Here is a 56,004-nt window from a genome sequence, read left to right as displayed (position 1 = left end):
GAACCGCGCGACATAGGCATAGACCAGCGCCGCGCCCGAGCCCAGCAGCAAAAGCCCCGGCCCCGCGCCCAGCAGCGCCTGCGAGACGGCGGCGATCTGCCGGTCGGCCAGCGCGATCACCGGCAAAAGCCCGATGGCCAGGATGGTGCCCGGCACCGCATAGCCCAGCGTCGAAAGCCGCGCCATGCTGCGGGTCAGGCGTCCGGGCCGCATCCGCGCCGCCCCCGTCACGACCAGGCCCAGCAGCAGCGCGACCAGCGTCGCCGCCGCGGCGAACAAGGCGGTATTGCCGGCCTCTTCGATGATGCGCGGCGAAAGCCCGGCAAAGCGATAGCGCGCCCAGGCCGCGCTGGCCAGATACCAGGCCGGCGCCGCGAAGCCCAGGGCGACCGGCAGCGCGCAGACCAGCATCGCACCCCCGGCCCGCCAGCCGCGCAGCCGCATGCGCCGCAGGGGCTGCGCACCCGCCGCATAGCGCTGGCGCCGGCGGCCGCGGCGCTCCAGCATGACCAGCGCCATGGTGATGGCCAGCATCGCCAGCGCGATCTGTGCCGCGCCCGGCAGGTCCGAGCGGTTGATCCAGGTCGAATAGACCGAGACGGTCAGCGTGCGCACGCCCAGGAACTCGGCCGCGCCGATGTCGTTCATCGCCTCCATCAGCGCAAGCGCGGTGCCGATGGCGACGGCGGGCCGCGCCAGCGGCAGGGCCACGCGCAGGAAGGTGGCGACCGGTCCCGCCCCCAGCGTGCGCCCCGCATCCAGCAGATTGCCCGCCTGCATGGCGAACAGCGCCCGCACCGGCAGGTAGACATAGGGGTAAAGCACCAGCCCCAAGAGCAGGATGCAGCCGGGCATCGAGCGGATGTCGGGCAGGCGGAACTCGCGCGGGCTGGCATAGCCCAGCCAGCCGCGGATCACGCCCTGCACCGGGCCGACCGGGTGCAGAAGGTCCAGATAGGCATAGGCGACGATATAGGTCGGCACCGCCAAGGGCAGCAGCAGCGCCCAGCCGAAGATGCGCCGCCCCGGAAAATCGCAAGCCGCGACCAGCCAGGCCGTGACCGTGCCGAGCGTGGCGACGATGGCGCCGACGCCCAGAAGCAGGATCACCGTCTGCCGCGCCGCGACCGGCAGCACATTGCTGACCAGATGCGCCCACAGCCCCGGGCTGCCCCGCAGCGCGAACAGCCCCAGCGCCAGCACCGGCAGCAGAACCAGCGCGGCGACGGCCAAAGCCGCCGCCTGCCAGCCCATCCCCGCGCGGACGCGGGGGATTCGTGTCAGTTCCGGGGTCATGCGGCCTGCGTCCGCGGCGGGTTCAGTTGTCGAATCCCACCGCCTCGGCCAGTTCGCTCGCCGCCTTGCGCTGGCGGGCGATCTCGGTCAGGTCGGTGCCGTCGACCTGAAGCCCCGCCATGTCCTCGATCACCGGGCTGACCGCCACGCCGGGCTTGACCGGGTATTCGAAATTCGCCTCGGCATAGATCCTTTGCGCCTCATCCGAGACCAGGTATTCCAGCAGCTGCACCGCCTGGTCGCGGTTCGGCGCATGCTTGGCCACCGCGGCGCCCGAGACATTGACCTGCGTGCCGCCGCCCTCGAAAGTGGGCAGGATGACCTTGATCGCCTTGACCCATTCCTCCTGCTCGGGGCCGCCGGCGCCGCTGCGCATCAGCCCGACGTAATAAGAATTGGCGATGCCGATCTCGCAGATGCCGCCCATGATGTCGCGCGCCACGTCGCGATCGCCGCCGCCGGCGGTGCGGGCCAGGTTCGCCTTGACGCCTTCCAGCCAGGCCTTGGCGGCCTCTTCGCCGTGATGCACGATGTAAGAGGCGGTCAGCGCCACGTTATAGGGGTGCTGGCCCGAACGGATGCAGACCTTGCCCTGCCATTCCGGCTTGGCGAGGTCTTCATAGGTGAAGCTCGCCAGATCCAGATCCTTGTCGGCGTAAAGCACCCGCGCGCGCTGCGACAGCGCAAACCAGTTGCCGTCCTTGTCGCGCAGGTTTTCCGGGATGGCGGCGGCCAGCGCCTCGGATTCGACGGGCTGGGTCAGGCCACGGTCGACCAGGTCGACCAGGTTGCCAATGTCCACGGTCATCAACACATCGGCGGGCGAGGCCTCGCCCTCCTGCTCGACCCGCTCGGGCAGGCCGTCCTTGAGGAAGATCGTGTTGACCTTGACCCCGGTGGTTTCGGTGAACGAGGCCAGCAGCGGCTCGATCAGGTTCGGCTCGCGCGTGGTGTAAAGGTTCACTTCCTGGGCGCTTGCGGCGACGGCCTGCGCCGCCAGCAGGATACCGATCACTCCAGATAGTCCGACACGCATTCCCTGTCCTCCTTGCGATTTCTCGACATGTTTACTAAACTAATTAGTAATGTAAACTATTCTCATGCGGTTGCGGTCACGAAGGGATGCCGATGAACCAATTCGCCAGCCCTCCCGACTGGGCCAGCCAGGTGGATGCGCGCGTTGCCGCACCCGATACCCCGTCCCCGCCCATGCTGGAGGTCGAGGCGCTGTGCCGCCGTTTCGCCGGCGTGGCGGCGGTCGAGGATGTCGGCTTCAGCGTGGCGCCCGGCCAGGTGACCTGCCTGCTCGGCCCTTCGGGCTGCGGCAAGTCCACCACGCTGCGCATGATCGCCGGCATCGAGCGGCCCGATTCGGGCGTCGTGCGCATCGCCGGCCGGCCGATGTCGGAAGGCGGCGCCTTCCTGCCGCCCGAGCGCCGGCCGGTCGGGATGGTGTTCCAGGATTTCGCACTGTTCCCGCATCTGGACGTGGCGGCGAATGTCGGCTTCGGCCTGCGCGGCCCGGCGCGGCAGGACCGCGACCGGATCGCCGCGCTGCTGGAGCGGGTGGGCCTGGCCGGCCATGCCGCGAAATACCCCCACGAGCTTTCGGGCGGCGAGCAGCAGCGCGTGGCGCTGATCCGGGCCCTGGCGCCACGGCCCTGCCTGATGCTGATGGACGAACCCTTCTCCAGCCTCGACCACCGGCTGCGCGACGGGGTGCGCGACGCGGCGCTGGACCTGCTGCGCGAAACCGAAACCGCGGTGGTGATGGTCACGCACGACCCCGAGGAGGCGATGCTGATGGGCCATCGCATCGCCGTCATGCGCCGGGGCCGGCTGATCCAGGAAGGCCGCCCGGACGAGCTTTACGACCGCCCGGCCGACCGCGGCGTCGCGGCCTTCTTCTCGGACCTGAACATCGTCGCGGGCCGGGTGGCGGGCGGGCGGGTGCAGACCGTGCTGGGCGCCTTTCCCGCCCCCGGCCTGGCCGAGGGCAGCCGGGCCGAGGTCGCCGTCCGCCCGCAGCACCTGGTCCCGGCCGAGGCCGGCGGCACCCCGGCGCGGGTCGAACGCGCGCGCTATCTGGGCCGCGAAAGCCTGATCGAGATCCGGCTGGAACCCGGCGGTGCAGCGATGAAATCGCGCATTCCCGGCCTGGTCCTGCCCGCGCCGGGCAGCCTGATCCGCGTCGCCGCCCAGCCCGGCAGCGCCATGGTCTTTGCCTGCGAGAACGAATAGGATCGGCCGCCCTTACTCGGCCGCCCCCTATTCGGCCGCCGCCCGGCAGGCGGTGCCGGCCTCCAGCAGCGCGCGGATCTCGGGCCGGCACGAGCCGCAATTGGTGCCCGCCCGCAGCGCCTGCCCCACTGCCTCGACCGAGGTCAGGGCCTGGCTGGCAATGGCCCGCACGATGCTGTTCACGCCGATGCCAAAGCAGGCGCAGACCAGCGCGCCCTCGTCCGGGCGGTCGGCGCCGGGGCGGCCGGCCAGCACCTCGGCCCCGCCCTCGCCCAGCAGCGCCGCGACATGGCTGCGCGACAGGCCCACCGGCCCGGGCGCCACGAACAGCGCCGCCCGCAAGCGCCCCTCGCGCAGGAAGGCCAGCCGCACCTGCCCGCGGGCGCGGTCATGCAGCACCAGCGGCTCGTCCGGCAGGCCGAACAGCGCGCGGGCATGGGCGGTCCAGTCCTGCGGCATCTCCAGCCCGGCCAGTTCGGCCTGCTCCCCGCGGGGCAGCGTCGCCCGCGCCCAATAGTCGCAATCCGGCCGGATCGCGCTGGCCGAGACGGCAAAGCCGAACCAGCGCGCGGCAAAGGGCCGGATCGCCACCGGTGCCGATTTCAGCGCCGGCTGGCCCGAGACCGGATCGACCGTCCCCGGCACCAGCGCATCGACCCGGCCCGAGGGCGCGGTCTCTCCGGTCCAGTGCATCGGGGCGAAGGGATGGCCCGGCGCCACCCGGTCGCTGACCAGCACCCGCAGCACGGCCCGGCCCTGCGGGCTTTCGACCTCGGCCAGGCTGGCGGGGGCCAGGCCCAGCCGGGCGGCATCGCTTGGGTGCAGTTCCAGGAAGGGCTCGGCCAGGTGGCGCGACAGGCGAGGCGACAGGCCGGTGCGGGTCATGCTGTGCCAATGGTCGCGCACCCGGCCGGTGTTCAGCCGGAACGGATGATCCCCGCCGACCGGCTGCGGCGGGCGCGGCGTGACCGCGACCATCCGCCCCCGGCCCGAGGGCGTATGGAACCGCCCGTCGCCAAAGAACCGCCCGCCCTGCCTGCCCGCCGATTGCGGCCAAAGGAAAGGCTCCAGCGCGTCATATTCCGCCTGGGTGATGCCGGCATGGGCCGAGATGTCGAAATCGCTGCCCAACCCGCCCGCGATGCCCGACAGCGCGGCATGTTCGGCAAAGACCTCGGCTGGGCTGGTCCAGCCGAAGGCCCCCGGCCAGCCCATGCGGCGCCCGACCTCGGCCAGGATGCGCCAGTCGTCGCGCGCCCGCCCGGCGGGGGCCAGCGTCCGGCGCTGGCGGCTGATGCGGCGTTCGGAATTCGTCACCGTGCCGTCCTTTTCGCCCCAGCCGGTCGCCGGCAAGGCCACATGCGCCAGCCGCACGGTGTCGGTCCGCGCCATGATGTCCGAGACAACGACGAAATCGCATCCGGCGATGGCGCGGGCGACGCGGTCGGCCTCGGGCATGGTCGCGGCGGGGTTGGTGCAGATGATCCACAGCGCCTTGATCCGGCCGTCCTCGACGGCGCGGAACATGTCCACGGCCTTCAGCCCCGGCCGCTCGGCCATGCGCGGCGCGTTCCAGAAGGCACGCACCGCCTCGCGATGCGCTGGGTTCTCGATCTCCAGGTGGCAGGCCAGCATGTTGGCGAGCCCCCCGACTTCGCGCCCGCCCATGGCATTGGGCTGGCCGGTGACGCTGAACGGGCCCATGCCCGGCCGGCCGATGCGGCCGCTGGCCAGGTGACAGTTCAGGATCGTATTCACCTTGTCGGTGCCGCTGTCGGACTGGTTCACACCCTGCGACCAGACCGTCACCACCTTGTCGCTGTGCAGCCACAGGTCGAGGAATTGCCTGATCTGGCTGTGCGCCAGCCCGGTGGCCGAGGGCAGCGTCTCGCGCGCGGCGGCCATGGCATCCTCGATTCCTTCCAGGTTATCTGCACAGATCTCTGATTTTCTGCCGATTTCTGCCAGAAGCAGGTTGAACAGCGCCGCATCCGACCCCGGCGCCAGCGGCAGATGCAGGTCGGCGATGTCGCAGGTGGCGGTGCGGCGCGGATCGACCACCACGACCCGCGTGCCCCGCGCCTCGCGCGCCGCGGCCAGCCGCTGGTAAAGCACCGGATGGCACCAGGCCAGATTCGAGCCGACCAGCACCACCGTATCGGCCAGTTCCAGATCCTCGTAGAGCCCCGGCACCGTGTCGGTGCCGAAGGCCCGCCGGTGCCCCGCCACCGCCGAGGCCATGCAGAGCCGCGAATTGGTGTCGATATTGCCCGAGCCGATGAAGCCCTTCATCAGCTTGTTGGCGACATAGTAATCCTCGGTCAGCAGCTGCCCCGAGACGTAGAAGCCGACCGAATCCGGCCCGTGCTTGGCGATGGTTTCGGAAAACCGGCGCGCGACCAGATCCAGCGCCTCGTCCCAGCCGGCCTCGCGCCCGTGGATACGCGGGGCAAGCAGCCGCCCGGCATGACCAATTGTCTCGCCAAGCGCCGAGCCCTTGACGCAAAGCCGGCCCTTGTTCGCCGGATGATCGGGGTCGCCGGCGATGCCCAGCCCGCCGCGGCCGTCCGGCGCGGCCAGCACGCCGCAGCCCACGCCGCAATAGGGACAGGTTGTGCGGATGCTCTGCATGGCGACGCTCATTCGGCGGCGACCGGGACGGGCTCGGCGGCCTCGGGTTCGCGCCGGGGCGAGGTCTTGTGATGCGTGGCATAGATCATCGCGCCGACAAAGGTCAGCCCGCCGACCAGGTTGCCCAGCACGGTCGGGATCTCGTTCCAGATCATGTAGTCCATGATGGTGAACTGGCCGCCCAGCAGCAGCCCGGCCGGAAACAGGAACATGTTCACGATGGAATGCTCGAACCCCATGTAAAAGAAGATCAGGATCGGCATCCACATGGCGATGACCTTGCCCGAGACGCTGGTGGACATCATCGCCGCCACGACGCCGGTCGAAACCATCCAGTTGCACATGACCGCGCGGACGAACAGCGTCAGCATCCCCGCCGCGCCATGGGCGGCATAGCCGATCGTGCGCCCCTCGCCGATATGGCCGATCTGTTCGCCGACCGCGTTCGGCGCCTCGGAAAAGCCGAAGGTGACGATGATCGCCATGAACACCGCGACGGTGAAGGCGCCGGCGAAATTGCCGCAAAAGACCAGGCCCCAGTTGCGCAGCATGCCCTGGACCGTCACCCCCGGCCGCCGGTCGATCAGCGCCAGCGGCACCAGCGTGAACACGCCCGTCAGCAGGTCGAAGCCCAGCAGGTAGAGCATGCAGAAGCCGACCGGGAACAGCAGCGCGCCCAGCAGCGGCTCGCCGGTGTTCACGGTGACGGTCACGGCAAAGGCGGCGGCAAGCGCCAGGATCGCCCCGGCCATATAGGCGCGGATCAGCGTGTCCTTGGTGGACATGAAGACCTTGGCCTCGCCGGCGTCGATCATCTTCTTCGCGAAATCGGCAGGATTGACATAGGACATGATGCAACTCCTCAGGCGGCGTTCGAGCGGGAGACGAGTTCGGCGCTGATCAGGACGCGGCCCTGTTCGACGCGGACGGGCCAGGTGCGGACCGCGCCCTCGTCGGCGCCCTGCGCGGCGCCCGAGTTCATGTCGAACACCCAGTTGTGCAGCGGGCAGGTCACGCGATCGCCATGCACGATGCCCTCGGACAGCGGGCCGCCCTTGTGCGGGCAGCGGTCGTCCAGCGCAAAGACCCGGTCGTCGGCGGTGCGAAAGACGGCGACGCAGCCCTGCGCGGTGCGGATCACCCGCGCGCCCTGGCGGGGGATGTCGTCCAGGGCTCCGATATCGACAAAGACGGTCATTCCGCAGCCTCCAGGGTCAGATCGGCAAGGGGCGCCCATCGGGGCGTCTCGGTGGTGGTGGAATGTTCGGCCCAGGGATCCTTGCGATAGACCGACTGGCTGATCTCGAACCGCTCGACCAGCGCGCGGCGGGTCGGCAGGTCGGCGATCTGTTCCTTGACCCAGTCGAGCCCGACCTTGGCCACCCATTTATAGGGCCGGTCCAGATAGCGCGCGTGCTCGCGGTAAAGCTGGATGAAGGCGGTGATGATCTCGACCGCCTCGTCTTCGCAGGGGGTCGCGGCCAGGAGCTCGGTCTCCTTCACCTCCATCCCGGCGGCCCCGGCGACGCTGATCTGGTAGCCGCTGTCGACGCAGATCACGCCCACATCCTTGCAGGTCGCCTCGGCGCAGTTCCTGGGGCAACCCGAGACGCCCAGCTTGACCTTGTGCGGCGTCCAGGAACCCCAGAGCAGCTTTTCCAGCCGGATGCCGAGGCCCGTGGAATCCTGGGTGCCGAAGCGGCAGAACTCGCTGCCGACGCAGGTCTTCACCGTGCGCAGCCCCTTGGAATAGGCATGGCCCGAGACCAGCCCGGCCGCGTTCAGGTCGGCCCAGATATGCGGCAGGTCCTGCTTCTTCACGCCCAGCAGGTCGATGCGCTGGCCGCCGGTGACCTTGACCATCGGCACGGCATATTTCTCGGCCGCATCGGCGATGGCGCGCAGTTCCGAGGGCGTGGTGACGCCGCCCCACATGCGCGGCACCACGGAATAGGTGCCGTCCTTCTGGATATTGGCGTGGTTCCTTTCGTTCACGAAGCGCGACTGGCGGTCATCCTGATATTCCAGGGGCCATTCCGCCAGCAGGTAATAGTTCAGCGCCGGGCGGCAGGAATGGCAGCCGCCCACGCTCTTCCAGCCCAGTTCCTGCATGACGGCCGGGATCGACTTCAGCCCCATGGACTTGATGAGCCGCCGCACGTCCTCGTGGCTGTGGTCGGTGCATTTGCACATGCCGGCGGGCGCGGGCGCGACGAAGCCGTCGCCCAGCGTCAGCTTCATCACCTGCTCGACCAGCCCGGTGCAGGTGCCGCACGATCCCGACGCCTTGGTGGTTGCGCGCACCGCGTCGAGCGTGGTTGCGCCATTCAGCACCGCATCGGTGATCGCTCCCTTGCAGACGCCGTTGCAGCCGCAGATCTCCGCCTCAGGCGGCAAGGCTGCAACGGCCGCCATAGGGTCCAGCGCGGTCCCCCCCTGGAAGGCCGGGCCGAAGATCAGCGTGTCGCGCATCTCCGACACGTCGGTTTCGTCCTTCATCAGCCCGTAGAACCAGTTGCCGTCGGCGGTGTCGCCATACATGACCACGCCGATGATGCGGTCGTTTTCCAAGACCAGCCGCTTGTAGATGCCGCGGCCGGGGTCGCGAAACACGATGTCCTCGCGCCCCTCGCCTTCGGCGAAATCGCCGGCGCTGAACAGGTCGCAGCCCGTCACCTTCAGCTTGGTCGCGGTCTGCACCGGGCGGAACTCGGCCTCCTCGCCCAGCAGGGTGCGGGCCAGCACCTTGGCCTGGTCGTAAAGCGGCGCGACAAGGCCGAAGACCTGCCCCCGATGCTCGACGCATTCGCCAAGCGCGAAGATATGCGGGTCGCTGGTGCGCAGGGCGTCGTCGACGACGATGCCGCGCTCGACCTCCAGATGCGCGTCATTGGCCAGCCGCACCTCGGGGCGGATGCCGACCGCCATGCAGACCAGGTCGGCGGGATGGACGGTGCCGTCCTCCAGCAGCACCGCCTCGGCCCGGCCATGGCCCAGGATCGCCTTGGTCGCGCCCTTGCAATGCACCTTGATGCCGCGGCGCTCCAGGTCGCGCTGCAGCAGATAGCCGGCGGCGGGGTCCAGCTGCCGCTCCATCAGGTGGCCCATCAGGTGGACGACGGTGACGCGGGCGCCGCGCGCCGCCATGCCGGCCGCGGCCTCAAGGCCCAGCAGCCCGCCGCCGATCACCACGGCATCCTTGCCGGCGATACCGGCCTCGATCATCGCATTGGTGTCCTCGAGGTCGCGATAGGTCACCACGCCCGGCAGATCGCTGCCCGGCACCGGGATGATGAAGGGCGCCGAGCCGGTGGCGATGACCAGCGCGTCATAGGGCGCGCCGCCCGAATTGGAATAGACGGCGCGATTGGCGCGGTCGATCCGCACCACCGGCTCGCCGAAGCGGCAATCGACGCCATGCGCGGCATACCAGTCCGCGTCATGGGTGACGATCTGCTCATAGGTCTTTTCGCCCGACAGGACCGGCGAGAGCATCAGCCGGTTGTAATTGCCGCGCGGCTCGGCGTTGAACAGGGTGACATGCCATTCGCCGGGCGCGGCCTCGAACAGCTGCTCCAGCAGGCGGCCCGAGGCCATGCCGGCGCCGATGACGACCAGTTTCTTCATCGCGTGACTCCTTTCTCAGGCGGCTTGCAGGGGCGCGCGGCCCATCTGGCGGATCGAGGCATGCATCCAGAGCGCGCAGAGCCCGACCAGCAGGAACAGCGCCATGAAGCAGCTGGACCACAGCCCGGTCTGGTCGCGCAGCCAGCCGAACAGCAGCGGCAGCGCAAAGCCGCCAAGGCCGCCGATCATGCCGACCAGCCCGCCGACCGCGCCGACATGGCCGGGGTAATAGCTGGGGATGTGCTTGTAGACAGCGGCCTTGCCCAGGCTCATGAAGAAGCCCAGCACGAAGATCACCGCCAAAAAGACCGGCACCGGCACGCCCGAGGGGATCGACAGGATCGCCGTCGCGACCAGCGAGACGAGGAAGGTCGCATACATCACCGCCCGCGCGCCGATGCGGTCGGACAGCACCCCGCCCCAGGCGCGGAAGATCGAGCCGGGGATGGAATAGGCCGCGCCGATCATGCCGGCGGTCCCGACACCGAAGCCGTAGACCTGCGTCAGGTAATGCGGCAGCCACAGCGCCAGCGCCACGAAGCCGCCGAAGCTGAAGAAGTAATAGGCCGAGAAGCGCCAGACCCGGACCTGGCCCAGCGGCGCGAACTCGGCGCGCAAGGGCGCCTTGCGGCTGGCCCCTGCGGCGGTGACCGGGTCGTCCTTGCTGAAGACCCAGAACAGCACGGCGGTCAGCGCCAGCGCACCGGCCCAGATCTGCGCGGTCGCCTGCCAGCCCAGTGCCAGCATGACGAAGGGCGCGGCGAATTTGGTCACGGCGGCGCCGACATTTCCGACCCCGAAGATGCCCAGCGCCGTGCCCTGCCGCCCTTTGTCGTAAAAGCGCGAGACATAGGCCACGCCGACGGCGAAGGATCCGCCGGCCAGCCCGACGCCCAGCGCCGCCAGCAGCATCTGCGGCCAGGTGCTGGCCCAGGACAGCAGGAAGGTCGCGCCGGCGGCGGCCAGCATGGTCAGCGTATAGACGCGCCGCCCGCCCAGCCGGTCGGTCAGCACGCCAAGCGCGATGCGCACCAGCGAGCCGGTCAGGATCGGCAAGCCGATCAGCAGGCCGAACTGCGTCTCGGTCAGGGAAAGCTGCTCGCGGATCTGCAGGCCGATGATCGAGAAGATGGTCCATACCGCGAAGCAGATGGTGAAGGCGAAGGTCGAGAGGCCCAGCGCGCGGCTGGCCTCGGAGGATGGAACGGGGGGAACGGCGGACATGGTGGCTCCGATGCGTTGCTGATGGCGAAGGCTGTCGGAAAGCGCGGCCGAGCGGCGAATACCGCAGCGGATTTACGCTTTCGGGGGAGGATCTCCGCGCCCTTGCGGAAACCCGTGCCGCATCATTGCGAGCGGGCCGATGGCGCGCCGTTGCGCCGGGCCATGAGGCAAGACTGGGTCAGGACGCGGGCCGGATCAAGCCTTGATGCGGCATCGCAGCATCCGCGACAGGCTGCGCCCGAATGCCGGGCAGCCCCATGCCCGGCCTGCCTGCAAAACGCTCAACCGGCGAAAGGGGGCTCGAAGACGGTGCCGTCGAAGAAGGCATCGGCACGCAGAATCATCTGCCCCTTTTCGGCCGCGACCTCGCGGTCCTCAGCCAGCGCGCCCTCCAGCCGGGCCGAGGCGCCGGGCAGCGCCGCCCCCGCCTCGCGCAGGTGCCGGCGGTAAAGATCGGTGCGGAAATGCGCCATCGCCTTTTGCATCGCCGGTCCCGGCTCCAGCCCGTGACGCAGGGCGATGCGCTGCGCGAACAGTGCAGCCAGGCTTTTCCAAGGGAAATTCGCCGCCCCGGCATGGAAGGCGACGAAGCCCGGCACATGGCGGATCTCGCCCGAAGGCGTGACCTGCATCCGCCCGGTCAGCCCGCGCTCGGCCAGTTCGGCCGGCAGATCCAGATATTCGCGCCGCGACAGGATCTCGGCGGCGGTGTCGCGGTTCTCGGGCTCGTCGAGCCAGCGCCCGGCGCGCCAGACCGCCCGCATCAGCGCGCCCGTCAGCTGCGGCTCGGCTTCGGAAAAGTTGCGGCGCAGCACCAGCCCCTTTTCCGGCGGCGAGGCCCAGATCGCCGTGCCGGGCAAGAGCAGCGCGGCAAGGCCGCGGTCCAAGGCACTCGACGCCCAGGGCTCGCCGACGCAGAAGGCATCGACCTCGCCCGCGGCCATGGATTCGGCCATCAGCGGCGGCGGCACGGTGACGACCTCCAAGGCCGGGCGGAAATCGCAGGCACCGAGCCAGTGCCGGATCAGTTCCAGCTGGGTCGAGAAATGAAAGGGCACGCCCACCCGCAGCCGGCCGGGGGCGGCGCCATGCAGGGCATGGGCGGCCTTGCGGGCGTCGCGGAAGTCGAAATCATGGCCCTGGTCGCGCATCCTGGCGGCCAGCGCGGCGCTGACCGCGACCGCCTGCCCGCCCTGGGACAGGAACATCACCAGGTCCAGGTCCGGCAGCGCCGGCCCCAACCCCAGCGCCTGCGCCACCGGCATCGGCACCAGCATATGCGCCGCCTCGATCAGCCCGGCGCCCAGCATGTCGCGGGCCTGCGCCCAGGCACCCAGGCGCAGCAGCCGGAACTCCAAGCCCTCCTCGGCGGCAAAGCCCAGCTCGCGCGCCACGATCAGCGGTGCGGCGTCGATCAGCGGCACATAGCCCAGGCGCAGGGGCGTCAGCGGCATGAGAGCAACCCCGCGGCCAGGACCAGCTGCTGCGCGATCTCGGCCACGCGCTTGCCCTGGTCCATCGCCGTCTTGCGCAAGAGCGCATAGGCGGCCTCCTCGTCGATGCCGCGCGCCTTCATCAGCACCGCCTTGGCACGGTCGATCACCTTGCGCTCCTCCAGCGCCGCGCGGGTGGCGGCCAGTTCGGCGCGCATGCGCTGGACCATGTGAAAGCGCGCGACGGCCGCGTCCAGCACCGGCTTGATGCGCTCCGGCCGCAGCCCATCCACGACATAGGCCGAGATCCCGGCCTCGACCGCCGCCCGGGTCAGGTGCTCGTCCGAGCGGTCCACGAACATCGCCACCGGCCGCTCGGTCGGGCCCGAGGCCACCGCCAGTTCCTCCAGCACGTCGCGCGAGGGGTTGGCCAGGTCGATCAGCACGATGTCGGGCCGGCATTCGGCGATATGGCGCGCCAGCCCGGTCTCCTCGGAAATGATGCGGATGTCATGGTCGCCGATTTCGCGCAGCCCGTCCACGATCGGGGCGGCGCGCTCGGGGTCGGGTTCGATGACGACGATGGAAAGGCGCTTGTCCATCTGCTTCCTGCCTGTGCCGCCCTTGCAGTTGCCACCGAAACAGCGCGCCCGCAACGCATCGCCCCCTCGCCGCACCGTCCCGCACCGGATCTGCACGCCGGCGGGCAGGTTTCGGGCGACGCTGCCCAAGGGACGGGCAGGAAAGATGCGACGCCGGCTCCCTTGAGCCTGCCGGGGGTTTGGCTAATCTGGCGGCGATGCGAACGGAGGGCAACCATGCCGGAAATCATCCTGTTGACGGGCAAGGCCGCCCCCTTGTCCGGAAGCGAGCAGAAAAGCGGCATCGACAAGCGCCCGGTGGACCGGCCGCTGGCGCTTGGCCCCGAGGGATTCGAAGGCGACGAGCAGGCCGACCGCCGCGTGCATGGCGGGCCGGAAAAGGCCGTGCATCACTATCCGTTCGATCATTATGCAGCCTGGCGCGAGGAGCTTGGACGGCCGCGCCTGGCCGAAGCACCGGGGGTTTCACACCCCCGGCCCCCCGTGGGGTATTTGAGGAACGAAGAAATCAGGGGACTTCTGGAAACGCCCGGCGCCTTTGGCGAGAATATCTCGACCGAGGGGCCGACCGAGGCGGAGGTGGCGGTGGGCGACATCTTCCGGCTGGGCGGGGCACTGGTGCAGGTCTCGCAGGGGCGGCAGCCCTGCTGGAAGCTGAACCGGCGCTTCGGCATCGAGGACATGGCGCGGCGCGTGCAGCAAAGCGGCCGCACCGGCTGGTATTACCGCGTGCTGGAGCCGGGGATCGTGGCGTCCGGCGACCGGCTGGAACTGATCGACCGGGTAGCGCCCGACTGGACGCTGCGCCGGCTGTGGCATGCGCTTTACGTGGACCGGCTGAACCTGGGCGAGCTGCAGGGCATCGCCGCGCTCGACGTGCTGGCCGAGGGCTGGCGGCGCTACGCCATCCGCCGGCTGGAGAGCGGACGGGTCGAGGACTGGTCCAGGCGGCTGGAGGGCAGCGCATGAGCCGGCCGCTGGCGATCTCGATCCAGAGCCAGGTGGTCATGGGCCATGTCGGCAATTCCGCCGCGGTCTTTCCGATGCTGGCCGCCGGGCTGGAGGTGGCGCCGATCCCGACGGTGATCTTTTCCAACACGCCGGACTACCCGAGCCTGCGCGGCCGGGCGCTGCCGGGCGATTTCTTCGCCGAGCTGCTGCAGGGCGCCTGGGACCGCGGGTTGCCCCAGCGCGCGGATTTCCTGCTGACCGGCTATATCGGCTCGGCCGAGGTGGCGCGGCTGACCGCCGATTTCGTCGCCCGCGCCAAGGCGGCGAACCCGCACCTGCGCTATTACTGCGACCCGGTGCTGGGCGACGAGCAGCCGGGGCTCTATGTGCCCAGGGAGATCGCCGACACCTTCCGCGACCGGCTGCTGCCCCTGGCCGACATCGCCTCGCCCAACCCGTTCGAGGTCGCCTGGCTGACCGGCCAGCCCATCGCGGAACTGGCCGACATCCACCGCGCCGCCCGCGCCCTGCGCATGGCGCCCGAGGCGCAGCTGATCGTCACCGGCTGCAAGCTGCGCGAGACGGCGCCGGGCATGCTGGAAAGCGTGATCCACGGCCCCGAAGGCCTGTCGCGCCACCCCACGCCGCATCTGCCGCTGGCCATGGCAGGAACCGGAGACCTGTTCGCCGGCCTCATCACCGCCGCCCTGGGAAGCGGGCGCAGCCTGGCGCAGGCGGTCGAATATGCGCAGGTCCAGACCTCGCGGGCGCTGGAGCGCGCGGCGGCGCTGGGAGCGAAGGAGGTGGTGCTCTCGGACCCCGATTTCCGCAAGGCCCTGCTGGAGCCCTGAGAAAGGCGGGGCCGGGCCTTGCGGCGCCCGCACCACCCGAGAAGCGGCCGCTCGGCGCCGGTGGCATGGCTTCGAATGCCTGTGCCGGCGAGATCCGCGAGAAGGGCTTCGCGCCGCCTGCGAAACTGATGGCCGGCCGCGCCGGGGCCGGCGCCATGGCGAACCCCTCGGCCCCGCCCGAGGGCGCGCGTCCGGGCAGGCCGATGGCGCGCGATGCGGGCGGCTCGTCCTCCGGCTCGGCCGCTTGCCGTTCCCGGTTCACAACGCCCAGGCGGCGGCGCAGGCCAGAAAAATCCCCAAGACCCTGTCGCATCGCATCGGGATCGCACATCATGAATCCAGCAACCCCGGCACCCAAAGGACCGACAGATGCCATCCGCGCTTTCCCGCCTGCCCCCCGTCCATGAGATTCTGCAATCGGCCCAGGGACAGTCCTGCATCGACGCACATGGCCATGCCGCAAGCCTGGCCTGCATCCGTGAATTGCTGGACGAATACCGCCAGCGGCTGCTGGACGGCACCGCGGATATCGAAAGCCGCGAAAGCGCCGCCGGGCAGATTGCCGGGGCCGCGCTGGAAAGGCTCGACCAGCGCCACGCGCCGGCGATGAAGCGCGTGCTCAACATGACCGGCACGGTGCTGCACACCAATCTCGGCCGTGCGCTCTATGCCCCGCGGGCGGTCGAGGCCGCCATGCGCGCCATGACCGGGCCGCTGGCGCTGGAATACGACCTCGACGCCGGCCGGCGCGGCCAGCGCGACGACGCGGTGCAGGCGCTGGTCGCCGAGATCACCGGCGCCGAGGCCGCCTGCATCGTCAACAACAACGCCTCGGCCATCCTCTTGGTGTTGGCGGCGCTGGCGGCGGGGCGCGAAACCATCGTTTCGCGCGGCGAGCTGATCGAGATCGGCGGCTCGTTCCGCATGCCGCAGATCATGGAAAGCGCCGGCACCCGCCTGCGCGAGGTCGGCACCACCAACCGCACCCATCTGCGCGACTACGAAGGCGCCATCGGCCCGGATACGGCGCTGCTGCTGAAGGTGCATCCCTCGAACTACCAGGTGCTGGGCTTTACGCATGAGACGCGCTGCCCGGAGCTGCTGCCGCTGGCGCGCAGGCATGGGTTGCCGCTGGTCGACGACCTGGGCTCGGGCACGCTGGTCGACCTGTCGCGCTGGGGCCTGCCGCATGAGCGCAGCGCGCAGGACGCGCTGGCCGAGGGCGTGGACCTGGTGACGTTTTCCGGCGACAAGCTGCTCGGGGGGCCGCAGGCGGGCTTCATCGCCGGGCGCCGCGATCTGGTGGAACGGTGCGCGAAACATCCGCTGAAACGCGCCCTGCGGCTCGACAAGGTGCGGCTGGCGGCGCTGGAGGCGACGCTGGCGCTTTACCGCGACCCCGACCGGCTGGCCGAAACCCTGCCCACGCTGCGCCACCTGGCCCGGCGGCCCAACGGGATGCGGGCCATGGCCCAGGCAATCCTGCCCGCGCTGGCCGCCGCCCTGCCGGCGGACCATGCGCCGGAAATCGCGGCCTCGCAGGCGCAGATCGGCTCGGGCGCGCTGCCGCTGCAGACGCTGCCGAGCCTTGCCTTGCGCATTCCGGCGCCGGGGGCCAGCGCCGAGCGGATCGCCCGGGCGCTGCGCCACCTGCCGCTGCCGGTGATCGGGCGGATCGCCGAGGGCGCGGTCTGGCTGGACCTGCGCTGCCTCGACGATCCGCAGCCGCTGGTCGAGCAACTGCCCGGCCTTGCCGCGCTGCTGGCCGAACGAACCGCCAGGGAACTGCCCTGACGGAGCGCCATTCCAGCCGCCCCATGCGCCGGCCAGATCGGGACGGAGCGCATCCCCATGACCCGGCGGCCGTGGCTGGCCAGCCCGGTTTCGCGCGCCGAAACGGGGCCATGGCGCGGACAACCAGCGGGTTGCCGGCGGATCACATCCTGCCGCGGCCCTGGCGCTGGCGGTGCCGCATGTGCGCCACTCCGGTGGCGATCAGCGGACCGACGATCACCACGGCGAACCGGCGTAGGGTCTGCAAGCTCATGGCGAAGGCGATATCGGCACCCGTTCCGATCGCAAGGATGGCGATCGAGTCGATGCTGCCCGGCACAGCGGCCAGCATGCCACCCATCAGCCCGATGCCGGCGATCCAAGACAGGGCAGCCCGGACCAGCCGCAAAGCAGGATCGGCAGCAGGCCCGCACCGATCACCCCCGGATCGGTGCCGGACAGGATCATTCGCACGGGCTCCGCCTGCGCCGGGCCGATGCCCATGATGCCACCGTTCGACTTGGTGATATGGGCGGGAACGGCGGCTGACCAGGCAGGAGCCGCTGGGCCGGTCAGCCAGGGCACCGAGGCGGGGCTGCGCCGCGCCGCCGGCAGCCCCTCGACCACCTGCGGGCCCGGCCGCATCGCCCGCGCGCATCGCGCGAACGCGTTCGTCCCGGACGAAAGGCTTGACGCCTGCCGCCGGGCCTGCCGGGCCTGCCGGGCCTGCCGGGCCTGCCGGGCCTGCCGGGCCTGCCGGCGGAAATAGCCGCCTTTGCATGGCGTTCCAATGGCCGGGCGGCTGCAGGCCGCATCGGCGCCCGGCTGCTGGCCGCGGGCCGGGGATCCGCTTGGCCCGATGGGACCGGCGCGACCGTCACGAGCGCCGCGCGATCCGCCAGGGCCGGGTCGGCCCCCGCGGCTAGTAGATCGGCGGCGAGACGATCCAGATGGCGATGGCCGGTTCGTCGCCGTCATTGCGCCAGGCATAATCGGTCTCGCGGAACTGGAAGCTGTCGCCGGGCTCCAGCCGGATCTCGCGGTCGCCGACGATCAGGGTCAGGCGGCCCGAGATCAAGACGCCGCCGTCCTCCTTCGGCCGCGCCTTGCGCCGCCCGCCGCTGGAGGAACGCGGCGCGAAGATGGACTTGATCATCTCGAACGAGCCGCTGAGCGTCGGCGACAGCAACTCCTCGACGAGGCCGCTTTCCTGCGAGCCGATGGGTGTCCGGTCCGCCGCGCGCAGGACCAGACCGCGTTCCTCGGGCGCCCGGCTGGAGGACCGGAAGAAGAAGCTGATGTTCACCCCCAGCCGGTCCGCGATCTGCCCCAGGTCGTGGACCGACGGCGCGGTCTGCCCGCGCTCGACCTGGCTCAGCCAGCCGACCGAGCGCCCGACATCGCCCGCAAGCTCATGCAGTGTCATGCCCCGCGACTTGCGCAGCGACCGGATGTCTTCGCCAACGTGATGGCCCATCGGCTCTCCTTCTGATGGTGCCTGGCAGGGTGCAGCAATCCTTGTGAAATTTCAACAGGCCAGCGGATCATATATGAAATTTTATACCAGTAATTCATTACTATTGAAATTATTTATTGAAATTTCATTCTTGCCATGGATAGTTTCGGCATGTCGGCAGAATGGAAACGCCCGGTCGCCTCTTGCCCGCCAAAGGATCGCAGGGCATCGGCCCTGCGCGCAGCCCACCCAGTTCAACAGCGGATAACCCATCATGGTCGCACTCCCCCGCCAAGCCCGCGCCGTCATCATCGGCGGCGGCATTTCCGGCTGTTCCGTCGCCTATCACCTGTCGAAGCTCGGCTGGACCGACATCGTGCTGCTGGAACGCAAGCAGCTGACATCCGGCACCACATGGCACGCGGCGGGGCTGATCGGCCAGCTGCGCGCCAGCCAGAACATGACGCGGCTGGCGAAATATTCCGCCAATCTCTACGCCAGGCTGGAGGCGGAAACCGGGCTGGCGACCGGCCTGCGGCAATGCGGCTCGATCACCGTCGCCCTGACCGGGGAACGGCGCGAGGAGATCCTGCGCCAGGCGGCGCTGGCCCGCGCCTTCGGCGTGGACGTGAACGAGCTTTCCCCGCGCGAGGTGCTGGAGCTTTACCCGCATCTGGAGATCTCCGACCTGGTCGCCGGGGTGCACCTGCCGCTGGACGGCCAGGCCGATCCGGGCAATATCGCGCTGGCGCTGGCCAAGGGCGCGCGGATGCGCGGCGCAAAGATCATCGAGCAGGTCAAGGTCACGCGCGTCGTCACCAAGGGTGGCCGCGTGACCGGCGTCGATTGGGAAGCCGGCGGCGAGCGCGGCCATATCGCCACCGAAAACGTGGTGAATTGCGGCGGCATGTGGGGCCGCGATCTCGCGGCCGCGAGCGGCGTCACCCTGCCGCTGCATGCCTGCGAGCATTTCTACATCGTCACCGAGAATATCCCCGAACTGGCCCGGCTGCCGGTGCTGCGCGTCCCCGACGAATGCGCCTATTACAAGGAGGACGCGGGCAAGATCCTGCTTGGCGCCTTCGAGCCCAGGGCCAAGCCCTGGGGCATGGCGGGCATCCCCGAGGATTTCTGCTTCGACCAGCTGCCCGAGGATTTCGACCATTTCGAGCCGGTCCTTGAAAGGGCGGTGGCGCGGATGCCGCTGCTGGGCCAGGCGGGGATCCACACCTTCTTCAACGGACCGGAAAGCTACACCCCCGACGACCGCTATTACCTGGGCGAGGCGCCTGAGCTTGCCGGCTACTGGGTCGCGGCGGGCTACAATTCCATCGGCATCGTCTCCTCCGGCGGGGCCGGCATGGCGCTGGCGCAATGGATGGAAGACGGCGAGCCGCCCTTCGACCTGTGGGAGGTGGACATCCGCCGCGCCCAGCCCTTCCAGCGCAATCGCTGCTATCTGAGGGAACGGGTCAGCGAAACGCTGGGCCTGCTCTATGCCGACCATTTCCCCTATCGCCAGATGGCGACCTCGCGCGGCATCCGCCGCTCGCCGCTGCACGAGCATCTGAAGGCGCGCGGCGCGGTCTTCGGCGAGGCCGCGGGTTGGGAACGCGCCAACTGGTTCGCCAATGACGGGCAAGAGCGCGAATACCGTTACAGCTGGAAGCGCCAGAACTGGTTCGACAACCAGCGCGCCGAGCATCTGGCGCTGCGCGAGGGCGTGGGCCTCTTGGACATGACCAGCTTCGGCAAGATCCGGGTCGAGGGGCGCGATGCGGCTTCCTTCCTGCAGCGGCTCTGCGCGAATGACATGGACGTGGCGACGGGGCGGATCGTCTATACGCAGATGCTGAACACACGCGGCGGCATTGAATGCGACCTGACGGTGACGCGGCTGTCGGAAACCGACTTCCTGTTGGTCGTGCCCGGTGCAACCTTGCAGCGCGACCTGGCCTGGCTGCGCCGGCATCTGGGCGAGCAATGGGTGACGATCACCGACATCACCGCCGCCGAAGCCGTGCTGCCGCTGATGGGTCCGCGCTCGCGGGAACTGCTGTCGCTGGTCTCGCCCGACGACCTGTCGAACGAGGCGCATCCTTTCGGTGTCGCGCGCGAGATCGAGATCGGCATGGGCCTGGCCCGCGCCCATCGCGTCACCTATGTCGGCGAGCTCGGCTGGGAGCTTTACGTCCCGACCGACCAGGCCGCCCATGTCTTCGAGACCCTGGCCGAGGCGGGAGAGCAGGTGGGGCTGAAGCTATGCGGGCTGCACGCCATGGACAGCTGCCGCATCGAAAAGGCCTATCGCCATTTCGGCCATGACATCACCGACGAGGATCATGTGCTGGAGGCGGGCCTGGGCTTTGCGGTCAAGACCGGCAAGGGCGATTTCATCGGCCGCGAGGCGGTGCTGAAGAAGCGCGAGACCGGGCTGGAGCGCCGCCTGCTCCAGTTCCGGCTGAAGGATCCCGAGCCGCTGCTGTTCCACAACGAGCCGATCCTGCGCGACGGCAGGATCGTGGGCCATCTGACCTCGGGCAATTACGGCCACGCCCTCGGCGCCGCGGTCGGGCTGGGTTACGTCCCCTGCCGGACCGACGAGACCGCGGCCGAGATCCTGGCATCGGACTATGCCATTGACGTGGCCGGCCGCATCGTGCCCGCCGGGCCCAGCCTCGTCCCCCTCTACGATCCCAAGTCGACAAGGGTGCGCGGCTGAGCGGGGACCGGTCGGGGGGCAGCCCGCCATCACGACAACGGGCCTGCGGCTGAACCTGCCGCGCCGCGTCTCGGGGTCCGGCACCATGCAGGCGACGGCCTGCCGGCAGCCGTTGTCCCCTTGCTCAACCCATCGTCTCTCGCGCACGCCGGACCAGGCCGCGCAGATCCTCGAGGCTGTATTCGCCGAACGCGCCCTCGTCGCCCGCGATGAAGCTGGGGGTACCCATCAACCCCATATGCTCGGCCAGCATGTGGCTCATGGAAATGTGGCGCTCGACCGGCTCGGCGGCCATGTCGCGCTCCAGCCGGGCGATGTCCAGGCCGATGTCGCGGGCGGCGCGCATCGTGGCGGCCTCGGTCACCCGGCCCTTGGTGCGGAACAGCGTGGTGTGGAACTGCCAGTATTTGCCCTGTTGCAGCGAGGCCAGCGAGGCCCGCGCCGCGAAATCCGAATCCTCGCCGAAAACCGGCCATTCCCGGAACACCACCCGCAGGTTCTTGTCCGAGGTGATCAGCCGGTGCATCGGCTCGACCATCTTGCGGCAGAACGGGCAGTTATAGTCGAAGAACTCGGTCAGGGTGATGTCGCCCCGCGGGTTGCCCAGGACCGGGGCCGTGGGATCGCGTTCCAGCGATTGGCGCAAGTCGTCGGGCATGGGGTTGTCGCGTTCCTGCGCTTGGGCGGTTTGGCCCAGGATCGGCAGCGACAGCAGGCTGGCCCCCGCAAGGACAAGGCTTCGACGGTGCATGATCTCTCCTTCAGGTATCGAGGCCCGACGGCGGCGCCGCAAGGCGATGTCGGCGGGATTCCCGCCCTTTCTAGACCATCTCGCTCAGGACAGCTGCCGCGCTGCGGCGATGGCGCTGCGCAGGCGGGTCTCGTCCAGCGCGCCGGGATAGATCCTGGCGCCGATGATGAAGGCCGGCGTGCCGCGCAGGCCCAGTTCCGCGGCCTGCGCCGCGTTGCGCGACAGTAGCCCGTCCCACTTGTCGCGTTCGGCGCGATAGGCGGCCAGCGCCGCCCCGGTGTCGATGCCGCCATCCCCCAGCACCTGCCGGATCTGGTCCTCGGAAAGCCTGGCCTCGGTCGCCATCAGCGCCGCATGGGCCTGCGCATAGCGGCCCATCGACGCCGCCCCGAGAACCAGCTGGCTGGCCAGGACCGAGGGCGCGCCGAAGATCGGCCAGTCCTTCATCACCAGCCGGATATCGCCGTCCTTTCCGACCATATCGGTCAGCATGGCATGGCCCATCTTGCAATAGGGGCATTGGTAGTCGAAATATTCGACGATGGTCAGCGCCCCCTCGGGATTGCCCAGGGCGGGATTGTCGGGATCGTGCAGCACGTCGTCGATACCGGCTCCGGCCGTATCGCTTGCCGTATTCCCGCCCCTGCCCAGCAGGACCGTTCCGCCCAGGATGCCTGCCAGCCCTGCCCCCGCGGTGCCGGCAAGGATGTCGCGTCGGGTGATGCTCATGTCGTTCCTCCTGTCTGCTCGCGGCCGGCAGCCAGCGCATCCTGCGGCGCAGGCAAAGGCTGGCTGGACGGCATGGTGCCCTTGCCGGATTCGGCGCGGGTCAGCACGATCACCTTCGTCGTGCTGCCGGTCTGTTCGGCCAGGTGGATGATGTCCTGGTTGAACAGCCGGATGCAGCCCGCCGAGGTCGCCTGCCCGATCGAGGCCGGGTCCATGGTGCCGTGGATGCGGCAATAGGAGTCGCCCCGGCCATTGTGCAGATAAAGCGCGCGGGCGCCCATCGGGTTGCCGATGCCGCCCTCCAGGCCCTTTTCCACCGGACCATAAAGCTCCGGTTGGGTCGCGATCATGTTGTCGGCGGGCTTCCAGCTTGGCCAGTCGCGCTGATAGGGGATAAGCGCCTCGCCGGTGAAGCCGTAGCCGGCCGCATCCACGGCGACGGCATAGCGCATCGCCTTGCTGCCGGGCCGGACCTGGTAAAGGGTGCGGGCATGGGGATCGACGATGATCGTGCCGGGCTTCTCGTCGCTCCAGTAATCCACCAGTTTCCGGGCCATGTCCTCGGTGAGCAGTCGCGGCGAGACGGCGGGGATTTGATGGCCATTATCCTCGACAGCGCCATACATGGCCGCCACTTCGGGGCGGATGGCGGGCGGCGGCGGATCGGCGGGGGCCGCGGGTCCGGTCGAGGCGCAGGCCGCCAGTGCCAGCAGCGCCGCGCCCGCCAATGCGGTTCGTATCGGGCTCATGGTCATTCTCCGGTCGCTTGCGCGATCATCCGGGCCAGGGCGGCGCGCGAAATCTCGCCTGTCTGCGCCGCGACCAGCCGGCCCTTGGCGTCAAAGACCAGCGTCGAGGGCAGGCCGATCGCACCAAGCGCCCCCATCAGCCGGCCATGCGGATCGCGGATCATGCCTTCGCGGGGCAGCTTTTCGTCTCGCAGGAAGGCCATGATCCGGGCCGCTTCCTCGCCCTGGTTGGCAAAGACGAACTCGACGCCGGGCGTATTCGCGGCCAGGTCGGTCATCATCGGCATCTCGCGGCGGCAGGGCGGGCACCAGGTCGCCCAGAGGTTCAGCACCACGGGCCAGCCGCGCCCGCCCAGTTGCACCCCGCGTCCGTCCAGCGCGATCAGCTGCAGGTCCGGCAATGTGACCGAGGGGCGCGGCGGCAGCGCGGCGATGACGGCCTGATGCCCGGCCAGCGCCACCGCGCCGCCCAGGACCAGCGGCAGGGCTGCCCCCCGCGCCCGGCGCAGCAGCGCCAGCAACAGGACGGCGATGCCCCCGGCCCAGCCTGCAGCGGGCAGGAAACCACCCTGCCAGAGCTTCAGCGCGTCCAGCGGATGGGGGGTGAAGGCAGACCAGTTGGCGATGACGAAGCCCGTGCGCGCGCCAAGGATCCAGGCCAGCACGGCAATGCCGGCCCATCGGCCCGCGTCGCCTTTTTGCAGCCGCGCCGCGATCTCGACCACCAGGAAGAACAGCAGCAGCGCCACGACCGCCGCGAAACGCGCGCCGTCGAAGACCAGCGGGCCGATCGAGATCGCCGTCACGGCACCACCTTCGCGATCGAGGCCAGCAGCGCGGCGCTGTCCATCTCGCCGACCAGCCGGCTGCCTGGCGCCTCGGCGCGGGCCGCATCCAGAAAGACCATCGTCGGCGGCCCGGCGGCGGCCAGATCCTGCATCAGCGCCTGCGCCTCGGTGTTGAAGGCGCTGACATCGACCTTGATCCCCGCCAGGCCCGCGAGCGCGGCGTGGACGGCAGGGTCGGCCAGGGGCCCGCGTTCGATGGCGCGGCAGGTCACGCACCAGTTGGCGGTGACATAGACCAGTGCCGGCCGGCCGTCGGCCGAGGCCAGGGCCTGTTCCAGTTCGGCCCGCGTGACGACCTCGGCAAATTGCGTCTCGGTCGGCGCCGGCACCGCGCGACCCGCAAGCGGCGCCAGCGGCCGCAGCGGATCATCCGCCCCCAGCGCCGCCCCGAAGCCTTGCATCAGCCCGCCGAACAGCAGCAGGATGCCAAGCGCCACGCCAAGCCGGCGGCCTCGCGTCGCGTCACCTTCCGGCCGGTCCAGCGCGCCCAGGAACACCGCCGTCCCGACCAGCAGCGCCGCCCAGAGCGCCAGCGTGACCGGCCCCGGCAGCACGCGCCCCGCCAGCCAGATCGCGACGCCCAGGAAGATCACCCCGAAGGCGCGCTTGGCACCCTGCGTCCAGCCGCCGCTGCGAGGCAGGATGCGCGGGCCGAAAAGCCCGATGGCCAGCAGCGGCAGCCCCTGCCCCAGCCCCAATGCAAACAGCGCCGCGGCCCCCAGCATCACCTCGCCGGTCTGCGCGGTGTAGAGCAGCGCCCCGGCCAGCGGCGCGGTCACGCAAGGCCCGACGATCAGCGCCGAGGTGACGCCGAGCACCAGCGCGCCGCCGACCGAACCGCGCCGGCCGCCGACACGCCCAAGCCGGGTTTGCAGCGCCTGCGGCATTTGCAGTTCGTAGAAGCCGAACATCGACAGCGCCAGCGCCACGAAAAGCACCGCGGCGACCGCGATGGCGGCGGGCGATTGCAGCACCATTTGCAGATTCGCCCCCGACCATGCCGCCGCTACGCCCAGCAGCCCGAAGGCCGACGCCATCGCCAGCACATAGGCGCTGGCCAGCAAAAGCCCGCGCCGCGCAGTCAGACTCTCGCCCTGCCCGGCCAGCATGCCCGCGACGATGGGGAACATCGGAAACACGCAGGGCGTGAAGGCCAGCAGCAGCCCGAAGCCGAGGAAACCGGCAATCACCAGCGCCCCGCCCCCGCGCGCGGCCAGACCCTGCACCAGCCCCTGGTCCTGGGCCAAGGTCAGTCCGGCACCGGAAACCGCCGCGGGATCTGCGGGCTGCGGGCTCCAGCCCGAGCCGCCGGCGGAGCCTTCCTGCTTGGGAGCATCCGCCAGCAACGTGCCATCGCCATCCAGCCTTACGCTTTGCGGCGCATAGCAGATGCCGTCCTGCTGGCAGCCCTGCCAGTGCAGGGTGACGGGGCGACCGGCGTTCTCCAGCCGTGCCGCGACCTCGCCGCGATAGATCTGGCCTTCGCCGAAATAGGGATCCTCGTAGCTCTCGCCCTCGGGCAGGGACAACGGCCGGCTCTGCCCGTCGGCTTCCGCCGCGAAGGTGCTGCGATAGAGATAATATCCTTCGGCGATGCGCCAGTTCAGCACCAGCGCGCCGTCCTCGTCCCGGCTGACGGTCAGGGCGAAAGCGTCCTGCGGTTGCAGGGGCGGCTCATGGGTCTGGGCAGAGGCCCAGGTCACCACAAGGGCCGCGATCAGCAGCGACAGCAGCGCCGCGATAGGGGCAGGGAACAATCTCGTCATCATGGGGACTGGCTAAAGACGCCACCTTAAGCCCAGCTTAAGGTCCGTCGACGATAACGTGATCGTCAGGAACTACGGGGAAACGCGCATGCGCCTGCTGATTGTCGAGGACGATCCGGTCCTGTCCGACGGCCTCGGCGTCGGATTGGGCCTGTCGGGGTTCACGGCCGATAGCGTCGGCACCCTGGCCGATGCCCGCGCCGCGCTGGAAGGCGGCGGCTTCGCGGGCATGGTCCTGGACATCATGCTGCCCGACGGTTCGGGCCTGGACCTGCTGGCGGAACTGCGCAGCAGGGGATCGCGAATCCCGGTCCTTCTGCTGACCGCGCGCGATCAGGTGCGCGACAGGGTGTGCGGTCTCGATGCCGGCGCGGACGACTACCTCGGCAAGCCCTTCGACCTTGCGGAACTTGCCGCCCGGCTGCGCGCCATGCTGCGCCGCCAGGAAGGCCGGGCCTCGGCCGTGATCGCGTGGAATGGCCTGGAACTCGACCCGGCGACCATGCGCGGCAGGCGGAACGGCGACGATATTCCGTTCTCGCGCCGGGAATTCGCCATCCTCCAGGCCTTGATCGAACATCCCGGCGCCATCCTGGCCAAGCCCGTCCTGGAAGAGCGGCTCTATGGCTGGCAGGGAGAGGTCGAGAGCAACACGGTCGAGGTCCATATCCACAAGCTCCGCGCGAAGCTCGGCACGACCTTCATCGAGACGGTGCGCGGCGCCGGCTACCGGCTGGGGAAACCCGCCGAGAACGGGAGAAAAGGATGACCTCGATCCGCAAGCGGCTGTTCATCATCCTGCTGGCCGCGACCGGCGTCATCTGGCTGTCCGCCGTGGCCTGGATCCAGCACTCGACCCGCACCGAGGTCGGCCATGTGCTGGACCGGCGGCTGCAGGAATCGGCGCAGATGGTGGCCTCGCTGATCCGCCGCAACGGCGGCATGCCCGGACCGGATGCGGCGACGCTGGTCGACAAGGCGCCGGCCCTGTCCGACATGGGCCGGCACGACTACGCCCGCCAGCTGATCTGCCAGGTCTGGGGCTTCGACGGCCAGCTGAAAAGCGAATCCGACGGCGCGCCCTCGGGCCAGCTGGCCGAGCAGGAAGGCTTCAGCGAGCGCGAGGTCGATGGCGAGGTCTGGCGCGTCTATACCCATATCGATGCGGAGCTGGGCATCCGCGTCATGGTCGGCGATGCGCATTCCATGCGCGACCGGCTGGTGCATGGCGTGGTGATGGGGCTTCTGACCCCGGCGATGCTGATCCTGCCGCTGCTGGCGGCGCTGATCTGGCTCTCGGTGCGCGGCGGACTGGCGCCGCTGGACCGGCTGGCGCGGACGCTGGCCTACCGCCCGGCCACCGATCTCGGTCCCCTGCCAGAGAACGGCGCGCCTTCGGAACTGCGCCCCATGATTGAGGCGCTGAACGGCCTCTTCCACCGCGTCGAAGGCTTGCGTGAGCGCGAGCGCAGCTTTACCGCCTTCGCCGCGCATGAGCTGAAGACGCCGCTGGCCGGACTGAAGACCCAGGCGCAGGTCGCGACGCTGGCCCCCGATGCCGCGACGCGCGAGCGGGCGCTGGCGCAGATCGCGCGGGGCGTGGACCGCACCGACCGCATGGTGCGCCAGCTTCTGGACATGACTGCGGCCGAAAACGCCATCGACGCGGCGCAGACCCCCGCGCAGGACGGTGCGCGCATCCTTGCCGAGGTGGCCGACGAACTCGCCGGGCTGGCGCAGGTGCGCGGCGTCGCGCTGCACCTGGAAACGGGCGCGGCCGAATGGCGCAGCCCGCAGGCCGCCCTGCTGGCACCGGCGCTGCGCAACCTGTTGGAAAACGCGATCCTCGCCTCGCCTTCGGGCGCCGGCGTCGAGGCCCGGCTGACCCGCGACCAGGAAACGGTCCGCTTCAGCGTGCTGGACCGCGGTCCCGGCATCAGTGAGGCCGACCGCCCCCATGTCACCGAGCGGTTCTATCGCGGTTCGGCCAGCCCCTCGGGCAGCGGCAGCGGGCTGGGCCTTTCCATCGTCGCGGCCGCCGTCGAGGCGATGGGCGGAGAGCTGCGCCTCGCCGCCCGCGAAGGCGGCGGCGAGCGGGCCGAACTGGTCCTGCCTGCCGCGCGGCCTTGACCGCCGGTGCCGGCCGCCGGCGCTTTCCGGCCCCGGATATTGACAAAGGCGCAGGCAGCAGGCAACGCATGGCAAGGCCGGGTGCAACCGGCACCATGATCCAGTCGCGGACGGGCAGCCGTCCGGCGGATGTCCCTGGCGGCCCTTGCAAGGTTGCAGCCCGGATCTGAAACCGGGCCGGCCGGCATTTGGCCGGGCACGGGCGATGCCGGGACCGCCCTCCCCCCAAAAAAGCCCGAGGCCCCATGCCCTTCACCATCGCCATCGACGGACCCGCCGCATCGGGCAAGGGAACCATCGCCCGCGCGCTTGCCGGGCATTTCGGCTTTGCCCATCTCGACACCGGGCTGCTTTACCGCGCCGTGGGCGCCAAGGGCGGCGACCCTGTCGCCGCGGCGCGCGCGCTTGCCCCCGCGGATCTGGCCCGCCCCGACCTGCGCAGCGCCGAGGCCGGGCAGGCCGCCAGCCGCGTCGCCGCCATCCCCGAGGTGCGCGCCGCGCTGGTCGAGTTCCAGCGCCGCTTCGCCCGCACCGAGCCAGGCGCGGTGCTGGACGGGCGCGACATCGGCACGGTGATCTGCCCCGAGGCCGAACTGAAGCTCTATGTCACCGCCAGCGACGAGATCCGCGCCCGCCGCCGGGCGCTGGAACTGGGCGCCGACGAGGCGCGGATCCTGGCCGAATTGCGCGAGCGCGACGCCCGCGACGCCGCCCGCGCCGTGGCGCCGATGCGCCCGGCCGATGACGCGCTGCTGCTGGATACCAGCGCAATGACCATCGACGAGGCCGTGGCCCGCGCCATCGCCTGCGCCAGGGAGGCCGGCGCATGAGCCCGCGTTTCCAGCTGACCGACCTGGGCGTGCCGGTGATCCAAGCGCCGATGGCCGGCACCGCGACGCCGCATCTTGCCGCCGAGGTCAGCCTGGCGGGGGGCCTCGGCTCGCTGGGGCTGGGCGCCGCCGATGCCGCGCAGGCCGCCGCGATGATGGCCGAGACGCGCGCGCGGCTGGGCTCGGACCGCTATGGCGTCAACCTGTTCTGCCACCGCCCCGCCCAGGCCGATCCCGCGCGGGAAATGGCCTGGCTCGACTATCTCGCGCCCGAGTTCCGCCGCGCCGGGGCCGAGCCTCCGACCGGCATCGCAGAGGTCTATCGCAGCTTTGTCGCCGATGACGAGATGCTGCGCGCGGTGCTTGCGGCGCGCCCGGCGCTGGTCAGCTTTCATTTCGGCCTGCCTTCGGCCGAGCGCATCGCCGCCCTGCGCGACATGGGCGCGACCCTGGCCGCCACCGCGACCTCGCGGGCCGAGGCGCTGGCGATCCGCGACGCGGGGCTCGACCTGATCGTGGCCCAGGGCCACGAGGCCGGCGGCCACCGCGGCATCTTCGACCCCGACGGCCCCGACGAATGCCTGCCGACCGCGGCGCTGCTGGCCGAACTGCTGGACCTGGGCCTGCCGGTGATCGCGGCCGGGGGCATCATGGACGGCGCCGATGCGGCGCGCCACCTTGCCGCCGGGGCGGCGGCGGTGCAGATGGGCACCGCCTTCGTCGCCTGCCCGGAATCGGCCGCCAGCGAGGCCTATCGCAGCCGGCTGGCCGGCGCGCAGCCCGGCGATGCGGTGATGACCCGCGCCATCTCGGGCCGTCCGGCGCGCGGGCTTGCCAACCGGCTGACCGCGCTTGGCGCGGCACCCGAGGCCCCGCCGCTGCCGGATTACCCCATCACCTATGACGCGGCCAAGCGGCTGCATGCGGCGGCGGGCGGCTCGGACTACGCGGCGCAATGGGCGGGAACCCAGGCGCCGCGCGCGCGCGCCATGCCCGCCGCGGATCTGCTGGAACTGCTCGGGCGCGAGATTTGCGCGCATCTGCCGGGCCTCGGCGCTTGCCAGGACGGCCGATGAGCGTTATATCCCGCCCGTCAAGGTAAGCGATGGGGCCAGAACAGGCCGCTTCAACAGGGTCGGGCGCATGCCGCGACCCTTTGCGCTTATCCCGGCATCTACAAAAAGACCGGCGGAGCCAACCGCATGGCCAGCAATGATCGAAAAGGAAACTGGATCTATATGTGCGCTAAAGCGACCATGGAGGAATTCGAGGCCCTCCTGAACGAAAGCCTCGCCATCGACACGCCCGAAGAGGGCTCGGTCGTCAAGGGCAAGGTCATCGCCATCGAGGCGGGCCAGGCCATCATCGACGTCGGCTACAAGATGGAAGGCCGCGTCGATCTGAAAGAATTTGCCAATCCCGGCGAAGCCCCCGCCATCGCGGTCGGCGATGAGGTCGAGGTCTATCTGGACCGCGTCGAGAACGCCCGCGGCGAAGCCTCGATCTCGCGCGAGAAGGCCCGCCGCGAAGAGGCATGGGACCGCCTGGAGAAAGCCTATGCCGCGGAAGAGCGCGTCGAAGGCGCCATCTTCGGCCGCGTCAAGGGCGGCTTCACCGTCGACCTGGGCGGCGCCGTGGCCTTCCTGCCCGGTTCGCAGGTCGATGTGCGCCCGGTGCGCGACGCCGGCCCGCTGATGGGCCTGAAACAGCCCTTCCAGATCCTGAAGATGGATCGCCGCCGCGGCAATATCGTCGTGTCGCGCCGCGCCATCCTGGAAGAGAGCCGCGCCGAGCAGCGCGCCGAGGTCATCGCCAACCTGTCGGAAGGCCAGACCGTCGAGGGCGTGGTCAAGAACATCACCGAATACGGCGCCTTCGTCGATCTGGGCGGTGTTGACGGCCTGCTGCACGTCACCGACATGGCCTGGCGCCGCGTCAACCACCCGTCCGAGATCCTGTCGATCGGCGAGACCGTCAAGGTCCAGGTCGTCAAGATCAACAAGGACACCCACCGCATCAGCCTGGGCATGAAGCAGCTTCAGGCCGACCCGTGGGATACCGTGGCCGACAAGTTCCCGATCGGCTCGGTCCATACCGGCCGCGTGACCAACATCACCGATTACGGCGCCTTCGTGGAGCTGGAAGCCGGCGTCGAGGGCCTGGTCCACGTCTCGGAAATGAGCTGGACCAAGAAGAACGTCCATCCCGGCAAGATCGTCTCGACCTCGCAGGAAGTCGACGTCATGGTGCTGGAGATCGACGAAGCCAAGCGCCGCGTTTCGCTGGGTCTCAAGCAGACCATGCGCAACCCGTGGGAAGTCTTTGCCGAGACCCATCCCGTCGGCACCGTCATCGAGGGCGAGGTCAAGAACATCACCGAATTCGGTCTGTTCGTCGGCCTGGAAGGCGATATCGACGGCATGGTCCACCTGTCGGACATCAGCTGGGATACCCGCGGCGAGGAAGCCATCCAGGACTTCCGCAAGGGCGACGTGGTGAAAGCCGTGGTCCAGGAAGTCGACATCGAGAAGGAGCGCATCTCGCTCTCGATCAAGGCGCTTGAAAACGACGCGATGGCCGAGGCCGTCGAGGGCGTCAAGCGCGGCTCGGTCATCACCGTCACCGTGACGGCGATCGAGGATGGCGGCATCGAGGTCGAATACAACGGCATGAAATCCTTCATCCGTCGTTCGGACCTGGCCCGCGACCGTCAGGACCAGCGCCCCGAGCGCTTCCAGGTCGGCGATCATGTCGATGTCCGCGTCACCAACATCGACACCAAGACCCGCCGCCTGGGCCTGTCGATCAAGGCGCGCGAGATCGCCGAAGAGAAGGAAGCGGTCGAACAGTATGGCAGCTCGGATTCGGGCGCCTCGCTGGGCGACATCCTGGGCGCCGCGCTCAAGGGCCGCAGCTGAGCCAACCATAGGCTGAACTTTGCGCCCCCGGCCCGTCCGGGGGCGCTTTTCATTGCGGATCGCCGCCGATTGAACCATAAAGTCTTGAAAAGCACGGCAACCAAACCGCGCACCATGCGTTCTGTCGTTGAATGCCGCGCCGCCAGCCCTATGATCGGGCGACAGGAATTGTTGGAACACCAGATTCAGGAACCGCAATGATCCGATCCGAACTGATCCAGAAAATCTCCGAGGAAAACCCGCATCTGTTCCAGCGCGATGTCGAGCGGATCGTGAACACCGTGTTCGAGGAGATCATCGACGCCATGGCACGGGGCGACCGGGTCGAGTTGCGCGGCTTCGGCGCCTTCTCGGTGAAGAAACGCGACGCGCGCCAGGGCCGCAACCCGCGCACCGGCGAAACCGTCAGCGTGGACGAAAAGCATGTGCCCTTCTTCAAGACCGGCAAGCTGCTGCGCGAACGGTTGAACGGCCTCGCCGAATAGGCCAGATTGCCGGCGTCAATCTTTGCGGGGTTCAGCGATGCGCACGATCCGGGTCTTCTTCCTTGTCATTCTGGCCATCGTGCTGATGCTGCTGGCGGCGGCGAATCGCCAGCCCGTCACCGTCAGCCTGGTGCCCGAGGCCTTGGCGCAATTCGCCGGCGGGCGCTGGTCGCTGACCATGCCGGCCTTCGTGGCGCTCTTCCTGGCCATGGTCTTCGGCGTGCTGGTCGGGCTGGTCTGGGAATGGCTGCGCGAATCGCATCTGCGCGCCGAATCCAGCCGCCGCGCGCATGACCTGGCGCAGTTGCAGCGCGAGGTCGGCGACCTGCGCCGCACCCATGCCGCGCCGCGCGACGAGGTGCTGGCGATCCTGGACGATCCCGCCCGCAAGCCGGCCGCGCCGGCAGGTTCCGGCTCGACCCTGCCGGCACCGCGCTGAACCATGGCCGTCTCCGTCAAGATCTGCGGCCTGACCGAGGCCGCCGGCCTTGCCGCGGCCGTCGAGGCCGGGGCGCGCTATGTCGGCTTCGTCTTCTTCCCCAAGTCCCCGCGCCATCTGGCCCCCGAAACGGCGGCTGAGCTTGCCGCGCAAGTGCCGCTGGGCGTGGCCAAGGTCGGGCTGTTCGTGGACCCTGACGACGCGGCGCTGGACGCGGTGCTCGCCCGCGTGCCCCTGGACCTGATCCAGTTGCACGGCACCGAGACGCCGGCCCGCGTGACCGAGATCAAGGCACGCAGCGGCCTGCCGGTGATGAAGGCGGTGGGCGTGGCCGATCCGCAGGATCTCGATCAGCTCTGGGACTACGGCCTGGTGGCCGACATGCTGCTGATCGACGCCAAGCCGCCCAAGGACGCGCCCCTGCCCGGCGGCAACGGCCTGGCCTTCGACTGGCGGCTGCTGGCCGGGCGGCAGATCCTCAAGCCCTGGCTGCTGGCCGGCGGCCTGACGCCCGAAAACGTGGCCGAGGCGATCCGCCTGACCCGCGCGCCGGGCGTCGATGTCTCCTCCGGCGTCGAAAGCGCGCCGGGCCTCAAGGATCCCGAGCGCATCCGCCGCTTCATCGCCCGCGCCACGGCCCCGATCCTGTGACCGCCGCCGTGGCCTTCCGCGAGGCGCGGCGCGACGAGGTTCCCGCCATCCTTGCGCTCCTGCGCGACGACATGCTGGGCCAGACGCGCGAGGGCGACGACCTCGCCCCCTATCTCGCCGCCTGGGATGCCATGCAGGCCGAGGCCGCCGCGAACCGGCTGATCGTCGGCGTGCTCGACGGGCAGGTGGTCGCCTGCTACCAGATCACCTTCATCTCCGGCCTGTCGCTCCAGGCCGCCCGCCGCGCCCAGATCGAGGGCGTGCGCGTCCGCCCCGACCTGCGCGGCCGGGGCGTCGGCGCGGCGCTGATCGGCGATGCCGAGACCCGCGCCCGCGCCGCCGGCTGCCGGCTCTTGCAATTCACCACCAACCGCAGCCGCAGCGACGCGCATCGCTTCTACGACAGGCTCGGCTTTACCCCCTCCCATATCGGATATAAGAAAACCCTCTGACGGGCTTTCACCGTTTCCCAAATACCCATTCCGACCGCGCCGCGAGGAGAGCCATGGCCGAAGACCTCATCAACAGCTTCATGACCGGCCCGGACGAACAGGGCCGCTTCGGCATCTTCGGCGGCCGCTTCGTCAGCGAGACCTTGATGCCGCTGATCCTCGACCTCCAGGCGGAATACGACCGCGCCAAGGACGACCCGAGCTTCTGGGCCGAGATGGACGATCTGTGGAAGCATTACGTCGGCCGCCCCAGCCCGCTCTACTTCGCGCCCCGCCTGACCGAGGAACTGGGCGGCGCGAAGATCTACCTGAAACGCGAAGAGCTGAACCACACCGGCAGCCACAAGATCAACAACGTGCTGGGCCAGATCCTGCTGGCGCGCCGCATGGGCAAGACCCGGATCATCGCCGAGACCGGCGCCGGGCAGCACGGCGTGGCGACGGCGACGGTCTGCGCCCGCTTCGGGCTGAAATGCATCGTCTACATGGGCGCCCATGACGTCGAACGCCAGGCGCCGAACGTGTTCCGCATGCGGCTCCTGGGCGCCGAGGTGGTGCCGGTCACTTCTGGCCGCGGCACGCTCAAGGACGCGATGAACGACGCGCTGCGTGACTGGGTGACCAATGTGCGCGACACCTTCTATTGCATCGGCACGGTGGCCGGCCCGCATCCCTATCCGGCCATGGTGCGCGACTTCCAATGCATCATCGGCCGCGAGACCCGCTGGCAGCTGGCCGAGCAGGAGGGCGAGGGCCGCCTGCCCGACAGCGTGGTCGCGGCGATCGGCGGCGGCTCGAACGCCATGGGCCTGTTCCACCCCTTCCTCGACGATCCCTCGGTGCGCATCATCGGCGTCGAGGCCGGCGGCAAGGGCGTCGACGCGCGCATGCAGCATTGCGCCAGCCTGACCGGCGGCCGCCCCGGCGTGCTGCACGGCAACCGCACCTATCTCTTGCAGGACGACGAGGGCCAGATCCTTGAAGGCCACTCGATCAGCGCCGGGCTCGACTATCCCGGCATCGGCCCGGAACATGCCTGGCTCAAGGAACAGGGCCGGGCCGAATATGTCAGCGTGACCGATGACGAGGCGCTGGCGGCCTTCCAGGCCCTGTGCCGGCTCGAAGGCATCATCCCGGCGCTGGAGCCCAGCCATGCGCTGGCCCATGTCGTCAAGATCGCGCCCGAGCTGCCAAAGGATCACATCATGGTGGTGAACCTGTCGGGCCGCGGCGACAAGGACATCTTCACCGTCGCCAAGCATCTCGGCGTCGACATCCGCACCTGAGGGCGAAAGGCGCGCGCTATCGCGCGCCGCGCGCCTCGGCCACCAGTTCGGCCAGGTCGTCCTTGGCCAGATAGCCGAAGATCGCCCGCTCGCCGGCGATGAAGCTGGGCGTGCCGACCAGCCCGATCTCGTCGGCCAGTTCCAGCGAGCGCTCGATCCTCTGCGTGATCTCGGGCGCCTGCATGTCGCGCTGCAGCCGCGCCACGTCCAGCCCGACCTCGCGGGCGACGCGCAGCACCGAGGCCTCCTCGGCCTTGCCGCGCATCGCCATCAGGGCCCGGTGAAACTCGGGATACTTGCCCTGCGCCTGCGCGGCCAGCGCCGCCTCGGCGGCATAGCGCGAGCCCGCGCCGAAGATCGGGATCTCATGCACCACCAGCCGCACGCCGGAATCCGATTGCAGCAGCGCCGCCACCTCCGGCGCGCTCTTGCGGCAAAAGCCGCAATTGTAATCCGAGAACTCGACCAGCACCGTATCGCCTTGCGGGTTGCCCATCACCGGCAGGCCGGGGCCGTTGAACACCGCTTCCTTGATCGCCGCGACCTCAGGCCCGCCGTGATCCTGCGCCTGAACCGGCCCCAGGGGCAGGGCGCAAAGCAGCGTCAGGGCGATTGCGGCAAGGGGACGGCGCATGGCAGGAATCCTTTGCTGTGACCCCACCTGAAAGCCATCGTCCAGGCCCCAGGTCAAGCCGCAGCACATGACAATCCCGTGGGAGGGCCGCATGAAGACAGACCTGTTCGGAACCCGCCGCGACGACCCTATCGGCCCCGGCGCCATGATCCTGCGCGGCTTCGCGCTCGATCCCGCCATCCTCGCGGATGTCGCGCATATCGCCGGCATCTCGCCCTTCCGGCACATGCAGACGCCGGGCGGCCGGCAGATCGGCGTCGAGATGACGAATTGCGGCGCGCTCGGCTGGGTCAGCGACCGGCGCGGCTACCGCTACGAGCCGGACGACCCGCTGACCGGCCGGCCCTGGCCCGAAATGCCCGCAGGTTTCCTGCGGCTGGCGCAGGAGGCGGCCGCACATGCCGGCTTTCCCGGCTTCCGGCCCGATGCCTGCCTGGTCAACCGCTACGTGCCGGGCGTCAAGATGGGCCTGCACCAGGACCGGGACGAGGCGGATCTCGACGCGCCCATCGTCTCGGTCTCGCTGGGCCTGCCCGCGACCTTCCAGTTCGGCGGCCCCCAGCGCGGCGACCCGGTAAAGAAACACGCGCTGGAACATGGCGACGTGGTCGTCTGGGGCGGCCCGGCGCGGCTGGCCTGGCACGGCATCCTGACGCTGAAACGGGGCGAGCATCCGCTGACCGGCGCCACCCGCATCAACCTGACCTTCCGCCGCGCCCGCTGACCGGCTTTCTCTGTTCTCCAAATACCCCGGGGGAAGCCGCGCAGCGGCTGGGGGCAGAGCCCCCTACTTCCAGATCGGCGCGTGCCGGTTCACGTCCTTGTAAAGCAGGTAGCGGAAATTCCCCGGCCCGCCGGCATAGCAGCATTGCGGGCAAAAGGCGCGCAGCCACATGAAATCGCCCGGTCCCACCTCGACCCAGTCGCGGTTCAGCCGATAGACCGCCTTGCCCTCGATCACGAACAGCCCGTGCTCCATGACATGCGTCTCGGCAAAGGGGATCGAGCCGCCCGGCTTGAAGGTCACGATGGTGATATGCATGTCGTGGCGCAGGTCCGCCGGATCCATGAAACGGGTGGTGGCCCAGCTGTCATTGGTGTCGGGCATCGGGACCGGGGCAATGTCGCGCTCGTTGGCGACGATCACCTCGGGCTTTTCCAGCCCCTCCACCGCCTGCCAGCGCTTGCGCCACCAGTGAAAGCGCGCGGTCGCATCGCCGTTCCGGACCGACCAGGCCATGCCGGCCGGGATATAGGCGAAGCCGCCGGGCTCCAGCTCATGCGTCCGGCCGTCGATGGTCAGGGTCAGCGCGCCCTCGGTGACGAAGATCGCCGCCTGCACGCCCGCATCGTCCTCGGGCCGGTCCGAGCCACCCTGCGGCTGCAATTCGACGATATACTGGCTGAAGGTCTCGGCAAAGCCCGAGAGCGGGCGGGCGATCATCCACATCCGCATGCCCGTCCAGCCCGGCAGGAAGCTGGTGACGATGTCGCGCATCGTGCTGGCGGGGATGACCGCATAGGCATCGGTGAAGACGGCGGTATCGGTGGACAGGTCGGTCTGCGGCGGCAGGCCGGCGAAGGGCCCGGCATAGGTCGGGGTCTTGGCGGTCATGTCAGGTCTCCGTTGCGCCGGGATCGCTTTGCCCCGGTCCGTCTGTGGCGATTCCGGCCCGCCATGGCGGCGGGCGGAGCGGGGCTCAGTTGCTGCCCAGGATCTGCTGCAGGCGCAGCGCGCCGATGCGGCTGACCTGGCGTTCGGCCTCGGCCCGCTCGGTCGGGGTGTCGTTGTCGATGCGCCGGCGCATGGCGGCCATGATCCCCGGCTTGTCGTGGTCGCGCACGGCGATGATGAAGGGAAAGCCGTGCTTTTCCATATAGGTCGTGTTCAGCCGGTCGAATTCGGCACGCTCGGCATCGGTCAGGCTGTCGAGCCCGGCGCTGGCCTGTTCGGCGGTGCTGTCGGCGGTCAGGCGCTTGGCCGCGGCCAGCTTGCCGGCCAGGTCCGGGTGCGCCCGCAGCACGCCCAGCCGCTCCTCGTCCGAGGCGCTGCGGAACACCTGCGCCATGCGCGCCGCCAGCCCGGCCGGGGTGTCGTGGATGGCGCCCATCTCGCCTTCCCAGACCCGCTCGGCGATCCAGGGCGAATGCTCGTAGATGCCGCCGAACTTCTCGACGAACGCCGCGCGCTCCATCTGCGAGGGGCGCTCTCGGGGCTGGAAGGGATGCGTCCGCGCCCAGTGGCGGGCGATGTCGAGCCGGGTGGCGAACCAGACCCCCTCGTGGCTGCGGGCATGGTCCAGGAAGCGCCTGATCGCCATGGCCCGGCCCGGCCGGCCGGCAAGCCGGCAATGCAGCCCGATCGACATCATCTTCGGCGCACCGGCCTCGCCCTCGGCATAGAGCACGTCGAAGCTGTCGCGCAGGTAGTCGAAGAACTCGACACCGGTGCCGAAGCCCTGGCCCGAGGAGAACCGCATGTCGTTGGCGTCCATGGTATAGGGCACCATCAGCTGCGGCTTGCCGTCATGGACATGCCAATAGGGCAGGTCGTCGGCGATGGTGTCGGCCAGGTATTCGAAGCCGCCCTCCTCGCATCCCAGCGCCACCGTGTTCATCGAGGTGCGGCCCTGGTAGAAGCCGCGCGGCCGTTCGCCGGTGACGCGGGTGTGCAGTTCGACGGCGCGGGCGATATGCTCGGCCTCGACCTCGCGCGGGATGTCCTTGTAGTCGATCCATTTCAGGCCGTGGGTAGCGATTTCCCAGCCTGCGTCCTGCATGGCGGCGACCTGTTCGGGCGCGCGCTCCAGCGCGGTCGCGACGCCATAGACGGTCACGGGCACGTCCTTGAGCAGGCGATGCAGCCGCCAGAAACCCGCCCGCGCGCCGTAGTCATAGATCGATTCCATGTTCCAGTGGCGCTGGCCGGGCCAGGGCTGGCAGCCGATGATCTCGGACAGGAAGGCTTCCGAGGCGGCGTCGCCATGCTCGATGCTGTTCTCGCCGCCTTCCTCGTAGTTGATGACGATCTGCACCGCGATCCGGGCATTGCCCGGCCATTTGGGGTCGGGCGCATGCTCGCCATAACCGATCATGTCGCGGCTGTATCGCATCGCTTGCTTCCTTTCCTGTTTTCTGGCTGTCTAGCACTCATCACCCTGCCGGGCTTTCAGGCAACCCGAGAATTTCTATAAACAGAACCAAGATTTCCTTGAAAATGGCGGTTTGTTAACGTCTCGTTGAAACTCTGTCGCTATACCTTGCATTCTCGTTGAAGATGCCTGGGCATAATCTGGCCAGCACGGCGGGCAAACCGCCAATGGGAGGAATCATGCCAGACAAGCAATCCGGCCTGACGGCCAACGGCGCCAGCATCAGTCCAAGGAAAGGAACCGTGCTCGACAAGCAGTTCGGCCTGACGGCCCATGGCACCAGCGCCAGGACGGAGGTGATCGCGGGGATCACCACCTTCCTGACCATGGCCTATATCATCTTCGTGAACCCCGAGATCCTGTCCTCGACCGGCATGGACCGCAACGCGGTCTTCGTCGCGACCTGCCTGGCCGCGGCGCTGGGTTCGGCGATCATGGCGCTTTGGGCGAACTGGCCCATCGGCATGGCGCCGGGCATGGGGCTGAACGCCTTCTTCGCCTTCACCGTGGTCGGCGCGCTGGGGTTCACCTGGCAGCAGGCGCTGGGGGCGGTGTTCATCTCGGGCCTGATATTCCTGTTCCTGTCGGTGACGGGCATCCGGCGCTGGCTGATCGCCGGCATCCCGACATCCATGCGCAGCGCCATCGCGGCCGGCATCGGCATGTTCCTGGGACTGATCGCGCTGAAGAACTCGGGCATCGTGGTGGACAACCCGGCGACGCTGGTGGGCCTGGGCGACCTGACCCAGACCGGCACGCTGCTGGCCATCGCCGGCTTCTTCATCATCGCGGCGCTGGACGCGCTGAAGGTGCGCGGCTCGATCCTGATCGGCATCCTGGTCATCACCGTCGTCTCCATCGCCATCGGCGCCAGCCCCTTTGCCGGGGTGATCTCGATGCCGCCCTCGATCATGCCGACCTTCATGCAGCTCGACGTCGCAGGTGCGCTGACCGTCGGCATCTTCCACGTGATTCTGGTCATGGTGCTGGTCGAGGTCTTCGACGCCACCGGCACGCTGATCGGCGTAGCCAAGCGCGCCGGGCTGCTGACCGAGGGGCCGACCCATACCAACAAAAACCTGGGCCGGGCGCTGATGGCGGATTCGACGGCGATCCTGGCCGGCTCGATGCTGGGCACCAGCTCGACCACCGCCTATGTCGAAAGCGCCTCGGGCGTGCAGGCGGGCGGGCGCACCGGGCTGACCGCGCTGGTCGTGGCCGGGCTGTTCCTGCTGGCGGTGTTCTTTGCGCCGCTGGCGGGCTCGGTGCCTGCCTATGCCACCGGGCCGGCGCTGCTTTACGTCGCCTGCCTGATGGTGCGCGAGTTCGAGGAGATCCAGTGGAGCGACGTCACCGAAAGCGCACCTGCCGTGCTGACGGCGCTGATGATGCCCTTTACCTATTCCATCGCCAATGGCCTGGCCTTCGGCTTCGTGAGCTATGCCGCGATCAAGCTGGCGACCGGCCGCGCGCGTGAGGTGCATGCCGCGACCTGGATCGTGGCGGCGCTGTTTGTGATCCGCTTTGCCTTCTTCATGGAATGATCTTCGCCGAGGCCGGGGGGCTGTCTGCCCCCCGGACCCCCCGAGGATATTTGGGCAAGAAAGAATAAGGGGGCGCGCCGGGCCGGCGGGCCTTCTTGCCTTAAGGGTAAAGCCGATCCATCCGGCGGCAGCAGGGTTTCTGTCCCGCGATTCCTGCCCCCTGGACAGGGCCACCGCAGGAGCATTCGGGATGGCTGTCGAAATGCCCCTGCCGAACCGTTCCGAGCGCGGGGAAGCCAGGCTTCGAGCCAGGAGCCAGGAGCCAGGAGCCAGGAGCCAGGAGCCAGGAGCCAGGAGCCAGGAGCCAGGAGCCAGGAGCCAGGAGCCAGGAGCCAGGAGCCAGGAGCCAGGAGCCAGGAGCCAGGAGCCAGGAGCCAGGAGCCAGGAGCCAGGAGCCAGGAGCCAGGAGCCAGGAGCCAGGAGCCAGGAGCCAGGAGCCAGGAGCCAGGAGCCAGGAGCCAGGAGCCAGGAGCCAGGAGCCAGGAGCCAGGAGCCAGGAGCCAGGAGCCAGGAGCCAGGAGCCAGGAGCCAGGAGCCAGGAGCCAGGAGCCAGGAGCCAGGAGCCAGGAGCCAGGAGCCAGGAGCCAGGAGCCAGGAGCCAGGAGCCAGGAGCCAGGAGCCAGGAGCCAGGAGCCAGGAGCCAGGAGCCAGGAGCCAGGAGCCAGGAGCCAGGAGCCAGGAGCCAGGAGCCAGGAGCCAGGAGCCAGGAGCCAGGAGCCAGGAGCCAGGAGCCAGGAGCCAGGAGCCAGGAGCCAGGAGCCAGGAGCCAGGAGCCAGGAGCCAGGAGCCAGGAGCCAGGAGCCAGGAGCCAGGAGCCAGGAGCCAGGAGCCAGGAGCCAGGAGCCAGGAGCCAGGAGCCAGGAGCCAGGAGCCAGGAGCCAGGAGCCAGGAGCCAGGAGCCAGGAGCCAGGAGCCAGGAGCCAGGAGCCAGGAGCCAGGAGCCAGGAGCCAGGAGCCAGGAGCCAGGAGCCAGGAGCCAGGAGCCAGGAGCCAGGAGCCAGGAGCCAGGAGCCAGGAGCCAGGAGCCAGGAGCCAGGAGCCAGGAGCCAGGAGCCAGGAGCCAGGAGCCAGGAGCCAGGAGCCGCCGCGCGTGCCCCCTGTCCGATTCGAACGGACGACCTACCGCTTACAAGGCGGTTGCTCTGGCCAGCTGAGCTAAGAGGGCGACGCCTGGCCTGTTTAAACGACGAGGGCCTCGCGGGCAAGTGAGTCCGCCATGGCGGGAAAGCGATCGGCCCCGGCGGCAGGGCAGGCTTGCCACGGAGGTCGGGGCCCGTTGCGGCGCGGATCGACAGCCGCCCAGACGCCGATGCCCCCCGCGGCCTGCGGGGCGAACCTGGACCGGCAGGGCGCATCGGCTTTGCCTCCCGCTATTCGCCCGGCAGGATGGCGGCCACGATGCCTTGCCCCCCTGATCCTGCGGGGCTTTCGCCATGGCGACATGAATGGCCGGAAGCCGGCCGGCAATTCAGCCAGCCGCTTGGCGTCGGGCAGGATCGCCGAGGCCGCGGCGTCCCCCCGGCCCAGGATCGCCCCGTCCCGAACCAGATGGAGCCCGGCAGGGGATGCGTCCCATGGACAACGGGTGGGGCACGCCTTCCGGCCCGGTGTTCCCGCCCCCCCTGTGGCGCAATCATGCGACGGGAGGGCCGCCGATGGCGGCGACGGTGCGCACCGTCTCGACCAGCCGCGCCGGATCGGGCGGATGGGGCAGCCATCCCGCCGCCCCGGCATGGCGGGCGCGGGCCTTGAGCTGCGGCGTGGCCGAGACCGCCATGACGAGGATCGGGATATCGCGCAGGCGGGCCTGGCGCCGCACCGCCTCGATGAAGCCGAAACCGCAGACCCGCCGCATGTTGATACCGGTCAGGATCACATCGACGGAAGCGGACCGGAGCAGCGCCAGGCCCTCGGCCCCGTCGCAGGATCGCCGCACCGCCATTCCCGCCGCCTCCAGCGCGGCGGCCGCGGCTTCGCGCAATTCGCTGCGGGAATGCTGGACCAGCACCGTCAGCGCCATTCCCGCCCCCAAGCCACCGGGCCTTGCCGCCCCCTTGCGTCCGCAACGATCATCCGCCCCTCCGATTCAACCGGTTTTGCGCAGCATCGCGCAGAAAGATTAATCCGCAGTTGACGCGGGGCGGAAAGCCGGCCGGCCCGATTGCGGCAAAACCGGCCCATTTCCTGCCGCCGGGGCTTGCATTCCAGGTGGAAAAGGACTATTTCGCGCGCACTTCACAGGCGGGGTCGGGCCCCGGAGGGAGACATCCTTCGACGGTCCACCGGTTGGGGCAAGCCCCTGAAAACCCCGCCAAGGCGCAAACCGGAAAGGACATGGACATGGCGCTTCCCGAATTCTCCATGCGTCAGCTGCTTGAAGCTGGCGTTCATTACGGCCACCAGACCCAGCGCTGGAACCCCCGCATGGCCGAGTTCATCTATGGTGAACGCAACGGCATTCACATCGTCGACCTGACCCAGACCGTGCCGATGCTGGACGCGGCGCTGCAGGTCGTGCGCGACACCGTCGCCAAGGGCGGCCGCGTGCTGTTCGTCGGCACCAAGCGCCAGGCGCAGAAGGCCGTCGCCGAAGCCGCCGAGAAATCGGCGCAGTATTACATGAACCACCGCTGGCTGGGCGGCACGCTGACCAACTGGAAGACCGTCTCGCAGTCGATCCAGCGCCTGAAGGCCCTGGACGAGACCCTGGGCTCGGGCGCCGAGGGTCTGACCAAGAAGGAACGGCTGCAGATGGAACGCGAGCAGGCCAAGCTGCAAGCCTCGCTGGGCGGTATCCGCGAGATGGGCGGCCTGCCCGACCTGCTGTTCGTCATCGACGTGAACAAGGAAGACCTGGCCATCGCCGAGGCGAAGAAGCTGGGCATCCCGGTCGTGGCCGTGGTCGATACCAACTGCTCACCCAAGGGCGTGGACTATGTCATCCCCGGCAACGACGACGCCGCCCGTGCCATCGCGCTTTACTGCGACCTGGTCAGCCGCGCCGCGCTGGACGGCATGACCGCCCAGATGGGCGCCGCCGGCGTGGACCTTGGCGCGCTGGAAGCCAGCGTCGAGGAAGAGCTGGCCGGCGAGACCGCTGAAGAAGCCGCCGAAGCCTGATCGGACAGGGCCCGGTGCGGGCCGCGACAGGTTTACGGAACATTCATCAGGCGGGGATAAACCCCGCCTGACGCATTGAAAAGCAAGGAGACTCTCGATGGCTATCACCGCTGCTATGGTGAAAGACCTGCGCGAAACCACCGGCGCGGGCATGATGGACGCCAAGAAGGCGCTGACCGAAACCAATGGCGACATGGAAGCCGCTATCGACTGGCTGCGCACCAAGGGCCTGGCCAAGGCCGCCAAGAAATCGGGCCGCGTCGCCGCCGAGGGCCTGGTGGGCGTCGCCGTCCGCGCCGGCCGCGGGGTCGCCGTCGAACTGAACTCGGAAACCGACTTCGTCGCCAAGAACGCCGATTTCCAGCAGCTCGTCCGCGAGATCACCAATGTCGCGCTGGACGCCGCCACCGATGTCGAGGTGCTGAAGGCCACCCACCTGAACGGCCGCCCGGTCGAGGAGGTGCTGACCGACGCCATCGCCCGCATCGGCGAGAACATGACCCTGCGCCGCATGCACGCGCTGGAGGGCGACACCATCGTCTCCTACGTGCATAACGCCGCCGCCGAGGGCATGGGCAAGATCGGCGTGCTGGTCGCGCTGAAGGGCGATGCCGCCAAGGCGCAGGAGATCGGCAAGCAGATCGCCATGCATATCGCGGCGACCAACCCGGCCTCGCTGTCGGAAGCCGACCTGGACCCCTCGCTGGTCGAGCGCGAGAAGTCGGTGCTGACCGAGCAGGCCCGCGAATCGGGCAAGCCCGAGGCGGTGATCGAGAAGATGATCGAGGGCCGGATGAAGAAATTCTTCGAGGAGGTGACCTTGCTCGGTCAGAAATTCGTCATCAACCCCGACGTGACCGTGGCCCAGGCCGCACAAGAGGCCGGAGTCGAAGTGACCGGCTATGCCCGCGTCGTGGTCGGCGAAGGCATCGAGAAGAAGGAAGAGGATTTCGCCGCCGAGGTCGCCAAGACCCGCGCCGGCGCCTGACCCTCGCCTGATCCGGATTGCGAGCGCCGGCCCCCTGGGCCGGCGTTTCGCATTCCGCGCCGGTATCCGGCCGCAAAGCCTCAGCCGGCGCAGATCTGTGCGCCCGCCGACTGCCTCGGCACGCCGGCTTCGGAAGGCGGGGGATGCCCGCCCAGACCGGGGCCATGCGGTGCGGCAGCAGAGTTGAAGATCTGCCTGCGCCTGGCGGCCAGCAGGATCGCCTGCGCCGTGGTCTTGGCCCCCAGCGCCTTGCGCGCCAGCCGCAGATGCTTTTCCACCGTGGCTGGCGTCACATCCAGGATATCGGCGATTTCCTGGGTGGTGCGGCCGACCGAGATGCATTCCAGCACCTCACGCTGGCGCAGGGTCAGCACGCATTGCTGCTCGGCACAGGGCAGGGTCGAGATGCGCAGATGCGTCAGCCGGCTCAGCGCCTCGACCTGCCGGCCGTGCTGCGCCCAAAGCGCGTCCAGCCGGTCCTGGCACATGCCGATCACGCCGCCGAGGATCACCCCGGCCCGGACCCGTTCCACATCGTCGCCCATGCCGACCGCATAGCCCGCGACATGGCCGTAGCGGGCGAAAACCTCCATCGCATGCTCTTCCTGCGGCGTCAGCCGCCCGGCCAGGCGAAGCCGCCGCATCCAGTCCCAGCTTTCGCTGCCCCCGTTCTGCGCCAGCCAGCGACGCATCGGCATGCTTTCAAGCAGATCCAGCCCGGCAAGCTCCTGCATCAGGCGCGGCGGATAGCTGGACAGCAAGACCCCGTCATCCAGCATCCGGTCGCAAGAGGCCTCCAGAATCCGCACCGCGTGATAGGAAATGTTGGGGAAACCCAGGTCGGCAAGGCGCGCAGCATAATGCTGCCAGACCTCCTGCGCGGAACGTGCCGCCAGGATGACCTCGATATCATTCAGCATTTCCATTTTACACCAAACTCTTTCCAAAAACATCTTAGATTAAATTGCACCATAACCGGTGACTTTGAAACATTATTGCCAGGAACCACAAAGGATCAATGCATCACGCGCAAACCGCGCGCTTTACGTGAGGTCAAGGTGATTAACTTTGGCCATGAAGCGCGTTGCCAGCAATGGGAAAAGCTTTCTTCAGCGGTTGAAACGCCGCTCCGCCGACGCGGTTTTCAATGCGGGCTTTGCATTGGTGAAACACGCAGGGATTGTAATGAATGATTGATTTTCCACTTTTATATGAGAAATCGCGCCGGCAAAACCCATGGGGAGGCACGCCCTGCACCGCCGGGCAAGACGCGCCGCCCTTTCGCACCGGCAAAGGCCCGCCGCGCCATGCGGGCAACCCGCCGTTTCCAGGCCGTTTGCACAGGAAGCGCCAATGGCACCGCCCCCGCCGTGCCCGGCAGGGGCGAAGGAAGAGCCTTGCTTTTCATTGCGGCCGGCCGAGCCGATTCCGGCAGGCCGTGCCGCGACATCCTGCGGGCCCGAGGGTGCCGCCCCGCCGCCGCTCCCTTCCGGACCGCCGCCCGACGCGCGGTTCAGGGCGTAAGGAATTCGATTCCAGGCAAGGCGGCGATCTCGGCCATGTCGGCGTCATAGGCTGCGGTGATGCGATCGACCAGTTGTTGCGTCCAGCCGGGCAGGTTCAGTTCCACCTCGATCTGCTCGGACTGGCCATGGGCCTCCAGGGCGGCGGCAAAGATGCGGCGGCGGCTTGCGACGGTCAGCCGCTCTTCCTGCGCCAGCGCGTCGCGGACCATGCGAATGCCGTCAGGGTGCAGGATGTCGCCCAGGATCTGCAACCCGGCCTTGAGCGGCACGTCGGCGGGCATGGTCGCGATACGGCGCACCACCTCGGGCCAGATCAGCGAGGTGTCCTCGTGGCACCAGACCACCAGGCGCCGGCCGGGCAGCGCGGCCTGGATGCGCCGCAAGGCCGGGGCCCAGCGCAGCGCCTCGGGATCGACCCCTTCCATCAGCTCGGCATAGCTGCCGCCGCCCTCCTGCGACAGGATGAACGAAATCAGCGTAGCCGGATTCTTCAGCGCCATGAAGAACTCGACCTCGGCGCTGGGAAACAGGTTGGCCAGCGCCGCCATCTTCTGGCCGGCGGTGACGTAAAGCCCCTCGGGCGAGATGGCGCGCACCGCCCGGCCGAGAAAGCTGGGGGTGCTGCAGATGATGCGGCGCGGATCGTCCGAATCCAGGATCGCATCCAGCATCACCTGTTCCATCGCCGGCGTGGCGGGGCCGCCCCGCAAGGCGCTCAGCGCCTCGTTGAAGATCTCGCCATGCCGGTTCGGGGTCACGGGCTCGATTCCGTTGCGCAGCAGCCAGTCGCGATTCTGCAACAAGGTCTTGACCATGCGATAGAGGTCCGTTCCGTGGACCCCGCAATGAAAGACGACCTGCATACCCGCAACCCCCGACTCGTTTCGGCGCACAGTAGCCAGCAAAGCGCGCGCGGAAAACCTCATGGTTGCGCATCGCCGTGCGATCTCGCCCTGCGCCCCCGCGTTCACGCCGCGCCGCCGCCAGAATGCCGGGGACATTTTCGCCGCATCGCGCAGCAGCGGCGACGGCGCGCTGGCCGACCGGATCACGGGACGGGGCCGCGCGCGGACCTGAATATGCGGCATGGCTGCAACGGGGTCATCTGCACCGCCTCTTTCCCGGTTCTTCGGCATGCGCTTTCGCGGCGCAGCTCATGAACCGGGATCGGCCCACAGGACCACCCTGCCCTTGCCGGCCAGCTTGGCCTGGTAAAGCGCCGCATCCGCCATTTCGTAAAGATGCTGCTGCCGGGAAACGCGCCTGCTGTCGGAAACCGCGACGCCCATGCTGGCCGTAATCCTGCACGGACAGGTTTTCGCCGACATGATCTGATGGATCATCCTGGTGCAAACCGTCATCGAATCCTCCTTCGGTCTTTCGGAAAAGATCAGGATCAGGAACTCGTCCCCGCCGATGCGGCAAACCCTGTCGCCAGAGCGCACGCCAGAGGCCAGTACCGACGCCACCTCGACCAGAACACGGTCGCCGGCGGCATGGCCGAACCGGTCATTGACCTGCTTGAAATGATCCAGGTCCAGATGGACCAGCGCAAAGGGATTTCGCGCCCGCGCGTCGAATGCCCTTGAAAACACGACATCGAAGCCGCGCCGGTTCAGCAGCCCGGTCAGGGGATCGGTGATGGACAGGATCTGCGCACTTTGCCGGGCACCTTCCAGGCTCGTGTTGATGCGCGACAGTTCCAGCAGCGCGGCACGGTTCGCCTCGTGCAGGAACAGGAATTCCATGGCCAGGTCGGAGGGCGGGAAATCGGAATCGGTCAGGCCGAATTTTTGTACCGCCGCAGACAGATAAATCCCGAAGCCCAGATTGAGCATGGCGATGTCCGGCGACACATGCAGGCCATGGCCGCGCAGGGACACATCGCGATGGTGCCGCAGTTGCAGGAATACCCTCTTGCCGCCGCCGAGCTGGGAAAACAGCTCCTCGAAGCGGATGCGGTGGCCAAGATTGTCGGCGGGGATGAAGGCATCCTCCAGGCGTGACGCCCGGCCCAATACCTTGGCAAGCGTCTTGCCCCGCGACACCATGACGCCGGCGCGATCCACCATGAGATGCATGGGCATCAGCTCCGACAGGTTGCGCATATCCACCACGGCGTCCTTCAAGGCTGCACGCGTTTCGGAGAAAGTTCGAAGCCCCGCTTGCTGGAATAGTCGGGCAGGACGACATCTATGTCGATGCGATTCCGGACGACCGAAATGACGGCGAGCGCGCCATAATCATCCGCCATGACCCGCAGCATGCCGGCCAGCACACGCATCAGGCCCGGCTGGTGCGGCCGGGCGATGATTCGGTAATGTCCAGGCGCGTCGGACAGGACCGCGAATCCGGGAAACGCCAGGTCCGGGATCACCAGCTGGATGCGGCCCGGTAATTCCCGCAGGGATTCGACGAATTCCTGGAAGTTCGAGCCGCCGAAGCGCAGCAGCCTGCGGATCTGCTCCTGCCGGCTCAGCCAGGAACCGACATCTTCGAGCAGTTCGCCGACCGATTTGTCGAGCCGTCGGGCCGAGGCGATCACGATGGAGCGGGTGACGCTGTCCGGACTGCTGCCCCAGGTCAGGAAACCGTCGGGGTGGACATCGACCTCGGCCGCGACCTGCTGCCAGGTCGCGCTGCCATAGCTGTTGCGCAGGAACGCCTCGATGCAGCGATTGACCAAAGCATGCATTTCTTGGACTCCGTGCGGATTGCGTCAGTGCCAGAGCCGGCGGAAGCCGGGCCGGTCGACGGAAACGTATTTCGGGCCGGAGGCTTGCAGATATACCGCTATTGCACCGTGTTTCCCGAGATATGGCGGGTCAAGGACCAGGCATGGGCCCGGGGCACCCCGGCCTGGGACAAGGGCGACATTCGCGACCAGGATGCCGCCCTCGCGGCAAAAGCCTCGGGCATCCTGGCGCGCCGCCTTGCCGGTCAGGTGGCGGATGCGAAGCCGGGCGCCGGCCCGATCGAGCTCCACCATGCGGTTGGAAGGCGCCCCCTGCCACAGCGGGCGCGTGGCGGCGCCTGCCTGATCGGCGGCATCGCCATCGGCCTTGAGCCAGCTCTCCACCGCGAAGCTGCCGCCGGCCGGCTTGGAGGGCACCCTGCCCGCCGGGGTCAGCACCGCCACCGCGTCGCCTTGCCCCGAAACCAGGACATCGGGACGTTTCGCGCCCAGCCAGAGCAGGCCGGCCGCCGCCAGCAGGGCGATGCCCATGCCCCGGCGCAGAACCAGCAGCGCCGGACCTCCTGCCCCCGCGGCCCCCGCGCCGGGCAGAAGCAGCATGGCGCCCACGGCCATCAGCGGCAGGACGGTGCGCGGCGCGACGGGTAGCAGCGTGACCGCGCCCTCCAGATCCGAGATCCATTGCGCGACCGCCAGCATCCAGCCGGTCCCCAGCCCCATCAGCCAAAGGGCCGGCTGCGCAAAGCCCAACGGCGCCAGCAGCGCCGCGAAGACGCCGCCCGGCATCACCAGCGTGCCGACGACGGGCACGACCAGCATGTTGGCCAGCAGGCCGTATTGCGTCATCCGCCCGAAATGCGCCGCGGCGATGGGCGCCGTCACCATGCCGGCCACGAAGGAGGACAGAAACAGCATCAAGACCGGCCGGGCCCACCAGGGCAGCCGCGGCGACAGCCTCGTCCAGGGATCCTGCATCAGGATCAGCGCGACCGTGGCGGCAAAGCTCATCTGGAAGCCGGCCTCGGTCAGCGCCTCGGGGTTCAGCACCAGCACGATGCCGGCGGCGACAGCGACGGTGCGCAGCGACACGGCGCGCCGGTCGGCGATGATCGCAAGCAGCATCACCGCCACCATGATGAAGGCGCGCTCGGTCGCGACGCCGCCGCCAGAAAGCCACAGATACAGCGCCGAGGCGCAAAGCGCCCCCACCGCCGCCAGCTTGTGGACCGGCACCGCCCGGATGCCGCCCAGCCCCTGCGCCGCCACGACGCCCAGCCGCAACGCGGCATAGACGAAGCCGGCCAGCATGCTCATGTGCAGGCCCGAGATCGACACGATGTGGTAAAGATTCGAATCGCGCATGATCTGGTTGGTCGCCTCGGCGATGCCGGAACGGTCGCCGGTCATCAGCGCGGCCGAGACCGCGCCCGCCTGGCCGCCGATCCGCTCCTGCATGGCCTGGGACAGGGACATGCGGATGCGGTGCAGCGCCAGCATCCCGCCATCGGCCGGCGGCTCGACCGTCATGACCGGCGCGCGGGCATAGCCCACCGCGCCCAGGCGCTCGAACCAGGCGAGGCGGCGGAAGTCGAAGCCGCCCGGCTCGGCAGGGCCGGCGGGCGGCCCCAGATGCGCCGTCAGCATCACGCGCTGGCCGGGCACCGGCAGGTCCTGCGGGCTCATCAGCGAGATCCGCACCCGCGCCGGGGTGCGGGCGGGCGCGACCTCGTGCAGGGTGACCTGATCGAGCAGCAGCCGCATCCGGTCGCGCGACGAGCGGTCGATGCCCACGACCCGCCCCTCGACCGGCCCGTAATAGCGGAAATCCAGGACCGGGGCGGCGACCAGATGCGCCCTGCCGCCCGCCAGTCCCGCCCCGAGAAGAACCAGGAGCAATGCGAAAGCGGCCAGCCGCAGCCGGTCCGCCCAGGCCCAGCCCAGCCCGCCGGTCGCGGCCAGCCGCATCGCCCCGCCCGGCAGCAGCAGGCATGCCAGGCCCGCCAGGGCCAGCCCGGCATAGAAGCCCGGTCCCGGTTCGCGCGGCAACAGGAACCAGCCGCCGATGCCCAGCGAGAGCCAGAAAGGCATCCAGGGCAGCAGCCCCGCGCGAATGCCGACCGGGGGTCGCGGCCCGGCCGCCGCATGCCGCATGCCGGCCGGCGCAAGGGCCGGCAGCCGCCTTTGCAAAGCATTCACCGATTCCGTCACCAAAACTTGTCCTTGCCGTGCCACTTGCTTATCTGTGGCGCCAAGATTGGCATGCCGACCTTTCGAAAGGATTAACGGGCATGGCCGATGGCCCCGTTTTCTGAAACTGACCGGACCGCTGATGACTGATTCCCGCCCCGTCGTGACCCGCTTCGCGCCCTCGCCCACCGGCTACCTGCATATCGGGGGCGCGCGGACCGCGCTCTTCAACTGGCTCTATGCCCGCGGGCGGGACGGAAAATTCCTGCTGCGGATCGAGGACACCGACCGCGCCCGCTCGACCCCCGAGGCGACCGAGGCGATCCTGCAGGGCCTGCGCTGGCTGGGCCTGGACTGGGACGGCGAGCCGGTCAGCCAGTTCGCCGGAATCGCCCGCCATGCCGAAATCGCCCGCGCCATGCTGGAGAACGGCACCGCCTATAAATGCTTCTCGACCGCCGAGGAGATCGAGGCCTTCCGCGAACAAGCCAGGGCCGAGGGGCGCTCGACCCTGTTCCTGTCGCCTTGGCGCGACGCCGATCCGGCCAGCCTGCCCGAAGGGCCCTATGCGATCCGGCTGAAAGCGCCGCGCGACGGCGAGACGGTGGTGCGCGATGCCGTGCAGGGCGAGGTGACCTTCGGCAATGCGCAGCTGGACGACATGGTTCTGCTGCGCTCGGACGGGACGCCGACCTATATGCTGGCGGTGGTGGTGGACGATCACGACATGGGCGTGACACATGTGATCCGGGGCGACGACCACCTGACCAATGCCGCGCGGCAGATCCAGATCTATCAGGCGATGGGCTGGGACATCCCGGTCTTTGCCCATATCCCGCTGATCCACGGGCCGGACGGGAAAAAGCTGTCCAAGCGCCATGGCGCGGTCGGCCTGCACGAATATGCCGCCATGGGCTATCCGGCGGCGGCGATGCGCAACTACCTGGCGCGGCTGGGCTGGAGCCATGGCGACGACGAGTTGTTCGACGACGCCCAGGCAATGGCCTGGTTCGACCTGGACGGCATCGGCAAGGCCCCGGCCCGGCTGGATTTCAAGAAGCTGGAACATGTCAGCGGTTGGCATATCGCCCGGATGGGCGATGCCGAATTGCTGGAGGAAATCGCGGCTTTCCGCACCGCGACCGGTGCGCCGCCCCTGTCCCAGACCCAGACCGCCCGGCTGCTTCCGGCACTGGAGGCGCTGAAGGCCAAGGCCAAGACCCTGCCCGCGCTGCTCGACCAGGCGCATTTCGCGCTGATCGACCGGCCGGTCGCGGTCGAGGAAAAGGCGGCGGCGGCGCTGGATACTGTATCCCGTGGTATACTGACTGAATTGACTGCCGCGGTGCAGAATGCTAGCTGGGATCGCAACGAACTCGAGGCGGCCGTCAAGCGGATTGGCGAGTCGCACGGGCTGGGGCTGGGCAAGGTCGCGGCGCCGCTTCGCGCGGCGCTGGCCGGGCGCAGTTCCACCCCCAGCGTGTTCGACATGATGTTGGCGCTTGGCCGCGGCGAAACGGTGGCCCGGCTGCAGGATCAAGCGGGCTGAGACCCGCACCCATCACCCGGCCCGCGGGCCGGAGACAGGTGAAAGGAACTGGGAATGGCAGAACAGAAAGCCGCAAGACTGCATCTGGCGGGCAAGGATTACGACCTCGCGGTCCTGTCCCCGACCGCGGGCCCGGATGTCGTCGACATCCGCAAGCTCTACGGCGAGGCGGGCGTTTTCACCTATGACCCCGGCTTTACCTCGACCGCGTCCTGCGATTCGACCATCACCTATATCGACGGGGACAAGGGCGAGCTGTGGTATCGCGGCTATCCCATCGAGCAACTGGCCTCGGAATCGCATTACCTCGAGGTCTGCTACCTGCTGCTCTACGGCGAACTGCCCAACAAGGACCAGCTGGTCGATTTCGAGACCCGGATCACCCGCCACACCATGGTGCATGAACAGATGCACTATTTCTTCCGCGGCTTCCGCCGGGACAGCCATCCGATGGCGACCATGGTGGGCGTCGTGGGGGCGATGTCGGCCTTCTATCACGATTCGATCGACATCAACGACCCGGTGCAGCGCGAGATCGCCTCGATCCGGCTGATCGCCAAGGTGCCGACCATCGCCGCCATGGCCTACAAGTATTCGCTGGGCCAGCCCTTCGTCTATCCGCGTAACGAACTGGATTACGCCAGCAACTTCCTGCACATGTGCTTCTCGGTCCCGGCCGAGCCCTATCACGTCGATCCGGCCCTGGCCCGCGCCATGGACCGCATCTTCACGCTGCACGCCGATCACGAGCAGAACGCCTCGACCTCGACCGTACGGCTGGCCGGCTCCTCGGGGGCGAACCCCTTCGCCTGCATCGCCGCCGGCATCGCCTGCCTCTGGGGCCCGGCGCATGGCGGCGCCAACCAGGCCTGCCTGGAGATGCTGCGCGAGATCGGCTCGGTCGAGCGCATCCCGGAATTCATCGCCCGCGCCAAGGACAAGAACGATCCGTTCCGCCTGATGGGCTTTGGCCACCGCGTCTACAAGAACTTCGACCCGCGCGCCAAGGTGATGAAGGAATCGGCCGACGAGGTGCTGGACCTGCTGGGCGTCCACAACAATCCGACGCTGCAGGTCGCCAAGGAGCTGGAGAAGATCGCGCTGGAGGACGAGTATTTCGTCTCGAAGAAGCTCTATCCCAACGTCGATTTTTACTCGGGCATCATTCTGGAAGCCATGGGCTTCCCGACCTCGATGTTCACGCCGATCTTCGCGCTGTCGCGCACCGTCGGCTGGATCTCGCAGTGGAAGGAGATGATCGCCGATCCGCAGAACAAGATCGGCCGCCCGCGCCAGCTTTATGTCGGCTCGCCGCGGCGCGACTACAAGCCGCTGGACGCCCGCTGAGCGCGCCCCACCAGGATCAGGATCGGCCCCGGACCAGTGCCGGGGCCGTTCTGCTGCGCCCCCATCACGTGCTTTGCTCGATCGGCTGGCAGGGACGCGGCTATTCGCCCGAGTTCACCCGGAACATGAACGCCGTCGTCCTGGGCCGGCTGCGCGCCGATCCGCAGGTGCCGGTGGTCTTTACCGTCATGGCCGATTCGATCTGCGCCCCCTGCCCGTCGCGGCGCGGCATGGGCTGCGCCGCGGACGACCGGATCGGCCGGCTGGACCGGCGCCATGCCGCGGCGCTGGACATCCGCCCCGGCCAGCGCATGACCTGGGCCGAGGCCCAGGCCCGCGCCGCGGCACGGCTGCAGCCCAGGGATCTGGAGCGGATCTGCAACGGTTGCCGCTGGCTGGGCCTGGGCATGTGCCAGTCGGCCCTGGCCAAGCTGCAGCAGCCCGACTGAAGGCCTCCGCAGGCGGCCGCACGGTCGACAAGGTCAATGTGACGCAGTTGCCGGCAGCCCCGCCGCAAGGGGCTTGCGCGGCGCCGCGGCCGGTGCGAAATCGGCACCATGACCGAGCATGACAAAATCGCGCTGATCACCGGCGCATCGCGCGGCCTTGGCGCCGCTTTGGCCGAAACCCTTGCCGCGCGCGGCTGGCATATCCTGGCCGTCGCCCGCACCACCGGCGCGCTTGAGGAACTGGACGACCGCATCCGCAAGGCCGGCGGTTCGGCCACGCTGGCGCCGATGGATGTGGGCGAACCGCAGGCCATGGTGCAGATGGTCCGGGCGGTGATGGAACGCTGGGGCGGGCTGGATCTTTGGGCGCATACGGCGATCCATGCCGCGCCGCTGTCGCCGGCCGGCCATATCGATGCCAAGGATTTCCAGAAATCGGTCGACCTGAACATCGTCGCCACGCGCGGGCTGATCAACCTGATCGAACCGCTGCTGCGCGCCCGCAAGGGCACGGCGCTGTTCTTTGACGACAAGCGCGCCGGGCAGAAGTTCTTCGGCAGCTATGGCGCCACCAAGGCCGGGCAGATCGCCCTGGCGCAAAGCTGGCAGGCCGAGAACGTATCGCTGGGCCCCCAGGTGGTCATCGCCGAGCCGGCGCCGATGCCCACCGCCGTACGCGCCCGCTTCTTTCCCGGCGAGGACCGCGCCCGCCTGACCCCCTGCCTGGCCGAGGCCGAGCGCATCCTGGCGCAAACCCTCTAGCCGCGCCGGCGCAAGGGGCCGGCCCCTCGCGCGCCAGTGCGAAAATCCGGTCCCTAGCGCGCCAGCGCGAAAAGCCGGTCGATGTCCAGATGCGTCTCGAGATGCGCGGCCAGCCGGTCCAGCACCGCCTCGACCCCCGCGCCGTAATCCAGCGCCGAGGCCGCGCCGAACTGCCCGAGCCAGGCGGCGCGGAACGCATCGCCCGAGAACAGCCCGTGCAGATAGGTGCCGGCGACGCGCCCGTCGGGGCTGGTGGCGCCGTCCGGCTCGGGGATATGGGCAAAGGGGCGGGCGCAGTCGGGCCCCTCGGTGCGGCCCATGTGGATCTCATAGCCCTCGACCGGCTGGCCGAGCGCGGTGCCTTGGGCCCGCGTCAGGCGCTTGTCGGGCGCCATGCGGGTCTCGACCTCCAGCAGGCCCAGGCCGGGGGTGCTGCCGGGGTCGCCGTCATGGCCCTCGGGGTCGTGGATCCAGCGGCCCAGCATCTGATAGCCGCCGCAGATGCCCAGCACCCGCCCGCCGCGCCGCAGATGCGCGAAAAGGTCGATGTCCCAGCCCTGCTGGCGCAGGAAGGCCAGGTCGCCCCGCGTCGATTTCGTGCCCGGCAGGACCACCAGGTCGGCATCGCCCGGCAGCGCCCGTCCGGGCGGCACCATGCTGAGCCGCACCCCCGGCTCGGCCGCCAGCGGGTCGAGATCGTCGAAATTCGCGATCCGCGACAGCATGGGGCAGGCAACATGCAGCCCGCCCGAGCCCAGGGCGCGGCGCAGGTCCACCGCATCCTCGGCCGGCAAAAGCGCGGCATCCGGGAACCACGGCACCAGCCCCAGGTCCGGCCAGCCGGTGCACTCGGCGATGAAGGCGCGGCCGGCATCGAACAGCGAGGGATCGCCGCGAAAGCGGTTGATGACGAAGCCGCGGATCATCGCCGCATCCGCCGGGTCGATCACCGCCTGGGTGCCGACGATCTGCGCGATCACCCCGCCGCGGTCGATGTCGCCGGCCAGCACCACCGGAACATCGGCGGCGCGGGCGAATCCCATATTGGCGATGTCGCGGGCGCGCAGGTTGACCTCGGCCGGGCTGCCCGCGCCCTCGACCAGCACCAGCTCATGCGCGGCGCGCAGCCGGGCGAAACTGTCCAGCACCGCCCCCATCAGCCGCGCCTTGAGCGCCCCGTAATCCGCCGCGGCGGCCCGCGCCGCGGCGC

General features: G+C 69.1%; 52 protein-coding genes and 1 tRNA gene (1 of these 53 cut by a window edge). 25 read left to right on the top strand and 28 right to left on the bottom strand.

From position 1 onward, the window contains the following. Together ACDP63_RS00535 and ACDP63_RS00530 are read right to left on the bottom strand one after the other, a co-directional pair. Positions 1 to 1,296, bottom strand: the 5' portion of a protein-coding gene (locus ACDP63_RS00535; RefSeq protein WP_024842506.1) for an ABC transporter permease. It extends 348 nt beyond the left edge of the window; the window shows 1,296 of its 1,644 coding nt (coding positions 1-1,296); the start codon lies at positions 1,294 to 1,296; the stop codon falls past the left edge of the window. A 22-nt stretch (positions 1,297 to 1,318) separates the two neighbouring features. Next, positions 1,319 to 2,332 (bottom strand): Fe(3+) ABC transporter substrate-binding protein, encoded by a 1,014-nt coding sequence (locus ACDP63_RS00530; protein ID WP_024842505.1) that lies wholly within the window; start codon positions 2,330 to 2,332, stop codon positions 1,319 to 1,321. 92 nt (positions 2,333 to 2,424) lie between these two features. Between ACDP63_RS00530 and ACDP63_RS00525 the strand changes: the two genes are divergently transcribed. After that, positions 2,425 to 3,537: an ABC transporter ATP-binding protein gene (locus ACDP63_RS00525; protein WP_024842504.1), complete on the top strand. Its 1,113-nt coding sequence runs from the start codon at positions 2,425 to 2,427 to the stop codon at positions 3,535 to 3,537. A gap of 27 nt (positions 3,538 to 3,564) precedes the next feature. Here ACDP63_RS00525 and ACDP63_RS00520 read toward each other — a convergent pair whose 3' ends face one another. The 7 genes from ACDP63_RS00520 to ACDP63_RS00490 form a co-directional block, all read right to left on the bottom strand. Further along, complete coding sequence (locus ACDP63_RS00520; protein WP_024842503.1) at positions 3,565 to 6,168, bottom strand: nitrate reductase; 2,604 nt, start codon at positions 6,166 to 6,168, stop codon at positions 3,565 to 3,567. Positions 6,169 to 6,176: 8 nt separating this feature from the next. Next, positions 6,177 to 7,019, bottom strand: a complete 843-nt coding sequence (locus tag ACDP63_RS00515) for a formate/nitrite transporter family protein (RefSeq protein ID WP_024842502.1) — start codon at positions 7,017 to 7,019, stop codon at positions 6,177 to 6,179. A gap of 11 nt (positions 7,020 to 7,030) precedes the next feature. Then, positions 7,031 to 7,366 carry a nitrite reductase small subunit NirD gene (gene nirD / locus ACDP63_RS00510; RefSeq protein WP_024842501.1) on the bottom strand — a complete coding sequence of 112 codons (336 nt, stop codon included), beginning with the start codon at positions 7,364 to 7,366 and terminating at the stop codon, positions 7,031 to 7,033. Beyond that, positions 7,363 to 9,795, bottom strand: a complete 2,433-nt coding sequence (gene nirB / locus ACDP63_RS00505; protein ID WP_024842500.1) for a nitrite reductase large subunit NirB — start codon at positions 9,793 to 9,795, stop codon at positions 7,363 to 7,365. The genes nirD and nirB overlap by 4 nt, the downstream gene beginning before the upstream one ends. A 15-nt stretch (positions 9,796 to 9,810) precedes the next feature. After that, entirely contained in the window at positions 9,811 to 11,019 is a 1,209-nt protein-coding gene (locus ACDP63_RS00500; RefSeq protein WP_024842499.1) for an MFS transporter, read from the bottom strand. Between the two features lie 281 nt (positions 11,020 to 11,300). Beyond that, positions 11,301 to 12,473 carry a CmpA/NrtA family ABC transporter substrate-binding protein gene (locus ACDP63_RS00495; protein WP_024842498.1) on the bottom strand — a complete coding sequence of 391 codons (1,173 nt, stop codon included), beginning with the start codon at positions 12,471 to 12,473 and terminating at the stop codon, positions 11,301 to 11,303. Continuing rightward, the gene (locus ACDP63_RS00490; RefSeq protein ID WP_024842497.1) at positions 12,464 to 13,054 is read right to left on the bottom strand and encodes an ANTAR domain-containing response regulator; all 591 of its coding nucleotides are present in this window, start codon (positions 13,052 to 13,054) and stop codon (positions 12,464 to 12,466) included. The genes ACDP63_RS00495 and ACDP63_RS00490 overlap by 10 nt, the downstream gene beginning before the upstream one ends. Before the next feature lie 216 nt (positions 13,055 to 13,270). Here ACDP63_RS00490 and ACDP63_RS00485 point away from each other — a divergent pair, with 216 nt between their 5' ends. The 3 genes from ACDP63_RS00485 to selA all read left to right on the top strand — a co-directional run bounded on the left by ACDP63_RS00485 (position 13,271) and on the right by selA (position 16,650). Further along, on the top strand, positions 13,271 to 14,023 hold the full coding sequence (locus tag ACDP63_RS00485; protein WP_024842496.1) for an MOSC domain-containing protein: 753 nt from the start codon (positions 13,271 to 13,273) through the stop codon (positions 14,021 to 14,023). Next, positions 14,020 to 14,856: a pyridoxal kinase gene (gene pdxY, locus ACDP63_RS00480; RefSeq protein ID WP_028709832.1), complete on the top strand. Its 837-nt coding sequence runs from the start codon at positions 14,020 to 14,022 to the stop codon at positions 14,854 to 14,856. Before ACDP63_RS00485 ends, pdxY begins: the two co-directional genes overlap by 4 nt. A 369-nt stretch (positions 14,857 to 15,225) precedes the next feature. Further along, positions 15,226 to 16,650 (top strand): L-seryl-tRNA(Sec) selenium transferase, encoded by a 1,425-nt coding sequence (gene selA, locus ACDP63_RS00475; protein ID WP_024842494.1) that lies wholly within the window; start codon positions 15,226 to 15,228, stop codon positions 16,648 to 16,650. Positions 16,651 to 16,792: 142 nt separating this feature from the next. On the opposite strand, the gene ACDP63_RS00470 is transcribed toward selA, so the two are convergent. The 3 genes from ACDP63_RS00470 to ACDP63_RS00460 form a co-directional block, all read right to left on the bottom strand. Beyond that, positions 16,793 to 16,990, bottom strand: coding sequence for an AbrB family transcriptional regulator (locus tag ACDP63_RS00470; RefSeq protein ID WP_024842493.1), 198 nt, complete (start codon positions 16,988 to 16,990; stop codon positions 16,793 to 16,795). Continuing rightward, on the bottom strand, positions 16,990 to 17,274 hold the full coding sequence (locus ACDP63_RS00465) for a hypothetical protein (RefSeq protein WP_024842492.1): 285 nt from the start codon (positions 17,272 to 17,274) through the stop codon (positions 16,990 to 16,992). Before ACDP63_RS00465 ends, ACDP63_RS00470 begins: the two co-directional genes overlap by 1 nt. Before the next feature lie 277 nt (positions 17,275 to 17,551). Further along, positions 17,552 to 18,106, bottom strand: a complete 555-nt coding sequence (locus ACDP63_RS00460) for a helix-turn-helix domain-containing protein (RefSeq protein ID WP_028709833.1) — start codon at positions 18,104 to 18,106, stop codon at positions 17,552 to 17,554. Between the two features lie 253 nt (positions 18,107 to 18,359). Here ACDP63_RS00460 and ACDP63_RS00455 point away from each other — a divergent pair, with 253 nt between their 5' ends. Then, on the top strand, positions 18,360 to 20,807 hold the full coding sequence (locus tag ACDP63_RS00455) for an FAD-dependent oxidoreductase (protein ID WP_409927621.1): 2,448 nt from the start codon (positions 18,360 to 18,362) through the stop codon (positions 20,805 to 20,807). 124 nt (positions 20,808 to 20,931) lie between these two features. On the opposite strand, the gene ACDP63_RS00450 is transcribed toward ACDP63_RS00455, so the two are convergent. The 5 genes from ACDP63_RS00450 to dsbD all read right to left on the bottom strand — a co-directional run bounded on the left by ACDP63_RS00450 (position 20,932) and on the right by dsbD (position 25,641). Next, positions 20,932 to 21,558, bottom strand: a complete 627-nt coding sequence (locus ACDP63_RS00450; RefSeq protein WP_028709834.1) for a DsbA family protein — start codon at positions 21,556 to 21,558, stop codon at positions 20,932 to 20,934. An 84-nt stretch (positions 21,559 to 21,642) separates the two neighbouring features. Then, entirely contained in the window at positions 21,643 to 22,287 is a 645-nt protein-coding gene (locus tag ACDP63_RS00445; protein ID WP_024842488.1) for a DsbA family protein, read from the bottom strand. Further along, a complete protein-coding gene (locus ACDP63_RS00440; protein ID WP_231486557.1) occupies positions 22,284 to 23,036 on the bottom strand; it encodes a L,D-transpeptidase in 753 nt (250 codons plus the stop codon). Before ACDP63_RS00440 ends, ACDP63_RS00445 begins: the two co-directional genes overlap by 4 nt. Positions 23,037 to 23,038: 2 nt before the next feature. Continuing rightward, positions 23,039 to 23,842, bottom strand: coding sequence for a TlpA disulfide reductase family protein (locus tag ACDP63_RS00435; RefSeq protein WP_024842486.1), 804 nt, complete (start codon positions 23,840 to 23,842; stop codon positions 23,039 to 23,041). Next, positions 23,839 to 25,641 (bottom strand): protein-disulfide reductase DsbD, encoded by a 1,803-nt coding sequence (gene dsbD / locus ACDP63_RS00430; protein ID WP_024842485.1) that lies wholly within the window; start codon positions 25,639 to 25,641, stop codon positions 23,839 to 23,841. Before dsbD ends, ACDP63_RS00435 begins: the two co-directional genes overlap by 4 nt. A gap of 97 nt (positions 25,642 to 25,738) precedes the next feature. Here dsbD and ACDP63_RS00425 point away from each other — a divergent pair, with 97 nt between their 5' ends. From ACDP63_RS00425 to trpB, 10 genes are all read left to right on the top strand, one after another. Next, on the top strand, positions 25,739 to 26,419 hold the full coding sequence (locus ACDP63_RS00425) for a response regulator (RefSeq protein WP_024842484.1): 681 nt from the start codon (positions 25,739 to 25,741) through the stop codon (positions 26,417 to 26,419). Next, entirely contained in the window at positions 26,416 to 27,780 is a 1,365-nt protein-coding gene (locus ACDP63_RS00420; RefSeq protein ID WP_024842483.1) for an ATP-binding protein, read from the top strand. The genes ACDP63_RS00425 and ACDP63_RS00420 overlap by 4 nt, the downstream gene beginning before the upstream one ends. Positions 27,781 to 28,025: 245 nt before the next feature. Continuing rightward, positions 28,026 to 28,610 carry a (d)CMP kinase gene (locus ACDP63_RS00415; protein ID WP_024842482.1) on the top strand — a complete coding sequence of 195 codons (585 nt, stop codon included), beginning with the start codon at positions 28,026 to 28,028 and terminating at the stop codon, positions 28,608 to 28,610. Further along, positions 28,607 to 29,686 (top strand): NAD(P)H-dependent flavin oxidoreductase, encoded by a 1,080-nt coding sequence (locus tag ACDP63_RS00410; protein WP_028709835.1) that lies wholly within the window; start codon positions 28,607 to 28,609, stop codon positions 29,684 to 29,686. Before ACDP63_RS00415 ends, ACDP63_RS00410 begins: the two co-directional genes overlap by 4 nt. A 162-nt stretch (positions 29,687 to 29,848) precedes the next feature. Beyond that, the gene (gene rpsA, locus ACDP63_RS00405) at positions 29,849 to 31,528 is read left to right on the top strand and encodes a 30S ribosomal protein S1 (protein ID WP_024842481.1); all 1,680 of its coding nucleotides are present in this window, start codon (positions 29,849 to 29,851) and stop codon (positions 31,526 to 31,528) included. A gap of 197 nt (positions 31,529 to 31,725) precedes the next feature. After that, positions 31,726 to 32,013 (top strand): integration host factor subunit beta, encoded by a 288-nt coding sequence (ihfB, locus tag ACDP63_RS00400; RefSeq protein ID WP_024842480.1) that lies wholly within the window; start codon positions 31,726 to 31,728, stop codon positions 32,011 to 32,013. 37 nt (positions 32,014 to 32,050) lie between these two features. Further along, entirely contained in the window at positions 32,051 to 32,452 is a 402-nt protein-coding gene (locus ACDP63_RS00395; RefSeq protein ID WP_024842479.1) for a LapA family protein, read from the top strand. A gap of 3 nt (positions 32,453 to 32,455) precedes the next feature. Beyond that, positions 32,456 to 33,103, top strand: coding sequence for a phosphoribosylanthranilate isomerase (locus ACDP63_RS00390; RefSeq protein ID WP_024842478.1), 648 nt, complete (start codon positions 32,456 to 32,458; stop codon positions 33,101 to 33,103). Then, the gene (locus ACDP63_RS00385; RefSeq protein WP_409927620.1) at positions 33,100 to 33,555 is read left to right on the top strand and encodes a GNAT family N-acetyltransferase; all 456 of its coding nucleotides are present in this window, start codon (positions 33,100 to 33,102) and stop codon (positions 33,553 to 33,555) included. The genes ACDP63_RS00390 and ACDP63_RS00385 overlap by 4 nt, the downstream gene beginning before the upstream one ends. A 53-nt stretch (positions 33,556 to 33,608) precedes the next feature. Then, positions 33,609 to 34,841: a tryptophan synthase subunit beta gene (gene trpB, locus ACDP63_RS00380; protein WP_024842476.1), complete on the top strand. Its 1,233-nt coding sequence runs from the start codon at positions 33,609 to 33,611 to the stop codon at positions 34,839 to 34,841. A gap of 16 nt (positions 34,842 to 34,857) precedes the next feature. On the opposite strand, the gene ACDP63_RS00375 is transcribed toward trpB, so the two are convergent. Continuing rightward, positions 34,858 to 35,475, bottom strand: coding sequence for a DsbA family protein (locus tag ACDP63_RS00375; RefSeq protein ID WP_024842475.1), 618 nt, complete (start codon positions 35,473 to 35,475; stop codon positions 34,858 to 34,860). A 91-nt stretch (positions 35,476 to 35,566) separates the two neighbouring features. Between ACDP63_RS00375 and alkB the strand changes: the two genes are divergently transcribed. Next, a complete protein-coding gene (alkB, locus tag ACDP63_RS00370; RefSeq protein ID WP_028709836.1) occupies positions 35,567 to 36,199 on the top strand; it encodes a DNA oxidative demethylase AlkB in 633 nt (210 codons plus the stop codon). Positions 36,200 to 36,262: 63 nt separating this feature from the next. Here alkB and ACDP63_RS00365 read toward each other — a convergent pair whose 3' ends face one another. Continuing rightward, on the bottom strand, positions 36,263 to 37,090 hold the full coding sequence (locus ACDP63_RS00365; RefSeq protein WP_024842473.1) for a bifunctional allantoicase/(S)-ureidoglycine aminohydrolase: 828 nt from the start codon (positions 37,088 to 37,090) through the stop codon (positions 36,263 to 36,265). A gap of 85 nt (positions 37,091 to 37,175) precedes the next feature. After that, a complete protein-coding gene (gene puuE, locus ACDP63_RS00360) occupies positions 37,176 to 38,588 on the bottom strand; it encodes an allantoinase PuuE (RefSeq protein WP_024842472.1) in 1,413 nt (470 codons plus the stop codon). Between the two features lie 281 nt (positions 38,589 to 38,869). Between puuE and ACDP63_RS00355 the strand changes: the two genes are divergently transcribed. Then, positions 38,870 to 40,171 carry an NCS2 family permease gene (locus ACDP63_RS00355; RefSeq protein WP_024842471.1) on the top strand — a complete coding sequence of 434 codons (1,302 nt, stop codon included), beginning with the start codon at positions 38,870 to 38,872 and terminating at the stop codon, positions 40,169 to 40,171. A gap of 1,091 nt (positions 40,172 to 41,262) precedes the next feature. Here the strand turns inward: ACDP63_RS00355 and ACDP63_RS00350 are convergent. Then, positions 41,263 to 41,336, bottom strand: a tRNA-Thr gene (locus ACDP63_RS00350). Between the two features lie 468 nt (positions 41,337 to 41,804). Then, on the bottom strand, positions 41,805 to 42,191 hold the full coding sequence (locus ACDP63_RS00345) for a response regulator (RefSeq protein ID WP_024842470.1): 387 nt from the start codon (positions 42,189 to 42,191) through the stop codon (positions 41,805 to 41,807). A gap of 314 nt (positions 42,192 to 42,505) precedes the next feature. Between ACDP63_RS00345 and rpsB the strand changes: the two genes are divergently transcribed. Both rpsB and tsf read left to right on the top strand, forming a co-directional pair. After that, entirely contained in the window at positions 42,506 to 43,291 is a 786-nt protein-coding gene (gene rpsB / locus ACDP63_RS00340; RefSeq protein ID WP_036746997.1) for a 30S ribosomal protein S2, read from the top strand. Positions 43,292 to 43,388: 97 nt separating this feature from the next. Then, entirely contained in the window at positions 43,389 to 44,279 is an 891-nt protein-coding gene (tsf, locus tag ACDP63_RS00335; protein WP_024842468.1) for a translation elongation factor Ts, read from the top strand. 80 nt (positions 44,280 to 44,359) lie between these two features. Here tsf and ACDP63_RS00330 read toward each other — a convergent pair whose 3' ends face one another. Further along, positions 44,360 to 45,205 carry a helix-turn-helix transcriptional regulator gene (locus tag ACDP63_RS00330; RefSeq protein ID WP_409927619.1) on the bottom strand — a complete coding sequence of 282 codons (846 nt, stop codon included), beginning with the start codon at positions 45,203 to 45,205 and terminating at the stop codon, positions 44,360 to 44,362. Between the two features lie 148 nt (positions 45,206 to 45,353). Between ACDP63_RS00330 and ACDP63_RS00325 the strand changes: the two genes are divergently transcribed. Then, positions 45,354 to 45,476, top strand: a complete 123-nt coding sequence (locus ACDP63_RS00325; RefSeq protein ID WP_409927618.1) for a hypothetical protein — start codon at positions 45,354 to 45,356, stop codon at positions 45,474 to 45,476. 316 nt (positions 45,477 to 45,792) lie between these two features. Here the strand turns inward: ACDP63_RS00325 and ACDP63_RS00320 are convergent, their stop codons facing one another. Then, positions 45,793 to 46,620 carry a hypothetical protein gene (locus ACDP63_RS00320; RefSeq protein WP_231493190.1) on the bottom strand — a complete coding sequence of 276 codons (828 nt, stop codon included), beginning with the start codon at positions 46,618 to 46,620 and terminating at the stop codon, positions 45,793 to 45,795. A gap of 109 nt (positions 46,621 to 46,729) precedes the next feature. Between ACDP63_RS00320 and ACDP63_RS00315 the strand changes: the two genes are divergently transcribed. Beyond that, positions 46,730 to 46,882, top strand: a complete 153-nt coding sequence (locus ACDP63_RS00315; RefSeq protein ID WP_155984331.1) for a hypothetical protein — start codon at positions 46,730 to 46,732, stop codon at positions 46,880 to 46,882. 77 nt (positions 46,883 to 46,959) lie between these two features. On the opposite strand, the gene ACDP63_RS00310 is transcribed toward ACDP63_RS00315, so the two are convergent. The 3 genes from ACDP63_RS00310 to ACDP63_RS00300 are packed head-to-tail and all read right to left on the bottom strand — an operon-like array spanning position 46,960 to position 50,708. Beyond that, positions 46,960 to 47,913, bottom strand: coding sequence for a GGDEF domain-containing protein (locus tag ACDP63_RS00310; RefSeq protein WP_036747032.1), 954 nt, complete (start codon positions 47,911 to 47,913; stop codon positions 46,960 to 46,962). Positions 47,914 to 47,930: 17 nt separating this feature from the next. After that, on the bottom strand, positions 47,931 to 48,500 hold the full coding sequence (locus ACDP63_RS00305; RefSeq protein ID WP_024842464.1) for a heme NO-binding domain-containing protein: 570 nt from the start codon (positions 48,498 to 48,500) through the stop codon (positions 47,931 to 47,933). A gap of 24 nt (positions 48,501 to 48,524) precedes the next feature. Further along, positions 48,525 to 50,708, bottom strand: a complete 2,184-nt coding sequence (locus tag ACDP63_RS00300) for a ComEC/Rec2 family competence protein (RefSeq protein ID WP_330950187.1) — start codon at positions 50,706 to 50,708, stop codon at positions 48,525 to 48,527. A gap of 121 nt (positions 50,709 to 50,829) precedes the next feature. Between ACDP63_RS00300 and gltX the strand changes: the two genes are divergently transcribed. From gltX to ACDP63_RS00280, 4 genes are all read left to right on the top strand, one after another. Then, positions 50,830 to 52,236, top strand: a complete 1,407-nt coding sequence (gene gltX / locus ACDP63_RS00295; RefSeq protein WP_028709842.1) for a glutamate--tRNA ligase — start codon at positions 50,830 to 50,832, stop codon at positions 52,234 to 52,236. Between the two features lie 54 nt (positions 52,237 to 52,290). Further along, complete coding sequence (gene gltA / locus ACDP63_RS00290) at positions 52,291 to 53,583, top strand: citrate synthase (protein WP_024842461.1); 1,293 nt, start codon at positions 52,291 to 52,293, stop codon at positions 53,581 to 53,583. Between the two features lie 68 nt (positions 53,584 to 53,651). Continuing rightward, entirely contained in the window at positions 53,652 to 54,032 is a 381-nt protein-coding gene (locus ACDP63_RS00285) for a DUF1284 domain-containing protein (RefSeq protein WP_024842460.1), read from the top strand. Between the two features lie 108 nt (positions 54,033 to 54,140). After that, a complete protein-coding gene (locus ACDP63_RS00280) occupies positions 54,141 to 54,794 on the top strand; it encodes an SDR family NAD(P)-dependent oxidoreductase (RefSeq protein WP_024842459.1) in 654 nt (217 codons plus the stop codon). Positions 54,795 to 54,847: 53 nt separating this feature from the next. On the opposite strand, the gene ACDP63_RS00275 is transcribed toward ACDP63_RS00280, so the two are convergent. Beyond that, positions 54,848 to 56,004, bottom strand: a 1,157-nt coding sequence (locus tag ACDP63_RS00275) for a cobyric acid synthase (RefSeq protein WP_409927617.1), incomplete at its 5' end; no start/stop codon positions are given.

The organism is Paracoccus sp. P2, assembly GCF_046335115.1.
In the GTDB taxonomy this organism is placed as follows: Bacteria; Pseudomonadota; Alphaproteobacteria; order Rhodobacterales; family Rhodobacteraceae; genus Paracoccus; species Paracoccus pantotrophus.
The sequence above is the reverse complement of the archived record's forward strand: the minus strand, read 5'-3'. Positions and strand labels throughout refer to the sequence as shown.

Bases quoted from the DNA above. Each gene is read 5' to 3' on its own strand.
- ACDP63_RS00485 (WP_024842496.1), top strand. From the start codon at position 13,271: ATGCCGGAAATCATCCTGTTGACGGGCAAGGCCGCCCCCTTGTCCGGA.
- ACDP63_RS00345 (WP_024842470.1), bottom strand. From the start codon at position 42,191: ATGGCGCTGACGGTGCTGGTCCAGCATTCCCGCAGCGAATTGCGCGAA.
- selA (WP_024842494.1), top strand. From the start codon at position 15,226: ATGCCATCCGCGCTTTCCCGCCTGCCCCCCGTCCATGAGATTCTGCAA.
- nirB (WP_024842500.1), bottom strand. From the start codon at position 9,795: ATGAAGAAACTGGTCGTCATCGGCGCCGGCATGGCCTCGGGCCGCCTG.
- nirD (WP_024842501.1), bottom strand. From the start codon at position 7,366: ATGACCGTCTTTGTCGATATCGGAGCCCTGGACGACATCCCCCGCCAG.
- ihfB (WP_024842480.1), top strand. From the start codon at position 31,726: ATGATCCGATCCGAACTGATCCAGAAAATCTCCGAGGAAAACCCGCAT.
- ACDP63_RS00465 (WP_024842492.1), bottom strand. From the start codon at position 17,274: ATGCGGCCGGGCCCGCAGGTGGTCGAGGGGCTGCCGGCGGCGCGGCGC.
- ACDP63_RS00365 (WP_024842473.1), bottom strand. From the start codon at position 37,090: ATGACCGCCAAGACCCCGACCTATGCCGGGCCCTTCGCCGGCCTGCCG.
- ACDP63_RS00450 (WP_028709834.1), bottom strand. From the start codon at position 21,558: ATGCACCGTCGAAGCCTTGTCCTTGCGGGGGCCAGCCTGCTGTCGCTG.
- ACDP63_RS00305 (WP_024842464.1), bottom strand. From the start codon at position 48,500: ATGCATGCTTTGGTCAATCGCTGCATCGAGGCGTTCCTGCGCAACAGC.
- ACDP63_RS00520 (WP_024842503.1), bottom strand. From the start codon at position 6,168: ATGCAGAGCATCCGCACAACCTGTCCCTATTGCGGCGTGGGCTGCGGC.
- ACDP63_RS00490 (WP_024842497.1), bottom strand. From the start codon at position 13,054: ATGGACAAGCGCCTTTCCATCGTCGTCATCGAACCCGACCCCGAGCGC.
- pdxY (WP_028709832.1), top strand. From the start codon at position 14,020: ATGAGCCGGCCGCTGGCGATCTCGATCCAGAGCCAGGTGGTCATGGGC.
- tsf (WP_024842468.1), top strand. From the start codon at position 43,389: ATGGCTATCACCGCTGCTATGGTGAAAGACCTGCGCGAAACCACCGGC.
- ACDP63_RS00415 (WP_024842482.1), top strand. From the start codon at position 28,026: ATGCCCTTCACCATCGCCATCGACGGACCCGCCGCATCGGGCAAGGGA.
- ACDP63_RS00320 (WP_231493190.1), bottom strand. From the start codon at position 46,620: ATGGTCAAGACCTTGTTGCAGAATCGCGACTGGCTGCTGCGCAACGGA.
- ACDP63_RS00525 (WP_024842504.1), top strand. From the start codon at position 2,425: ATGAACCAATTCGCCAGCCCTCCCGACTGGGCCAGCCAGGTGGATGCG.
- ACDP63_RS00470 (WP_024842493.1), bottom strand. From the start codon at position 16,990: ATGGGTGGCATGCTGGCCGCTGTGCCGGGCAGCATCGACTCGATCGCC.
- ACDP63_RS00455 (WP_409927621.1), top strand. From the start codon at position 18,360: ATGGTCGCACTCCCCCGCCAAGCCCGCGCCGTCATCATCGGCGGCGGC.
- puuE (WP_024842472.1), bottom strand. From the start codon at position 38,588: ATGCGATACAGCCGCGACATGATCGGTTATGGCGAGCATGCGCCCGAC.
- ACDP63_RS00410 (WP_028709835.1), top strand. From the start codon at position 28,607: ATGAGCCCGCGTTTCCAGCTGACCGACCTGGGCGTGCCGGTGATCCAA.
- ACDP63_RS00280 (WP_024842459.1), top strand. From the start codon at position 54,141: ATGACCGAGCATGACAAAATCGCGCTGATCACCGGCGCATCGCGCGGC.
- ACDP63_RS00330 (WP_409927619.1), bottom strand. From the start codon at position 45,205: ATGGAAATGCTGAATGATATCGAGGTCATCCTGGCGGCACGTTCCGCG.
- rpsA (WP_024842481.1), top strand. From the start codon at position 29,849: ATGTGCGCTAAAGCGACCATGGAGGAATTCGAGGCCCTCCTGAACGAA.
- ACDP63_RS00375 (WP_024842475.1), bottom strand. From the start codon at position 35,475: ATGCGCCGTCCCCTTGCCGCAATCGCCCTGACGCTGCTTTGCGCCCTG.
- ACDP63_RS00500 (WP_024842499.1), bottom strand. From the start codon at position 11,019: ATGTCCGCCGTTCCCCCCGTTCCATCCTCCGAGGCCAGCCGCGCGCTG.
- ACDP63_RS00445 (WP_024842488.1), bottom strand. From the start codon at position 22,287: ATGAGCATCACCCGACGCGACATCCTTGCCGGCACCGCGGGGGCAGGG.
- ACDP63_RS00325 (WP_409927618.1), top strand. From the start codon at position 45,354: ATGAAGCGCGTTGCCAGCAATGGGAAAAGCTTTCTTCAGCGGTTGAAA.
- ACDP63_RS00425 (WP_024842484.1), top strand. From the start codon at position 25,739: ATGCGCCTGCTGATTGTCGAGGACGATCCGGTCCTGTCCGACGGCCTC.
- gltA (WP_024842461.1), top strand. From the start codon at position 52,291: ATGGCAGAACAGAAAGCCGCAAGACTGCATCTGGCGGGCAAGGATTAC.
- trpB (WP_024842476.1), top strand. From the start codon at position 33,609: ATGGCCGAAGACCTCATCAACAGCTTCATGACCGGCCCGGACGAACAG.
- ACDP63_RS00440 (WP_231486557.1), bottom strand. From the start codon at position 23,036: ATGAGCCCGATACGAACCGCATTGGCGGGCGCGGCGCTGCTGGCACTG.
- ACDP63_RS00530 (WP_024842505.1), bottom strand. From the start codon at position 2,332: ATGCGTGTCGGACTATCTGGAGTGATCGGTATCCTGCTGGCGGCGCAG.
- ACDP63_RS00395 (WP_024842479.1), top strand. From the start codon at position 32,051: ATGCGCACGATCCGGGTCTTCTTCCTTGTCATTCTGGCCATCGTGCTG.
- ACDP63_RS00515 (WP_024842502.1), bottom strand. From the start codon at position 7,019: ATGTCCTATGTCAATCCTGCCGATTTCGCGAAGAAGATGATCGACGCC.
- ACDP63_RS00315 (WP_155984331.1), top strand. From the start codon at position 46,730: ATGGTTGCGCATCGCCGTGCGATCTCGCCCTGCGCCCCCGCGTTCACG.
- alkB (WP_028709836.1), top strand. From the start codon at position 35,567: ATGAAGACAGACCTGTTCGGAACCCGCCGCGACGACCCTATCGGCCCC.
- gltX (WP_028709842.1), top strand. From the start codon at position 50,830: ATGACTGATTCCCGCCCCGTCGTGACCCGCTTCGCGCCCTCGCCCACC.
- rpsB (WP_036746997.1), top strand. From the start codon at position 42,506: ATGGACATGGCGCTTCCCGAATTCTCCATGCGTCAGCTGCTTGAAGCT.
- ACDP63_RS00310 (WP_036747032.1), bottom strand. From the start codon at position 47,913: ATGCGCAACCTGTCGGAGCTGATGCCCATGCATCTCATGGTGGATCGC.
- ACDP63_RS00390 (WP_024842478.1), top strand. From the start codon at position 32,456: ATGGCCGTCTCCGTCAAGATCTGCGGCCTGACCGAGGCCGCCGGCCTT.
- ACDP63_RS00495 (WP_024842498.1), bottom strand. From the start codon at position 12,473: ATGCCGCTGACGCCCCTGCGCCTGGGCTATGTGCCGCTGATCGACGCC.
- ACDP63_RS00460 (WP_028709833.1), bottom strand. From the start codon at position 18,106: ATGGGCCATCACGTTGGCGAAGACATCCGGTCGCTGCGCAAGTCGCGG.
- ACDP63_RS00420 (WP_024842483.1), top strand. From the start codon at position 26,416: ATGACCTCGATCCGCAAGCGGCTGTTCATCATCCTGCTGGCCGCGACC.